The organism is Synechococcus sp. OH20 (assembly GCF_047502685.1).
Taxonomy (GTDB): Bacteria; Cyanobacteriota; Cyanobacteriia; order Thermostichales; family Thermostichaceae; genus Thermostichus.
In genome coordinates this window covers 1-43,704 of record NZ_JANSIQ010000027.1, presented here as the reverse complement: position 1 = coordinate 43,704, position 43,704 = coordinate 1, and the positions used below count along the sequence as shown (strand labels likewise).

The window sequence follows — 43,704 nt, the reverse complement described above, 5'->3', positions numbered from 1 at the left end:
TCAGAGGGTGCTATCCATCCCCACCCGGGTGGGGAATTCCGCACCTTACGTTAAACTGAGGGAGCAAAAGATGGCGGCATCTAGCCTGCCCTTTCCCTCTTTGGAGTGCTCTCGGCCTACTATGCTGCTTTTATCCAAAGAACTGCCCAACCTCGACTACCGCCCCACCCTGCAGCGCTTCGGCGAGGATTGGCGGGATCCCCTTTCAACTCTCTTGGGCTGGGGGCGGGCTGCCGGCGCCGATCTGGTGGAGATCTTCCTGGAGCGGGCTAACTCCATCAGTTGCCTGGCGGAAGACGACACCCTCACCAGCATCACCCCTCGGCTTGCCACCGGCGCGGGGGTGCGGGTGTTTCGCGGCCTGGCCGACTGCTACGTCAGCACCAACGATCTCTCCTTTGCCGGCCTCAAAGCTGCTCTAGAAAAAGGCCTGCTCTTGATGGGCCTCACCCCCCCTGGCCCTGCTGCTTTGGTCTCCACCGTCAACCTAGGGCTGCTCCAGGACTACGCCGAGCGCCGCGGTAAAGACGGCTGGCTCAAGGAATGCAGCTCCCTTGCCGAGATGGGGGAGATCCTGCTGCGGGCCAACGCAGAGCTGAAGCGGCAAGCTCACCATGTTCAGTCCCGCCGCACCAACTACTTCCGTGACTGGCAGGAGATCCTGGTGGCCTGCAGCGACGGCACCTTTGTGCGCGACATCCGCCTTACCCAGTCGGTTAGTTCTACCCTGCTCTGTGCCGATGGGGATCATCGCGCTTCCGTTAGCCAGCGCGCAGGGGGCACCAGGGATCCCGACTTTTTGCGCCGCTGGGATCTCGTAGCCCACAGCCAGGAGCTGGCAGAAGCCGCCGGCCAGATGCTCTATGCCGACTATGTGGAATCGGGCACCTACCCGATTGTAATGTCCAACGCCTTTGGCGGCGTCATCTTCCACGAGGCCTGTGGGCATCTCTTGGAGACGACCCAGATCGAGCGCAAAACCACTCCCTTCGCCGACAAAAAAGGCCAGAAAATTGCCCACAAAAACCTCACCGCCTGGGACGAGGGGCTTTCCGAGGGGGCCTTTGGCAGCCTGGACGTGGACGACGAGGGCATGCCCGTCCAGCGCACCCTGCTCATTGAAAAGGGCATTTTGAAAAACTTCCTGGCCGATCGGGCCGGCTCCATGCGCACCGGCCATCCCCGCACCGGCAGTGGTCGCCGGCAAAACTACACCTTTGCCCCTGCCAGCCGCATGCGCAACACCTACATCGCCCCCGGCGACGCCGAACTGGACGACCTGTTTGCCTCTATTGACAAAGGCATCTACTGCAAGCGCATGGGGGGCGGCAGTGTCGGCCCCACCGGCCAATTTAACTTTGCCGTGGAAGAAGCCTATCTCATCCAAAATGGCAAAATCACCAAGCCTCTCAAGGGAGCCACGCTGATTGGAGAAGCCAAGGATATCTTGACCAAGATCTCCATGTGCTCCAAGGATCTCCGCCTGGCGCCTGGCTTCTGCGGTTCTGTCAGCGGCAGCATCTACGTTACTGTGGGTCAGCCCCACATCAAGGTGGACTCTATCACCGTGGGCGGGCGCTAGTTTCAGGGATCCCCCATGGCCTACGACAACATCTGCAAGTACCTGGCGGAGCGCTTTCCGGAGCAGTTTGCCCGTTGGCTGATGGGAGAGGTAGCTCTGCCGGTACAGCTTCTGCCCACGGAATTGTCGGAGGAGCCCATGCGAGCCGATTCGGTCATTCTGCTAGGGCTACAGCAGGGCATTTTGCATCTGGAATTTCAAACAGATCCGGATCCTGAAATCCCCTTTCGCATGGCCGACTATCGGCTCCGCCTCTATCGGAAATATCCCCAGCTATCGGTGCGGCAGGTGGTCATTTATCTTCGCAAAACGCGCTCGCAGCGGGTCTTCCAAACCTTTTTTCGCCTAGAAAGGCTGAGCCATGAGTTTGAGGTCGTTCGCCTCTGGGAGTGTAACTTGCCAGCCAGGGTCGATTGGCCAGCCCTGCTGCCTTTTCGAGTCTTAGGCCAGGTGGAGGATCCTGGAGAAACCTTACGAGAAGTCGTTGCCGAGCTGGAGCGCTTGCCAGACCCCAGCGAGCAGCGAGAATTGGCAGCGGCAACAGCCGTTTTGGCAGGACTAGCATTGGATCGGGGCTTGATTCGGCAAATCATGAGGTCCTTGGATATGAGGGAATCGGTGATCTACCAGGAATGGCGGGCAGAAGCTCTGCGGGAGGGGTTGGAAGCAGGGCGCAAAGAAGGCTTGCAACTGGGCTTACAACAGGGCTTGCAACAGGGTTTGCAACAGGGTTTGCAACACGGGGAAGCAACACTGGTTTTGCGGCTTTTGCGGCGGAAGCTGGGATCCCTCGACCCGGCCTTGGAAAACCAGATTTGGGCCTTGCCGCCGTCGCAACTGGAAGCGCTAGGGGAAGCTTTGTTGGATTTCCACAGCGTGGAGGACTTGACCGCCTGGCTGGCCCGTCGGTAGGGAAGGAGTAGCGATGTTGCAAGTTGAGGCCTTGGCCGAACAGGCGCAAAGCTGTGCCAAACGTTTGGGGATCCCCCAGTTTGATCTCTACGGAGCCGAAGTGGACGAGACCAGCGTGCAGGTGGAGCAGGGGGAGCCCCGTCAGGTAAAAGCCTCTCACCGCTGCAGTGTGACGGTGCGGGCCTGGAACGACCAGGGCCAGGTGGGGGTGACTTCCACCACTGCTGTGGACGAGGCAGGGCTGGAACTGGCTCTGCAGACGGCCTTTGAAGCCAGCCACTTCGGCGTGCGGGAACACGCACCCCAATTGAGTCCAGAAGCGAAGCTGCCCATTCTCCAGCCCTGTAACGCCAAAAGGCCGCTGGCGCTGGCCAGTGAGCTTCTGGAGCAACTGCTGGCCGCCGAGAGGGCTTTACTGGGATCCCATCCCGCCATCCAGGGGGTACCCTACAACGGCCTGGCCCAGCGGCAGATCGACCGCTTTTACCTCAACAGCGACCAAGCCCTGCGGCAGGAGGGCCACACCCTGACCTCGGTCTTTCTCTACGGCAAGGCAGAACAGGAGGGTCGCAAACCCCGCAGCGCCGGCGCTATGCGGGTGGCCCGCAGTCTAGAGGAGTTGGATATCCAGGGCTGCGTCAAGGAAGCAGCCGAGAAACTCATCAGCCACCTGGAGTACGAGCGGATCCCTTCGGGGAAATACACAGTGGTTTTTTCCGGGGAAGCTTTTTTAAGCCTCTTGGGCGCTTTCTCCAATCTCTTCAACGCCCAAAACATCCTGGACAACCAAAGCCTGTCCACTCCCGACTCACTGGGCAAGCAGATTGCCTCGCCGCTGCTCTCGGTGTGTGATGACGCCTTGCACCCTACCAACGTGAGCGCAATTAGCTTCGACGGTGAAGGCACTCCCACGCGCCGCGTTCCCCTCATCACCAATGGAGTTCTGACCCACTTTTTGCACAGCGCCGGCACCGCTAAACGCCTGGGAGCCCAGCCCACGGGACATGCCAATATCGGCGCCAAGGTGACGGTGGCGGCCCACTACTACCACGTCTTTGCCGGGGCTCCGCCAGAGAGCACCTACGACCTGGCCACGGCTGAGAATGTGGTCTGGATTGACGAGCTGCAGGCTCTCCATGCCGGAGTCAAGCCTCTGCAGGGATCCTTTTCCCTGCCCTTTCAGGGCTGGTGGGTGCGCCAGGGAGAGCGCATCAGTATCGAGGCGGCAACGGTAGCGGGGGATTTTCTAGAACTCTTGCAGTCGATTTTCTACGTCGAGCCGGAGCCCCAAATCACCCCTGCTGGTCTGTGTCCCCGCATTTGGGTAGCCGATCTCTCCATCACCGGGCAGTAGCACCATGAAACTCACCCGCATCGACCTCAACAGTTGGCTAATCCATACCCAGACCCAGACTTTTCTGCTGGATCCGTGGCTGGTGGATCCCTTGGTGTTCTTTGGCCTGCCCTGGTTCATCCGCCTGCAGCACCGCCAGGTGCCGCCCTTCACACCAGAAACTCTGCCCAAACTCGACGCCATCCTCCTCAGCCAGGGCCAGCCGGATCATTGCCACCCCCCCACCCTGCAGCGGCTGAACCGGCAGATCCCGGTTTTCGCTTCTCCAACAGCCGCCCGCGTGGCACGGAGCCTTGGCTTTAAGAGGGTGCAGGCCCTGGATCCCTGGCAGTCCGTGCAGGGGGGAGATCTGCGCATCACAGCGGTTCCGGGAGCACCTCTAGGGCCGGTGCGGGAGCTGGGCTTTTTGCTGGAGGAGCTGCCGACCCAGACGCGGCTTTACTACGAGCCCCACCTCTCCCAACCGGATATCCGCCCGCGGCTGCAGCAGGAGTTTGCCCCCATCCACACCCTGCTGATCCCGGTGGTAGGCCAGATCTTTCCCCTCTTGGGCGAGGTGATCATGGGGCCGGAGCGGGCCCTGCAGGTGGTGGCCGCCCTGCGCCCACAGCAGGTGATTCCCACCGCTCTGGGAGAGGTAGATTACCACGGCTGGTTTGCCGCCCAGATCCGCCCTCTGGGGAGCCTAGAGGAGTTCCGGGAAAAGCTGGGATCCCTGAACGCCGCCACCGGCCAATCCATCCGGCTGTGCTGTCCTGCCCCGGGGGAGACGGTATCCCTTCCCGCTGAGGTCAGAGCATGAGCCACCCTTCTCAGCCCAGCCTTGACCTGGTGGCCATCCTGCGGGCCGATTACGCCCGCTTTCCTCGGGATCAAACCTACTCCCTCTACGACCCCCAGGTTTATTTCCGGGATCCCCTCAACGAGTTTCGCGGCCTGGATCGCTATCGAGCTATGATCGCCAGCCTAGAGCGCTGGCTGCAGGATATCCATCTTGAGCTGCACGACATCCACCAGAGCGGCAACCACATCCGCAGCGAGTGGACGCTGAGGGGATCCCTGTCTTTTTTGCCCTGGCGTCCCCGCCTGTGCATCCCCGGCTGGACAGAGATGCGGCTTAACCCCGCAGGTCTCATCGAATCCCACGTTGACTACTGGCGCTGCTCCCGCTGGAAGGTGATGCGGCAAATGTTTCGGCCTGGGGATGCCAAAGGATCCTCTTAGTGACCGCCATCCTTTGCTAGGATCACAAAGCTGACTTTTTAGCTCTGCTGGAAAGTCATTAATCTGTGCGCTGGAGAGATGGCCGAGTGGTCGAAGGCGCAGCACTGGAAATGCTGTGTGGGGCAACTCACCGTGGGTTCGAATCCCACTCTCTCCGTTATCAGGTAGTCCACTGGTATCCACCCAAGTCCAGAAAGTTCTTATCTGGTGAGGCTTCTGGGCTTTTTGGTGTCCAGGGAAGTCTGGCCAAGTCCACTGAGATCCAGGCTACAGTGGGACACGGCAAGCGGGGTCGGGCATGGACCTAACGGAGTTGGCCATCAGAAGTGCCAAACCCAGTTCGAGCTCTGCACAACCAATGCCACTGATCCAAACCTCATTGTCAGCTTCATCGGACGGATCCCTGATTCAATGTAGTCAATTTCTTCTCTTCTTGGATTAGCCAACATTTAGCGTAAAGTTTAGCTCTACGAATTAGTTAATGTATAGTTCGGGTTACCTTCCTCTCGTCAGTCTTTCAATCAGAACATCTATTGATCCGACGCAATGATGGTTTGCTGGAATGGAGTAATACTTTTCTTCTGCTCCACGAATTTTAGGGTTAACGATTGGAAACTCTCCATCTTGCAAGGCATTAAAAAATTCAGTGTCGAGCGCTACCGTACGTAACAAGTCGTTCCGAGGCAAGTGATGCACTAACCAAACCTCATGTTCTCCTTCTCTTTTTCTTTGAGCATTTTGAACCTTGTCAGGTCTAATCCACAGAGGCTGATATTCGTCGACCGAGGTTGTCAATGGCCCAGTAATTTCAAGGTACACGTTTGTTCCAACGACAAAGATATCTGGATCACCTTTCTCGTGACCATGCTGTGTTGCGTTCCCAGGTAGGTACTCTGACTGGCCTGTCCCTAAACCTCTAAATTCAACTTGAATTCTGCCATCAGACATAGACTCCAGAAGCTTTGCAACCTTATGCTCTCGCTTTGCAGACTCCTCCCAGGAATGTTTGTACTTATCTTTCCAATAGTTGAAGTCAGGCACGTTGTACTCACCTCATTTTCTTAACTCTGATAAAGCCCAAAGGCTTTTTTCCCAGATAGAGTATCATTCATGAACACCCCTAGAATCTGTCCAGCAGCTCAATCACTTCTGAAGGCTTTGAAGTAGGATTACACTGGGGTTGGTCAAAAGGCTAGCAGCTAGGCTTTCTGCAAACAGTGGCATAGCTACACTTGTGTCCCTGAAAAAGAGAAAGTCAGTAATTCTAGTTCTAGATCAGCTCGCTGACCGGGAAGCGATCCAGCATCTTTTGGGCTTCGCGGGCATTTTCCCGCAACTCTGACGGCAGATGGGGGACATAGGGGATCTGAGAAAGCAAATCCAACGTGCGACGGATCAGGCGCACCAAGTCGCCGGCATCCAGGTTGGTACTGGCCTCTAAGGTTTTCCAAGGAGTCCCTTGCGCCCAGTGTTCCACGATCCCGGCCAAGCTGGGCTCAAACCCAATCGGCACATGAAACACCTGGTGTTGCCGCTGGCTGCGGAACAGTTGCCGCCGCAGGCCCCGTAACCCATGCAACACATCCTCCACCAGCCCCGAGGTGCGCAGCCGGCTGTAGGTACCTGAACGGGGAGGCTCTGAAACCAAGGCAGCCACAACTCCGGCCAGATGATGAGGAGCACAGCCTTGACATTCCCCAGAGAGCAGAGCCAGCGCCAGCCAGAGCTCGTTATCCCCTCGCAGAGCGGCCACCACCTCTCCGCTGGCGGTAGGTTGATACTCCCGCAGACAGTCGAACTCCTGCAACACCCCCACCAAGGCCATAAATTGCTGCCAGCGCAACTCCTGCACCGAATCGCTTTGCCGCTCCAGATGCTCAAGGCGCTTGAGCAAGCGCTGCCGTTTTTCTCGTAGGCCCAGCAGTTTTTTCCCCACTTGGTGGGCGGGATTCTCTCGGATTTGAGCTTCCAGGGCGCGGATCTTTTCCTCTTGGGCTTGGATGTGGGGAAAAGCCAACAGGCGCAGGGTGGGATCCGGCTCGGCTTCTCGCTGTTTGAGTAGGTAGCGCAAGATGCGCCGTTCTTCCCGCCGCTGCGCCTGCATTTTCTCATAGCGGGCGATATCTTCAGCAGAAATATCTCCCAGGAGGCGGTCGATCTCTTCCAGCTCGGCGCGCGTCTGCTGCAGTTCTTGTTGTTCGGGCAGCTTTTGCAGCGAGAGCAAATACTGGCCAAAGCTGCGGTTAATGAGATCCCGCGCCGCTTCCAAAGAGTGCTTTTGCAGCAGGTTCAGCACCATGCCATAGGTGGGGGTAAACTGGCTCACCAAGGGATCCGCCCCCGCCGTGGCCAGCCGCGCCGCCTCTTGCGCCCCTTCAAAAGGCGATTGCAAGGTCACCACATGCCCGATCACATCTTTGCCCCGTCGCCCGGCCCGGCCCGACATTTGCATAAACTCAGAGGCGGTCAAGAGGCGGTGGCCGTTATCGGTGCGCTTGGAAAGAGAAGAGATGACCGTGGTGCGGGCGGGCATGTTGATCCCGGCGGCCAAGGTCTCGGTGGCGAAGACCAGCTTCACCAATCCCTGCTGAAACAGGTGCTCCACCAAGCCCTTCCAGGCGGGCAACATGCCGGCATGGTGGGCGGCAATACCCCGGTAGAGGGCATCCAGTTGATCCCGACGCACAGCTTCCGGCGTTTCCCGGCAAAAGCAGTCGATCTGCTCGGCCAACTGCTGCCGTTCTGCCTCGCTGGCGATTAAGTCCAAGTTCCCCACACCGGCCACCGCCAGGTCGCAACCTTTGCGGCTGAAAATGAAATAGATGGCCGGCAACATATCTCGCTGGCGCAAGTTTTCCACCACCTGCACCATATCTGGCACCCCCCCATAGGAGGACTGGCCGGACTTGGAGGGTTTGCTTTTTAGGCGGCGATTGCGAACCCACTGGCCCGACTCCGTTTGCTCCAGCAGGGGGAACAGTCCTTTGCGATTGGCAAAGTGAAATTGCAGCGGCACCGGGCGATGGCCGGAGTCGATCAGGCGGGTGGGACCATGCACCTGGTTCATCCAGTCGGCGAGCTGGTCGCTGTTGGCCAGGGTGGCCGAAAGGGCGATGAGCTGGATTGTGGGGGGGCAATAGATGATCGCTTCTTCCCAGACGGTGCCCCGCTGCTGGTCGTTCATGTAGTGGCATTCGTCCAGGATCACCGCCTGCACATCCCGCAAGGGATCCCGGTTCAGGGCCTCCGCATCCTCCCAAGGTTCCATCTCACTGGCGTAGGCCCCTCTCTGAACCGCCAGAGAGAGCGGCGTGCCGTAGAGCATGTTGCGGAAGATCTCGGTGGTCATCACCAAGATCGGCGCCTCCCGGTTGATGGAGATGTCGCCGGTGAGGAGGCCAACCCGCTCCGGGCCGAATTGCTGGCCGAAATCGCGAAACTTTTGGTTGGAAAGAGCCTTCAGAGGGGTTGTATAAAAAGCCCGCTTGCCCTGGGACAAGGCCCGATAGATAGCATATTCTCCGATCAGGGTCTTGCCGGATCCAGTGGGAGCACAGACCACCACCGATTCCCCTGCCGCCAGAACCTGAATGGCCCGGATCTGAAATTCGTCCAGCTCGAAGGGGAAAAGCTGCCGCAACTCGTCCAGCAAATCGGTTGCCGGGGAGAGAAGCGCATTCATGGGATCCAAGAAGTCGGCATTGACATCTGGAAAGCCAGCCAACTCGCTGCTGCTTATGTGTTATACCTTCCAGAATACAAGCTTCCTCAAGGTATTGGCTCTAAATGCCGAGCCGAGGGTTAGCAGCCTCCTGGGCAATGATAAAATGGGGTCTCGTCGCCGGATGCTATCGTGCTGGTCGTTATTGACAACTACGACAGCTTTACCTATAACCTGGTGCAATACCTGGGGGAACTGGGGGCGCAGGTGCGGGTTTTTCGCAATGACCAGCTCTCGGTTGCCGAGCTGTGCCAGCTACAGCCAGAGGGGGTGGTCATTTCCCCCGGGCCGGGACGGCCAGAGGATGCTGGCATCTCGCTGGAGCTGATTCGGGAGCTGGGGCCAAGGCTGCCCATTCTGGGCGTCTGCCTGGGCCACCAGTGCATCGGCCAGGTCTACGGTGGCCAGATCGTGCGCGCCTCTGAGTTGATGCACGGCAAAACTTCCCTGATTTACCACCAAGGGGTGGGGGTGTTTGAGGGGCTAAGCCAGCCTTTTGCGGCAACTCGCTACCACAGCTTGGTCATTGAGCCCTCCACCTGTCCTGACGAGCTAGAGGTGACGGCCCAAACCTGCGATGGCACTATCATGGGGGTGCGCCACCGCCGCTATCCTCACGTTCAGGGGGTGCAGTTTCACCCAGAAAGCATCTTGACCCTGGAAGGCAAGCGCCTGTTGGGCAACTTCCTGCGCCTGGCTCAGCTCCATGTCTCGGGATCGTCCCAGCCAGCGGCTGCCGTCGTCGCGTCAGGGATCCCGTGCCCATGAAGCGTCGCCAGCTTTTGCAAGCCAGCGCCGGCCTGGTGGGATCCCTTGCCGTGGGGGGTCAATGGGCGGTTGCCCAAACGGCCCCTTTCCCAGGGGGATCCCTGGAGTTCACCTCCCAGAGCCTGCAACTGACCTGGCTGCACCACAGTTGCGTTTTGTTCGAGGGGGAGGGCAAGCGCTTTCTGGTCAACCCCTTTCGGCCTGGGGGCTGTACAGCCGGCTACCCTGCTCCCAGCGTTAATGCCGATCTGGTGCTGCTCAGCAGCCGCCTTCTCGACGAAGGGGCCCTGGACGTGGTGCCCGGCAACCCCAGGGTGTTGTTTCAACCCGGGGACTACGTCATCGATGGGATCCGCGTGCAGGGGGTGCGCATGCCGCGGGGCCCTCGCTTTGGCCTCAACGTGGGCTGGCGCTGGCGCATGGCCGGGATCGACATTGTCCATTTGGGGGGGGCTGCTCTGCCGATTGGCCGGGAACAGTCCATCCTGCTGGCTCGCCCTGACCTCTTGCTGGTGCCGGTGGGGGGTGGGCCGAAAAACTACGATCCCGAGGCGGCCAAGGCAGCCATCGAAGTGCTGCAGCCCAAGTTGGTCATCCCGACTATGTATCGCACCGCCGCCGCCGAGGCGTCCCAATGCGAGCTGCAACCTTTAGAAGCGTTTTTGCGCCTATTTTCCGCCGCTGCCGCGCAACCTGCCCTCAGCAACCCGTTGCTGCTTTCGGCCCAGGCCCTGCCCAGCCAAGGGATTGCCATCCTGTTCTTTGAGGAGTAGGGCCATGGAGCGTAGGTGGTGGGCTGTGGGTGCCGGGCTGGGATCCCTGCTGCTGGGAGGGCTGGGGGTCTACGGGTACTCCCTGCCAGAAGATCCTCAAGTCCTGGCCACCGCCAACCCGCTGCGGCTGCAACTGGCTCTCTGGCTGGGGAAAGACGCCAATGTCGTCGAGGAGCGGGGCAAGACGGCTCTGTTCTTCGTCGAAAGCGGCCTCAACACCCGCCTTTTGCTGGCCGCTGGGGCGGATCCCAACTGGTTAGATCGCGGCGGAGCCAGCCCCCTCCACCAAGCTGCCCGCCTGGGCAATCCTGAAGTGACCAAGGCTTTGCTCGAGGGAGGTGCTAACGTCAATGCCCGCTTCGGGGCCGGCGGCCTGCCCCTGCATTTTGCCGCTTGGTCGGGCAACCCCGAGGTGGTGCGGCTGCTGCTGGAGCATGGCTCCGAGATTGACGAGCCGGACGGCTACGGCCTCACCCCCCTGCGCATTGCCCAGGACATGAGGCGCTGGGAAGCGGCGATTCTGCTTTCCCAATGGCCCCGCCCCGAACCATAAGGACAATCGCTGACCCTCAGCAACCCCTCTCTCCTTGTGTTGGGAGTGGGGGGCGAAATGTCTTCATCCCGTTTGAAACAGCTGTACCTTCCCCTGGCTGCCGCTCCAGGGACGACCGAGCGGGAGGTGCCCTGAGACGGCCCTACCACCCCAGCACCCAGGCAAAAATCAAAGGCGCCACGATGGTAGCATCCGACTCGATGACGAACTTAGGTGTGTCAACCCCCAGCTTGCCCCAGGTGATCTTCTCGTTGGGGACTGCCCCCGAGTAGGAGCCGTAGCTGGTGGTGGAGTCGCTGATCTGGCAGAAATAGCCCCACAGGGGGATCCCTTTGCGGCCCAGGTCTTGGTGCAGCATGGGCACCACACAGATGGGGAAATCGCCAGCAATGCCGCCGCCAATCTGGAAGAAGCCGATGGAGCACTCTGCCGAGGTGCGCGTGTACCAGTCCGCCAGGTGGATCATGTACTCAATGCCCGTGCGGACGGTGTGGACATGGCGGATCTCACCGGTAATGCAGTGGGCAGCGTACATGTTGCCGGTGGTGGAGTCTTCCCATCCTGGTACATAGATGGGCAAGTTGGCCTCCATGGCCGCGTAAACCCAGGAATCCCGCGGATTGATCTGGTAGTAGGGCTCCAGCCGGCCGCTGCGCAGGATGCGGTAGATGAACTCGTGGGGGAAGTAGCGCTCCCCGGCCCGGTCGGCAGCGATCCACTCTTCCAGCAGAGCTTTTTCCAGGCGCCGCATCGCCTCTTCTTCCGGGATGCAGGTATCGGTTACCCGGTTCAGGTGCCGCTCCAGCAGCTCCTGCTCCTGCTGCGGGCTGAGGTCGCGGTAGTTGGGCACCCGCTCGTAGAAGTCGTGGGCGATGAGGTTGAAGATGTCTTCCTCCAGGTTGGCGCCGGTGCAGGAGATGGCGTGCACCTTGTCCTGCCGAATCATCTCAGCCAGGGAAAGCCCCAGCTCTGCCGTGCTCATGGCACCGGCTAAGGTCACCATCATCTTGCCGCCTTTTTCCAGGTGAGCACAGTAGCCCTTGGCCGCATCCACCAGGGCGGCGGCGTTAAAGTGGCGAAAGTGATGCTCAACAAATTGGCTGATAGGGCCTTTGGCCACTGCTTCTGGGGTTATCATTGTTGAGTTCCTAAGCGAGACGGGTTCGCCTTCCCAAAGCACAGATTTTACATCCTAACCAAGCCTAAGAGCGCTGGCAAGCTTTTAGGGAGTTTTGGACATTGCCGGCATGGCCATTGCTCTGGAGTACGTTCGCGAAATCTACCATCGGCCGCTGCTGCAGTTGGTGTTCGAGGCGCAAGCGGTGCACCGACAGCACCACCCTCCCAACCGGGTTCAACTCTGCGCCCTTGTCAACATCAAGTCGGGCCGCTGCCCGGAAGACTGCGCCTATTGCCCCCAAAGCGCCCGCTACTCGACAGGGATCGAGACCTACCCCTTGATCTCCCTGGATTCGCTGCGCGAGCAGGCCATGGCTGCTCAAAAAGCCGGTGCCACCCGGCTATGTATGGGCGCTGCTTGCGGTCAGCCCCGGAAGGGGAGGCGTTTGAGCGGGTGCTGGAGATGGTGCGCACGGTACGCGAGCTGGGGATGGAAGCCTGTGTCACTTTGGGGATGGTGTCGGCTGCTCAGGCGCAGCAGTTGGCGACGGCTGGGCTGACGGCCTACAACCACAATCTGGACACCTCGCCAGAGTTCTACCCCCGCATCATCACGACGCGCACCTACCAGGATCGCCTGGAGACTCTGGCCCATGTGGGGGCAGCCGGCCTGCAGATCTGCTGTGGCGGCATTGTCGGCCTTGGGGAGACCGACGAAGACCGAATCGGCCTGCTGCACGTTTTGGCCAACCTGACGCCGCCGCCCACTTCGGTACCCATCAACGCGCTGGTGCCGGTGGCTGGCACGCCCCTGGGCCAGCTTCCCCCTCCCGATCCGCTGCTGCTGGTGCGCACCATCGCCACGGCTCGGCTGCTGCTGCCCAGAGCCCAGATCCGGCTCTCGGCAGGGCGGAAAAACCTGTCCGAGAGCGACCAGGCGCTGTGCTTCTCGGCAGGCGCCAATTCCATCTTCACCGGCGAAAAGTTGTTGACCACGCCTAACCCAGGCTCGGCCGCCGATGCGGCTTTGCTTGAGAAGCTAGGCCTGGAACCCCTCTAGAAGCATTTCCTTTTGCGCCTTTAGGATCCCTAGTTGGATCTAGGCATGTCCCTTCTGTTGTAACAATCTTTTCAGAAAATCTAACCCTTTCTTAACCCTGTCGGCAGCCATGTCAAAATGGTGGCGACAGCGTTCTCCAGGGTTGTTACGTCGGGTTCATGTCTCCTGTCAGCACTGTCGAGCCCCTTGTCAACGTCCAATCGCCTGAGTCAGCTTCTTCTCCTCCAGAGCCCTCGCTTGGGGAGACTGCGGAGCCGACAAGGGGAGGGGGCTTTTGGGGATCCCTGCGGCGCTGGTGGGCGCGCTGGAAACAAAAGCTGCGCCTGGAGACCCAGTTGCTCTTTGTGGCCACGCTGGTGGTCTCGCTGGTGGTGAGCAGCTTCACCTTCTGGGCCGTCAGCACCGTGCAGCAGGATGCCCGCTTTAACGAGGCCCGCTTTGGCCGGGATCTGGGATTGCTGTTGGCAGCCAATGTCGCCCCCCTGATCGCAGAAGATCGCATCGGCGAAGTGGTTCAACTGTCGCGGCAATATTTTGAGAGCACCAGCAGCATTCGCTATTTGCTCTACGCCGACCCGGAGGGGAACATCTACTACGGGATCCCGTTTTCCAACCAGGAGGTGAAAACCTCCCTCAGCCTTACCCGCCGCATGCAACTGCCGGACAACCGCCCGCCTGCCGAGGGCCAGCCGCTGGTGCGCACCCACCTCACCCCTGCCGGGCGGGTGACGGACATTTTTGTCGGCATCTATCATCAGGGCCGCTTTTTGGGCACCCTTGGCCTCGGCATCAACCCCAACCCCGCCCTTGTGCGCTCCACGCAACTGGCGCGGGAGGTCTCGATTGGGGTGTTTTTGGCAGTGTGGGTTCTGGCCATCCTGGGATCCGTGGTCAACGCCCTCACCATCACCTATCCCATCAAAGAACTGGTCAAGGGCGTTCAGGAGATCACCAAGGGCAACTTCAAGCAGCGCATCGACCTGCCCTTTGGGGGAGAGCTGGCCCAGCTCATCGACAGCTTTAACGAGATGGCGGAGCGGCTGCAGAGCTACGAAGAGCAGAACATCGAAGAACTGGCCGCCGCCAAAGCCAAGTTGGAGACGTTGGTCTTTTCCATTGTCGATGCCGCCATTTTGCTGGATGCCGAGTTTCGGGTGCTGCTGCTCAACCCGGCGGCCTCTCGCATGTTCGGCTGGGAAGGGGATCCCGTCTTGGGCAAGCCCTTGCCGGAGCTGTTGCCGGAGGATCTACGGCAGCAGTTGGCCCGCCCCCTGATGCAAATTGCCCGCGGGGATCAAGAGGCAGAAGAAATTCGCGTCAACCTCAGCGGCCCCATCAAGCGCGTCGTTCGCATCCTGCTGTCGCCGGTATCCGACCCGCGGCGGCAAAACCTCAAGGGGATTGTAATGACGGTGCAGGACATTACCCGCGAGGTGGAGCTCAACGAGGCCAAGGCCCAGTTCATCAGCAACATCAGCCACGAGCTGCGTACCCCCCTCTTTAGTATTAAGTCTTTTATCGAGACCCTCTACGAGTACGGCGAGCAGATGTCGCCAGAGGAGCGGCTGGACTATCTGGAAATTGCCAACCGCGAAACCGATCGCCTCACCCGCTTGGTCAACGATGTGTTGGATTTGTCGCGTCTGGAGTCGGGCAAGCAGTACCACTTCGAGGCCGTCGATATCGCGGCGGTGATCGAGCAAACCCTGCGCACCCACCACCTGCAAGCCCGCGACAAAGGGATCCAGTTGCGCAAGTTTGTCGATCCGGATCTGCCCCTGGTGTGGGGCAACTACGATCTGCTGCTGCAGGTGATGACCAATCTTTTGGGCAACGCTCTCAAGTTCACGCCGTCGGGAGGTCTGGTGACGGTGCATGCCCACCTGGTGGTACAGGCGGATGGATCCCCGCAGGCGGTGCGGGTGGCGGTGGCCGATACGGGCATCGGCATCGCCCCGGAGGATCAAGAGCGGATCTTCGACCGCTTTTTCCGCGTCGAGAACCGCGTCCACACTTTGGAGGGCACCGGCCTGGGCCTGGCCATTGTGCGCAACATTCTGGAGAAGCACTACACCCGCGTCTGCCTGGAAAGCAAGCTGGAACAGGGATCCACCTTCTGGTTCGACCTGCACCTATACACCGAAAACGGGCCGCTGGAGTTTGCCGCCCAGCCCGGCGAAACGGATCCCCCCAGTTGCCGCTGGCGGGAGCATCCCCAGCAAACCTCTTAAGGAGCAAAAAGCCCGTACGGCTGCAGGGATCCCTTGTGGTGGCTGTTCTACACTGGAGAAGGTTTTGAGTTGTGAGGGGTTGCTGCCATGCCGCCTCGCTGGCCCCGGAAGCCCTCCCGTCGGGATCCCGAGTTTCGCAAGCTGGATGACCGCTACACCTACGCGGCCCACCTGGCCGTTTTTCTCTGCAGCGCGTCGGGACTGGTGTTTTTCCAGCAGTTGTACCGGGCGGATTGGCCGTGGCTGGTGCCGCTGCTGGGCTGGTGGGGCCTAGGCCTGGGGATCCACAGCTTCTCGATCTTTTTTGTGGCCCGCTACCCTGCCGATCCAGGTTTTGTGGAGCTCCCCCCCGAAGCCAACGAAGACTCTGTAGAAGCCGGCTAGCGGCCTCCCTCAAGGGGAGCCAGGGGAGGAGGGGCGCTGTCGTCGTTGTCGCTGCAGCAGCAGGGGGGAGAGATCGCTTTCGTCGTAGATATCTCCCACCAGCTCTTCCAAAATGTCCTCCAGCGTGATCAGGCCGGTGGTGCCGCCAAACTCATCCACCACGATCCCCAGGTGTTGGCGGGAGCGCAGCATCTCTTTGAGTAACAGGCTGACGCGCTTGGTATCGGGCACAAAAAAAGGCGGGGACATGGCCTTGGTCACCTCGGCATTGCCCTTTTGCTCCAGGTGGCGCAGGGCCTGCTTGAGGTGGATGACGCCGACGATCTCGTCCTTAGATTCCCCCTGCACAGGGATGCGGGAGTAGCCCGTCTCCAGGCAGAGCTTCACCACATCCTGCAGGGTTTTATCGTGGGAGATGGTCTCCATTTTTACTCTAGGTTTGGCCACATCTCCCGCCTGGAGCAAATCCAACGCCAGCGCCCCGCGAAACAGGCGCCGTTTTTGCCAATCCAGCAGCCCCCGTTGCCCCAGCACGTCGATCAACAGCTCCAAATCCTTGAGGGAAGCGGTGGCCGTCAGCGGCGAGAGCTCCAACAGGTTGAACAGCCGGCTGACAATCCATTCAAAGGCGTCGGTAAAAGGGCGCAGCAGCACCGAGAGGATATGGACAGGCCGCACCACCCAGCGGAACACCCCCAGGGGATGACTCACCGCCAGGGACTTTGGGGCTACTTCTCCAAACAGGAGCACCAGGATCGTGGTGGGCACAGTGGCGGCCAAAGCTCCAAACTGGGATCCCAGCAGCTCGATGGAGAGGGCTGTGGCCAGGGCAGCAATGCCGATGTTGACAAAGTTGTTCACCAACAACAGGGTGGTGATCAGCCGTGAGCGCTGTTGTTGGGCCAGTCGATACAAGCCTTGCGGATCCCCTTGTTCCTCGATCAGGGATTCCAGGCGCAAGTTATCCATGGCCGTGATGGCCGTTTCGGCCCCAGAGCAAGCTCCCGAAAGGAGAAGCAAAAAGGCTAAGAGGAAGACATTAACCATAGCGCTCCGTCCGCAACAGCGGAACGGGATCCAGATCCATGTTGCCCAGAGCAGAAAATGGGTAGCTTCGGCCAATGCAAAGAAAAGCGGGTCGGCACATTTTCATCACCAACGGGATCCCATCCGGCACCTCGACACCTCAGCCGTTTCGCCAAAGTTCAGCACTCAACCCAAGGCTCAGAATCCCTAAACACCCACCAACTCCATCTTTTGCGATGAGAGTCTTCATTGAGCAACGAGAGAGCACTCAAGCTGTTCAAACCGACTAGCTTGCTGAAGATCTTGGAAGATCTTGTGAAAAGCTTAACTTATCCTGTGTTGATCCCTAACCGGTTGCTCAAAGCTATTGATCAAAACGGGCTTGGCCGGATCGATCCAAAAGTTGTCGGTACAACATCACAATTTTGTCTTGCACCTCGGATTGGCTCAGGTGATCTGTGTCGATCAGGATGGCGTCGGGAGCAGGCCGCAAGGGAGAGATAAGCCGTTCGCTGTCGCGGCGATCCCGCTGCTCGATTTGGGCTTTCAATTCTTCGAGGGGCACCATTTGCCCTTGGGCTTGGAGTTGCTGTTGCCGGCGTTGGGCTCGTTCGCCCACCGAGGCGGTCAAAAAGACTTTCAGCTCAGCATCGGGAAAGACATAGGTGCCGATATCTCGCCCCTCCAAGACGGCCCCCCCATCCCGGCCAATGCTGCGTTGCCGCTTCACCAGCTCCTGCCGCACCCCCGGCACTGCCGCCACCTGAGAGACCCAGCGGGTCACTTCTGGGGAGCGGATGGCCTGGGTGATTTCTTCGCCATCGGCCCAGATGCGGGTCGGCTCTGCCGAAGAAGTGCCACTTTGCAGGGTGAGCTGGGTTTGGGCAGCCAGTTGGGTCAATTGCTCGGCGTCGTCCAACGGGATCCCCCGCTGCAGCGCCAGCCAGGTGATAGCCCGATACATGGCCCCTGTGTCCAAGTACAAAAGCTGCAGTTGGGCGGCCACTGCCCGCGCCACGGTGGATTTTCCGGCTCCTGCCGGGCCGTCGATGGCAATCAGCGGGCGACGTGGGGTAGAAGCCACCTCCGAGGAAGGCGGTGCCGCGTTTTGTGCTTTCTCGGCCCAGGGATCCCCTTGTGCCGGAGAGAGGAGCAGATTGTCGATCAGGCGAGTTTGCCCCACATAGGCGGCGATGGCCAGCAATCCCTTGTCTTTCACCTCGGCCAGCGGCTGGAGGGTTTGCGGATCCACCAGTTCCAAGTATTGCACCCGCAGTTCAGGGGTGTGCTCCAGCTCGGCACGGGCGGCAGCCAGGATCCCTTCTGCCGAGGGATCCCCCGCCTGCCAATGGTTATACCCCCGACACAAGGCCCGGTACAGGCTGGTGGCCACCTGTCTCTCTTCAGGAGAAAGGTAGCGGTTGCGGGAGCTGCAGGCGAGGCCATCGGCTTCTCGCACGGTGGGGCAGGGGACAATGGTGGTGGGGATCTGCAGATCTTGGACCAGCCGTTGGATGATCGCCAGTTGCTGGGCGTCTTTCTGGCCAAAGTAGGCCCGCTGCGGCTGCACCAAGTTCAGCAGTTGCAGCACGATGGTGGCTACGCCGCGAAAATGCCCCGGTCGGTGGGGGGCACAGAGGGTTTGCAAAAGGGACTCGGGAGGCATGACCCAGGTGCGGTCGCTGCCGGCTGCCGGGCTGGCGCCCATCTCCTGCGGGTCGGGGGCAAACACCACATCCACGCCCGCCGCTTCACACAGGGCCCGATCCCCCTCCTCGTTGCGGGGGTAGCGATCCCAGTCTTCGTTGGGCCCAAATTGCAGCGGGTTGACGAAAATGCTGACCACCGTGCGGTCGCACTCTTGGCGGCAGCGGCGGATCAGGCTGAGATGGCCCTCGTGCAGGGATCCCATCGTGGGCACCAAGCCGATGGTGGATCCCCGCCAGCCAGTTACCTGCTCCCGCAAAGCAGCAACGGTGCGCAGCCAGTGCATCGCCATGCCACCTCACTTCTTCTCCGCCTAACCTACCCAGGGCAACTTTCAAAGACCGATCTTGTTGCCCCGTTGATACTGCCTGTAGGCGGCCACAAACAAGCCCGCCAAGGTGACCAACACCATCCCCAAAACGATCCCCAACAAAATCGGCTCGATCACAACCCCGACCTCCTAGTTCAAACCTAGATCATGTTGACATACTCCCTGTCTTTTAGGGCAGGGATCTTTGACGCTTCACCGACCGACGCCGGCAAACCAGTCCTACAGGGTCTCCACATCGGTTTTGGAGTCAGGCCTTCCATCCCGACTTGGTTGATGTTACTTGAGATATCGATTGGCGCCAGTCGGGACGAAGTCCTCTGCCTGTGACGGATCCCTAGCCCAAAGCAACGCTGAAGAACTCCACCGCTTCTGCCAACACTTCCAAGAAGCGATCTACCTCCGCCAACGTGTTGTACAGGTAAACGCTGGCCCGGGCTGTGGATTGGACTCCCAAATAGCGATGCAGGGGCTGAGTGCAATGGTGCCCCGCTCGAATGGCGATGCCCTGCTCATCCAGCAAGGTAGACAAGTCATGCGGATGGACGGCCTCTACCGAAAAGCTGACCAGCCCTGCCCGTCGCGTCGGATCCTTGGGGCCGTAAACCGTGATACCCGCTATGTTTTGGATCCCGTCCAACAAATGGGCGATCAACCGTTGTTCATGGGCGTGAACCCGCTCCAAGCCGATCTGGCTCAAGTAATCCACGGCTGCCCCCAACCCCACCGCTTGGGCAATCGCCGGCGTGCCGGCCTCAAATTTGTGGGGGATATCCGCATAGGTGGCGTGATCCCAGTACACATCGGCGATCATCTCTCCCCCACCTAAAAAGGGTGGCATCCCTCGCAACAGCTCCCGCCTGCCGTAGAGGATGCCAATCCCCGTTGGGCCACACATCTTATGCCCTGAAAAGGCCAACCAATCGCAATTCAACGCCTGCACATCCACAGGCATGTGAGGCACACTCTGACAAGCATCCAGCAAAACCTTGGCCCCGTAGCGATGGGCCAGCTCCGTGATCTCCTGGACGGGGTTGATGGATCCCAGCATATTGGAAACCTGGGTTACCGCCACCAGGCGGGTGCGGTCGCTGAGCAAAGACCGGTAGTGCTCCAGATCCAACTCTCCTGCTGGCGTGATCTGGATGAACTGGAGGCAGGCTCCCGTCTTCTGGGCCACGAGCTGCCACGGGATCAGGTTGCTGTGGTGCTCCATCACCGAAAGGACGATCTCATCCCCTCGTTCCAAATTGCTCAAACCCCAACTGTAGGCCACCAGATTGATGGCTTCGCTGGCATTGCGGGTGTAAACGATCTCCTGTGGCGAAGCGGCGTTGATAAAACGAGCGATCTTTTCCCGCGCCCCCTCATAGGCATCGGTGGCTTCGTTGCTCAGCGTATGAACCCCACGATGCACGTTGGCGTTGGAGCACCGATAGTACCGATCCATCGCCTGCAAAACTGCCAGTGGCTTTTGAGAAGTGGCAGCGTTGTCAAAGTAGATCAGGGGGTGGCTGTTGACCTGGCGCTGCAAAATCGGAAAGTCCGACCGCACCTGGGCAGCTAGGTCGAAAGAATGGTCCAGCCTAAGAGAAGAAGGGGTGGATACCGCCATAGTCTGCGCAAAAAGCCCGTTTCCCTCAGTATGACATCGCTCTGGGCCAGCCCTCGGAAAACCCATCTGGGATCCCTTCAGTCCTACCCACTCTGCCGTCAGGGCTTGGAAGCCAAAACTTGTCACAAACTGTAATCTTATGTTAAGTTTGTTTACATACAGTGATAAAGGTATTCACAATGCAATCGTCTCCTAGGATTCCTTCGCGCCTGGACTCCGCATCCGTTGCCCAGTACTATGACACCAGCAACGACTGGATCCCCGGCTGGACGGAGCAGGCGGAGCGTTGGAATGGACGCTTGGCCATGTTGGGCTTCGTGATCAGCATGGTTACAGAAGCGGCGCTGGGCCACAGTGTTTTTGCCAGCACTCTCGCTCAGTGGCTGGGTCTGCAATAATCTGCAATAATCCGGTAGAGCCCCATCGGGCATCTCACAGACTTTACCCCTTAGCCTTGAGATGCTGCGGCTCTACCTTAGCTTGAGCTTTTTTGCCCTTCGACTCCTATCTTGACAGGCTGATGATGCTTGAGAATCCCTTTTTCCCCTACATTGCCGTAATGGTGGCTGGGCTGGTAGCTGCTGTTGCGATGGGCTCGATGGCTTTCTTCAACTCCAAGCGCCCTGCCGGCTGGGAAGGCGCCGGTCGCCCGCGGTATGTGCCGCAGTATGGTCAAGACGGCGACACCCCGCCGGAGTGGGAAATTGGCTGGACTGAGAAGGCCGAGCGATGGAACGGACGGCTGGCCATGCTGGGGTTTGCCCTGAGTGTTGTGGTAGAGGCCATTGTGGGCCACAGCGTCTTCGCCTCTGTGTTGGGGATCCGCTGAGCCCGGTGGAAAACTGTCTCGGATAAAAGTTCCTACAGAGCAACAGCTATCCTCTGGCCTCTACCATTTAGTTACCTTTATTTACCATTGAATAATCTTCTTCTGAACGGCTGTCATACACATGGCAACGCGGGCGTTGATCTCATCCTCAGATCCGAAAATATCCAGCTTTTCTTTGAGCCGTTGGATGCAGTTTTGTACGGTCTTCTTGCTGGTGTGAATGCGATCGGCAATGGCCTGATCGGTGAGGGCCTCTTTGCAGAGTAAGTTCAAGACCTCAATTTCCCGTTCTGTCAGCTTCGTGAGACCACGCAACTCCCGCGGCATACGCAATTCTCCATTCAGGGCGCTTTTGGCTCCCTCCAAAAACACAGTCCGCCGTTCCATTTTGTTAACCGCGGCAAACCCGCCCTGGTGTTTGCTGATCAAGCCCACCAATGGAGTCAGCAGTAGCGGCTCACTGGAATAGGCCATCACGTTCAGGGTGGGGTAGTTCTCAAAGATGTGGCGCAGGAACTCTAGGCCAGGCTCGGCAGACTGTTCGCCGCTGGTTTGACCGTAGAGCAAGTCCGCCACGACCAAATCCGGCTGTTCCCGCTGCAGGCGCAGGATGGCGTCCATGGGATTGCTGACCGTGATGCACTGAGCATCGGCTGCAATCCGCTGCAGCCACTCGCAGTTGTTTTGAGCCACCTCGGGATGATCTTCGACGATCAAAAACTTGAGGGGGGTAGTTGGGCTTTCAACCTCGGACATCAGTCCACTCCTCTAAGTTCACCATCGGCCGTATGGGAACAGCCGGAACATTTCTACAGACAGGGGATCCCAACTGTAAGCATGGCTCCCAGCAGACCACTCCAGTGTAGCCTCAAGTGGGGTTTTAGAGGTGAGTCTGAGGGGTAGGAAGAGACAGGTTAAGCTAGAGGGTGATGTCAACCGGATCTCAACTGTGGTACCTCTGCAAGACCGCAACCCAACCACCCGCACGGCCTACGTCACCTATGCCCTGGTGCTCATCAACATCTTGGTTTTTGTGTATGAGCTTACCTTATCGCCGCGAGAGTTGGTGGCTTTTTTCCGAGAGTGGGCAGTGGTACCGGTAGAGTTGACGGCGAGTTTTCGAGGGGAGGTCACTTCTTCGCTGCGCCCCGAATGGATGACCCTATTCACCTCGCAATTTTTGCATGGGGGCTTTCTCCATATTGGTGGGAACATGCTCTTTTTGTGGGTTTTCGGCAACAATGTTGAGGATCGCTTGGGGCATGTGCGCTACCTCATTTTTTACCTGACTTGTGGAGCTTTGGCCGCCCTAACCCAGTGGTTTTTCGATATGGAATCCACCATTCCTTCGCTGGGGGCAAGTGGGGCCATTGCCGGGGTGTTGGGAGCCTATATCTTGCGTTTTCCACAAGCTGAGATCTTGACCCTGGTGCCTCTGGGCATTTTCATTACAACCATCTATGTTCCCGCCTGGGTGTTCCTGGGTTTTTGGTTTGTGCAACAGGCGTTTTACGGCATCGCCAGCCTGCAGACGCCCATCAACATCGGCATGCAGGGGGGAGGGATTGCCTACTGGGCCCACGCGGGCGGCTTTGTGTTTGGGGCCATCTTGGGGCCGTTGATGGGGTTATTTTCTGGCAAAAGCCCTTATGACCGCCAAATGACTTGGCAACAACGGGACAGGGATCTGTTTTGATCGGCTTTGATACTTTACTGAGCCTATTGTTAATCAAATAGCAGCGTGATAGGAGCAAGCTATGGTCAGTCTATCTGCCAAGCCTCTAACTCTGGAAGACTTTCTACAACAGCCGGAAACTCAGCCTGCCAGCGAGTTTATTGAAGGAGAAATTATCCAGAAGCCTATGCCACAGGGAAAGCATAGCCGTCTCCAACTAAAACTGGGCAGCTTCATTAACGAGATGTTGGAGCCTTCTCAACTGGGAATGGCATTTCCAGAGCTGCGCTGCACTTTTGCCGGATATGCGATTGTGCCCGATATTTCTGTGATCGCCTGGGAGCGGATCCCTGTGGATGAAGATGGCACCATTCAAAATTTCATCCCCTTTTGCCCAGATTGGATCATCGAGATTCTCTCTCCCGATCAAGATCAAATGAAGCTGGTCAAAAAGATCTTGATTGGCTTGGCCCACGGCTGCCAGATGGGGTGGATCGTGGCCCCCGAAGAAAGGGTCGTTTTCGCCTATCCTGCCGGACAGCAGCCAACAGTGCATGAGGATCCGCAAGAGGTTATCCCCGTTCCCGCTTTTGCTCAAGGGATCCAACTGACGATCGGGACATTGTTTGGCTGGATGCGAGTTCAAGGCGGCGAGAGCCGCAAGCCCATTGGAGAAAAAAGCCAAGGCTAGCTACACCGGCTTCCCTCTCCTCAATTTGGCTCAGTGTTGTAAAGGGCAGGGGCTTGGGCAACCGTCGCTCCGAGGGAGGAGAGTTCCTGGCGCAGCAAGGCCACCAGGGCATTGGTGGACTGGTCGTAGAGGCTAGTGACCAGCTTGGGATAAAACCCGATGCCGATGATGGGGATCAGCAGGCAGGCGATGATGAACACCTCCCGCGGCTCGGCATCCACCAATTCTTCATGTTCGGTCAGCTCTTTGTTTTCCGGGCCAAAGAAGATCTGCCGCAACATCGACAGCAGGTAGATAGGAGTCAGGATCACGCCAACTGCTGCCAGGAACACCACCACCAGCCGGAAGGGGAGAGAGTAGGCATCGGTGGTGGCCATGCCGATGAACACCATCAGCTCGGCCACAAAGCCGCTCATCCCCGGCAGAGCCAGAGAGGCCAGCGAGCAAGTGGTGAACATCGAGAAAATCTTGGGCATCTTCAGGCCGACGCCGCCCATTTCCTCCAGCTCCAGCGTGTGGGTGCGGTCGTAGGTGGCCCCCACCAAGAAGAACAGGCTGGCCCCGATCAGCCCGTGGGAGATCATCTGCAACATGGCGCCGCTCATGCCGATTTCGGTCAGGGATCCGATGCCGATGAGGACAAAGCCCATGTGGCTGATGGAGGAGTAGGCGATCTTCCGCTTCAGGTTGCGCTGGGCAAAGGAGGTGAGGGCAGCAAAGATGATGTTCACCACCCCCAGCACGATCAGCACCGGCGCAAAGTAGAGGTGGGCATCCGGCAGCATGCCCACATTCATGCGCATCAGGGCATAGCCCCCCATCTTGAGCAGGATCCCGGCCAGCAACATGTGAACCGGCGCCGTGGCTTCGCCGTGGGCATCGGGCAGCCAGGTGTGCAGGGGGAAGACGGGCAGCTTCACCCCATAAGCAATCAGGAAAGCCCCATACATCAGCAACTGGAAGCTCAGCGGATAGGCCTTGTGGGCCAGATCCGTCATGTCAAAGCTGATGGGATCCCCGTAGAAGGCCATGGCCAAGCCCGCCACCAGGATAAACAGCGAGCTGAGGGCGGTGTAGAGGATGAACTTGGTGGCCGCATAGAGGCGGTTGTATCCCCCCCAAATGGAGAGGAGCAAATAGACCGGGATCAGCTCCAGCTCCCACATCAGGAAAAACAGCAGCATATCCTGCACGGCAAACACCCCGATCTGGCCGCCGTACATGGCCAACATGAGAAAGTAAAACAGGCGCGGCTTGAGGGTGACCGGCCAGGCGGCCAAGATGGCAAGCGTGGTAATAAAAGCCGTGAGCAGAATGAGCGGCATGGAGAGGCCATCGGCCCCCACCGACCAGCTTAGCCCCACCTGCGGCACCCAGGTGTAGCGCTCCAGCAGTTGCAAGCCCGTCTGGGCGGGATCGTAGCCGACATAAAAGCCAGCCAGCAGAATCAGCAGATCGGTGACTGCGATGAACAAAGCAAACCAGCGGATCCGCTCGGCCAACTTTTGCGCGTAGGCGCGGGTACTGGGATCCCCAGCCGGCGCCGGGATCAACGGGATAAAGAGAGCGGCCAACACAGGGTACACAATGACCGTGGTCAGCCAGGGGAACTCGTTCAAGCTGGGCAGCGCCATCGATAGAACCTCGTTCATGCCATACGATCCAAGAGAACCACTGCCGGCCACAACCCGACAGCCCTCTTCCAGGATTGCCGTTGAGTATCTATGCTTAGCAAATCCACAGAATTATCTTAAGACTCTTCCTCCCTTTCCGCCGGCGTTCCTGGAAAGTGGTATCTGTGAAGGGTGAACCCAAAAAGCAAAGACCATCCCCCAGTAGCCTCACAAGGTATCCGAACCCATCATGCCTCAGCCCAAACTCATTATCCACGGCGGAGCCGGCAGTGCCCTAGAAGGAGAAGACAGCCTGGAAAAGGTGAGGAGATCCCTGCGGCAGGTGGTGGAAAGTACCTATGCGCTGCTGTTGGCAGGGCAAGCGGCAGAGGCGGCTGTCTTACATGCCTGCCAACTGCTGGAAGATGATCCCCTCTACAACGCCGGCACAGGATCGGTCTTGCAGTCGGATGGGCAGATCCGCATGAGCGCCGCCCTCATGAACGGGGCCACCCAGTCTTTTAGTGGGGTGATCAACGTCAGCCGGGTTCAGCATCCCATCCTCCTGGCCCAGGCTTTGCAATCCAGCCCGGATCGGGTGGTGGCCGAACAGGGGGCAGCAGAGCTGGCGCGGGAACTGAAGTTGCCGGTCTATGACCCGACCACTCTCAAGCGGCTGCAGGAGTGGGTGCAGTTGCGCCAGACCCATCCCCCCTCAAGGGTGCTCACCGCCCTGGCCATGGGCACGGTTGGAGCGGTGGCGCTGGATCAACAGGGGCGCATTTGTGTTGGCACCTCCACCGGCGGGCGGGGGTTTGAGCGGGTGGGGCGGGTGAGCGATTCGGCCACGCCCGCAGGAACCTACGCCAGTGCGGCAGCGGGAGTCAGTTGCACCGGTGTTGGGGAAGATATTTTGGATGAGAGCTTGGCGGCACGGATTGTCATTCGAGTGGAAGATGGCCTCAGCCTGAAAGCGGCCATGGCCAAGTCTTTTCAAGAGGCCCGCCAACGGCGCCGCTCCCTTGGGGCCATTGCTCTATCGCGCTTGGGCGAGATTGCCTGGGATACCACCACCGACCTGCTGCTGGCCGCCTACCACGATGGGCAGGGGATCGGTTTGACGATCTAAACTTCCAACCGAGCTTGCGCAATTCCGCCTGGACAAGCTCGAGGCAGTTGGATAAGAGTAAAGATAGTACTTAAACAAACCAAGTCTGCTCCTGCGCGGGCAGCGATGGGGAGCCCCGACCTATGGCACTTCATGCGGAGTTGCACCGCCACCTGGGCGGTTCTGTCGTCCCTCGGATTCTGTGGCGCTACTTGCATCGCCAGGGATCCCCTCTGGCGGAGCGCTTTCCCACCTATGCCGAGTTTGAAGAGTTCTACACCCGCCCGCGCAACACCCTTGAAGATTACTTGGAGCTGCACACGCTGGTGGAACAGGTGCAAACCCTGGAAAGCTTACCCTATTTCATCTACCGTCTGCTGCGGGGAGCCTATGTATTTGAGGATCTGGCCTACCTAGAAATTCGTTACACCCCCTACCTGCGCACGGATCCCAGCCTAGACGAGGCAGATCGCCTCAAGCAAATGCGCCAGGTAATCGAGACGGTGGGACGGGCCAGCCAGCAGCGGGAATACCCCATTGTTACCACTCAGATTGTGTGTTTGCACTCCCGCCTCCCCAGCCACATCAACCGGGCTATGGTTGAAGCTGCTGCCGAGTCGGAATATGTGAGTGCCATCGACCTGGCTGGGGGAGACAAGCCTTACGGCGAACGCATGGACGAGTGGATCGAGCTATTCAAGTATGCCTTGGCCCGCGGCCTGAAGACCACTGCCCACCTCTACGAGACGTTGGATGGCTGCTACCCAGAGCTGCTGCCCTATGTCTCGCGGATTGGCCACGGCATTCAAATTCCCCTTCACTATCCAGAGTTGCTGCCGGAGCTGGCGCGGCGAGGACAATGCCTGGAAGTTTGTCCCACCACCTATCTAAAAACGGGCACCTTGTCCAGTTTGGATCCCCTCAAGATTGTGTTTGATCGCTGCTTTGAGGCAGGGGTAGATATCGCCATCTGCACCGACAACGCCGGCTTGCACAATGTGCGCCTGCCGTTTGAGTACGAGAACCTGCTCACCCACGACATTATCGATTTCGAGCAGCTCAAACACTGTCAGGAAGCAGCTTTTCGCCACGCTTTTGCCTGGCCTTATAAGGGGCGCCCGGCCTCTCTGTTGTCGGAGTTACAGCAGGGGGTATCTGCTTCTTTGGTAGCCCTCTGATCGCGTCAGCGGGACGGAGTCCTTGTCCTTTATTCCGACTTCTCAAAAACGAGGGTAGAGATCCGCACCAAAGCCATGGAAATCTTGGGCTCCCACAAAACATATCCTCAGTTCCTTGAGCCAATCCCTAACTCCCCTCTCCCAAAGGGAGAGGGGCCGGGGGTGAGGGCTGGGAGTGTTGGGTGCCGCCAAAGGCGAACGCGCCGGCGGCGTGGAGCGCTTGGGGCTGTCTCAATCTAGTCTGAAATGACTATCAGTCGAGCATGAGGGTCTATATCAGTGCTGATATCGAAGGGATCTCCGGCATCAGCCATTGGGATGAAGCCACCCTCGGCCAGCCGGGTTATGAGCCATTCCGCGAGCAGATGACCCAAGCGGTGATCGCCGCTTGTGAGGGATCCCTGGCTGCCGGAGCCACCCGGATCACTGTCAAAGACGCCCATGATTCCGGGCGCAACCTTCTCCCCGAGCGATTGCCGGCGCCGGTGCAACTCATCCGCGGCTGGAGCGGCCACCCCTACTGTATGGTGCAAGAGCTGGATCGCAGTTACAATGCCCTGATCTTAATCGGCTACCATGCCCGCGCCGGATCTGCTGCCAACCCCCTTGCCCACACCTACACCACCGAAGTTAGCCAAATCCGGCTGAACGGCCAGGCCATCGCCGAGTTTCACCTGGTCAGCCTCACCGCTGCCTATGAAGGGGTGCCGGTTGTATTTCTGGCCGGAGACGCAGAGGTGTGTGCGGAAGCGAAAGCCTATGACGCCCAGATCGAGACGGTGGTCACCCACAAAGGGATGGGCCACTCGGTCGTTGCTCCCCATCCGCAGCAGGTTCTGCAGGCCATCCGCCAAGGTGTAGAGGGATCCCTGAAACGGCTGTCGGCCTACCGGCCCCGCCCACTGCCGGATTGCTTTCACTTGGAGGTGGACTACAAGGATCCTGCCCGCGCCTACCGCAAGTCTTTTTACCCCGGCTGCCGGTGGGTTGCTGACGCAACCGTTCGGCTGGAGGTTTCCAATTGGTTTGAGGTGCTGCGGGCTCTGCAATTTATTGTGCTCACCTAGTCTGGACGGGTGCGCAGGCGAGCGGCAGCTTCTCTGAGGCTGGTCTCGGAAAGGTCGGGCAGCTCTATCCGGGCGTGGATGCGGTTGAAGTTCTGCTGCAACCCATGCCGATAGGTGGGATCGTAGTGCTGCTCCAGCAACTCCTGCACAAACTGCGGCCAGTCTTGGGCGTCGATGAGCTCAAACCAGCGCTGCAGGCGCGCCTGGCCATGGCGGGCTTTTAGGGGCAGCAATTTCTCCTTGAGTGCCTGGGGATGGGCTATCCAGTGGGGATAATGGGCAATTATCCCCTTCACCCGCTCTTCCAAAGGCAATCGCACTTCCACGCAATCGGCTTGGGTGAGGGCCTGCCAAAGGGCAGGGGGCAGGTGGAGCTGGCCCACCTTGGCACTCTCGGCTTCCACCCAGACCGGCTTGGCTGGATCCCACTGGAGAAAAACCTGCACCAGTTGACTTTCAAAGCTCTTCTGGGTGGGCTGCGGCATCCCCCACTCCGCTCCCAGCACGGAGCCGCGGTGGCGGGCCAGCTTTTCCAGATCGAGGACTTGGGATCCCTGGCGCTGCAGGTGGTGGAGCAACTGGGTTTTGCCGCTTCCCGTCGGCCCGCAGAGGACGCGGTAGGTAAACTCCTGGGGCAAGCTCTGCAGTTGCCGGCGTACCCAGGCGCGGTAGGTTTTGTACCCCCCTTGCAAAACTGTGACCTGCCAGCCCACCTGGGACAACACCAGCGCCAAGCTGGCCGAGCGCTGCCCTCCCCGCCAGCAGTAGATGAGGGGGTGGTAGTCCCGGCTCTTGTCGGCAAAGTGGGTCTGCAGATGGCGGGCGATGTTCTGGGCCACCAGGCTGGCTCCCCGCTTGCGGGCCGTAAAGGGATCCACCTGCTTGTAGAGGGTGCCCACCTCTGCCCGTTCTGCATCGTCAAGCACAGGCAAGTTGATGGCCCCCGGGCAATGATCCTCAGCAAACTCTGCCGGCGAGCGCACGTCAATGATTTCGCTGTAGGTGTGCAGCCAAGGTTCGGCAGTGACGTGAATGGGGGCAGCCACAGACGCAGGGAGGAGGGAGTGGACTGAGTTCTCTCTTGCTCGATCCTGGCAGATTTCTAGGGTTGTTGCTTAAGGGGATCCCTGGGCCTGACAAGAGTTGCACCGCTCGGCTCCTCCTCCAGGCTAACCTCAGAGGGAGAGATAGGATCGCACTTTTTCCTCGTCCATTTGGTCAGTCGGCCCTTCCATAACGAGGGATCCATTTTCCATGAGGTAAAAGTAATCGGCCAAGCTTTGAGCAAACTCAAAGTACTGTTCTACCAGCAACACCGCAACGCCCCGCTCTTTTTGGATACGGGCAATGGCTTCTTCGATCTCAATGATGATAGAGGGTTGGATCCCTTCTGTGGGTTCATCCAGGAGTAAAAGTTTAGGCTCTGCCACCAAAGCTCTGGCAATGGCCAATTGCTGCTGCTGACCACCGCTCAAATCTCCACCGGGACGCTTTAGAAAAGAACGCAAAATCGGGAATAAGTCATAGATAAACTCAGGTATAGCCCGTTCTTTGTCCGGTGCTGCTTCTAACCCCACCAGTAGATTTTCCTCAACCGTTAGGCGAGGAAAGATCTCTCGGCCTTGGGGCACATAGCCAATGCCAGCGCGAGCCCGCCAGTTGGGTGGGTAATGATTGATGGGTCGGCCCTCAAAGAGAACTTTACCTGTACAGTCTTTGAGAAGCCCCATTAGGGCTTTAAGCGTGGTAGTTTTGCCCATGCCGTTGCGACCCAGAAGGCAAACTGCTTGGCCGGGAAGGATCTTGAAAGAAAGATCTCTCACAATTAAACTTTGCCCATAATAAGCTCTCAGGTTACAGACTTCCAGCAAAGGCTGAGATCCACTTTGAGATAGATTTTGCGCTTTGGTGGCGTTTTCCGTATTCATAGGCTTGGATATAGAGTTGGTTAATTGGACAGTCAACACAGCTCTCCCCTGTTTTCGTTTAGCCTCTGGCTTTGTGGGATCCAAGATAGACCTCGATAACTCGCGGGTCGTTCTTCACTTCCTCAAAGCTACCCTCGCACAACACCGCTCCTTGGTGTAAAACAGTAACCTTGCGAGCAATTTGCCGGACAAATACCATGTCATGCTCAATCACCAAAATGGTGTGATTTCGAGCTAAGGATTGAATTAACTCTCCCGTAGCCTCTGTTTCTTTATCCGTCATCCCGGCCACGCATTCATCAAGCAGCAGCAGATCCGGATCCTGGGCAATCACCATGCCAATCTCCAACCATTGCTTTTCTCCATGGGAGAGCAGCCCTGCCGGGATCCGATCCTTACGGCTCAGGCCGATGGTTTCCAGGAGAGCATCAGTCTTTTCTCGCAAGCGCTTTTTGCCAAATAAGGTGGAGAAAACACCCTTGTGAGGGTTGAGAGAGAGCTCCAAATTTTCTCGCACGCTCAGGTTTTGGTAGACCCGCGGCGTTTGGAACTTGCGACCAATACCCAAGGCAGCGATTTCGTGCTCCTTGAGCTTAGCCAGATCTTTTCCTTTAAACAGCACTCGCCCTCGAGTAGGCTTGACCTTGCCTGTCAACACATCGAGGAAGGTAGTTTTGCCCGCTCCATTGGGGCCGATCACCACCCTTAACTCCCCTTCTTCCAAAGAGAAGTTCAGCCCGTCCAAAGCCTTAAAGCCATCAAAGCTGACGGTGAGATCCTGAGTTTGTAAAATTTGCCGGGTAGTGGTGGGAGCTGCTGTAAGCATAGGGATCACGTCCAAGAACGGAAAGGCCAGAGGACGAGTAGGATTCTCAGCCCATCGAACAAGAGAGGACACTTGGCATCGTTATCTCACCCATTGGGATCCTCTTACTCTGAAGTTGCACCTTGCATAGGGGGATACTGGCACGGATTTAGGCTGGAGAAATATTGGCCAAACGCCGGCGCCAAAGCTGGAAGGTAACCCAAAGCTGCCTGCCCCGGGTGCGCACCCAGCCCACCAAACCATCCGGCAACACCAGCACCACCAGCAGGAACAATCCCCCCTGGAAAAACAGCCAAATTTCTGGGAAATTTTCACTCAGCAAACTCTTGGCAAAGTTTACCAACAAAGCCCCGACCAATGCCCCCACTAAACTGGCCCGACCACCCACCGCTACCCAGATCACCATTTCAATGGAGAAGGGAACGGCCATGGCATTGGGAGAAATGATGCCAGTTTGTAAGGTAAACAAAGCCCCGGCGATCCCTGCCAGCGCAGCCGAGATGGCAAATACCAGCACCTTAAATCCGGTGGGATCGTAGCCAGAGAAACGAACCCGCGGCTCATCGTCTCGAATGGCTACCAGGATTCGACCAAACAAGCCACTGGTAAGCCAACGACAGAGAAGGTAAGCCAAAACAACGGTTAAAACCGTGGCCACATAGACAGCAAAGCGCATCTGGGAAGAGTTGACATCCAGGCCAAATAACGTCTGGAAATTGGTCAGGCCGTTGGTGCCGTTGATTAAGCGCTGTTGCCCGTTGAAGAAGTTGAAGAAAATGATTGTGGTGGCCTGAGTCAGAATAGAAAAATAAACTCCTCGGATGCGATTTCTCACCACCAAGTACCCCAGAGCTGCTGCCACCACAGCCGGGATCAAGACAATAGCAATAGCCGTAAACGGAAACGAATAAAAAGGGTACCAAAACCAGGGCAATTCCGTTACCCCATAGAGGCTGAAAAACTCCGGTATCTGTCCCTCTGGCAGTTGCAACTTGAGGTGCATCCCCAAAGCATAGCCCCCCAAGGCAAAGAACACCCCATGCCCCAGACTCAGCATGCCGGTATAGCCCCAGATAAGGTCGATCCCCAGGGCAACAATGCTCAATGCCAGAAATCGCCCCAACAAGTTCAGCCGAAAACCCGACAACACAGTTGGGGCCACCAAGATCAAAGCCAGCGCCAGGCCAATGAGGATCCCAACTTCCCACAGGAGCTTGCGGGCAGGACTGGGATCCCGACCGGTGGCAAGAATGGCCTCTTCACGATCAGCGGGGGGGAGATGAGCCAGTTTCATGGGCGGTGTGGGGGGATGGGGGATACGGCTAGAAAGATTCGCTCAAGAGGGCTGTCCTAGGCATCCACCATGCGACCTTTTTCGGGGAAAAGGCCGCGGGGGCGCACCTGCAAAAAGGCCACAATTAAGGCAAAGACCATCACCTTAGCCATGCTGGTGGTGGCAAAAAAGTTGAGGGTATCGGTCAGGATCGGCACGTTGGGAAAGATCAAAGCCAGCGTCCCGGAACCGATGACAAAGTTGGCAATTCCGATCCCCAGTGCCGCCACAATGCTGCCCAGGAGCTTGCCCACACCCCCCACGACAACCACCATGAAGGTATCCACGATGTAGTTCTGGCCGGTATTGGGCCCCACGGATCCCAGCAGGCTGACGGCCACGCCGGCTACTCCTGCCAGACCCGAACCCATGGCAAAGGTGAGAGCATCCACCGTTTGCGTAGGGATCCCGACACAAGCGCTCATGGCCCGATTTTGGGTGACGGCGCGGATGCGCAACCCCCAGCGGGTGCGTTGCAAGAAAAAGTACAGCCCCAGGATACAGACAACGGTGAGGGCGATGATGAACAGGCGAGTATTGGGCAAAAACAGGTTGCCCACCGGGATCCCACCCCGCAGCCAGCGAGGAGCGGTCACGTCTCTATTTTGGGCCCCAAACCAGGGCTGGGTGACGGCCAGGGCATAGGTTTGGGCCAGAACCCGCCCGCCTACTGCCACAATGGCCGTAGAAAGCACCAACAACAACGTCAGCACCCAGCCTTTGAGTCGCGGCCAATCGGCCCGTTTTGCCAAGAGCCACCAGCCGCCAAAAAAGAGCACCGCAAAGGCCCCCAAGCGGAAAGCCAACACCCAATTGACGCTGCGCACGAACTGCTGCAGGATCAGGCTCACGCCCCAGGTGGCCAAAAGGGTTTCCAGCGGCCGCCCATACAAAAAGCGAATCACCCCCCGCTCCAGAGCCAGACCCGCCAGGGCCGTGACGACAAAAGCGGCAACCAAGGCTGGAAAGATATACAGATCCCGCCAGGGATCTCCCAATTGTCGGAAGGCATTTTGCACAACAAAGGTGGTGTAGGCCCCCAACATCATCAGCTCCCCATGGGCCATATTGATCACCCCCATGAGGCCGAAGACAATCGCCAGGCCCAGAGCGGCTATCAGCAAAACGGTGCCAATACTGATGCCGTTAAACAAGCTATCCAAAAGCAAGGTCATCGGCAGGGGATCCTCCTTCTTTACCCGTTGACTGGGGACGCGCTTCCAACTCCAGGACGGGATCCCCAACTCACCCGCAAGGGATCCCGCACCCAGCGCTCAACAGGGCTAGCTGACTTTGAAGCGACCGCCTTTGGCCGGATCCGACCAGTCGCAGGCAAAGCCCTTGGTTTCCGCCACAAACTGGTTCCAGGGCTGTGGCTCCACAGCGTCTGTAGAAAAGATGACATCAAACAGCCCATCAGAGCGCACCTGGCCGATCCGCACGTACTTGGTCAGGTGGTGGTTGGTGTTCATCGTCACCAGACCCTCTGGGGCATCAAAGGTTTGGCCGTAGGCTGCTTGGCGCACCGCGTCGATCTCCACGGTTCCCGCTTTTTCCACCGCCTGCTTCCAGATGTAAACCATGATATAGGCCGCTTCCATCGGGTCGTTGGTGACGCGGTTTTGGCCGTATTCTGCCTTGAAGGCTTCCACAAACTTCTTGTTGGCAGGCGTATCCACCGTCATGAAGTAGTTCCAGGCAGCGTAGTGGCCTTCTAGGAACTCGGAGCCAATCGCCTGCACCTCTTCTTCGGCAATGCTGACGGACATAGAGGGATAGCGATCCGGCTCCAGACCGGCTGCTTTCAGTTGCTTAAAGAAGGCCACATTGCTGTCGCCATTCAGGCTGTTGTAGATCACGCCGCCGTTGGGAAGAGCGGCACGGATTTTGCTGATAATGGGAGTCACTTCGGTGTTGCCCAGAGGCAGGTAATCTTCTCCCACAACCTTGCCGCCCAGGGCCTCTAACTGGGCCTTGATGATGGTGTTGGCCGTGCGGGGGAAGACATAGTCGGATCCCACCAGGAAAAACTCTTTGCCCTTATTCTTGAGCAGCCATTCCACAGAAGGCTCGATCTGCTGGTTGGGGGCAGCGCCGGTGTAGAAGATGTTTTTGGAGCACTCTTGTCCTTCGTACTGTACGGGATACCAGAGCAGGTGTTGCTTGGATTCAAATACCGGCAAAACTGCCTTGCGGCTGGCCGAGGTCCAACAGCCGAATACCGTTGCCACCTTGTCCACATCGATCAATTTGGTGGCTTTCTCGGCAAAGGTTGGCCAATCGGAGGCGCCATCCTCGATGATGGGCTCGATCTGCTTGCCCAAAACCCCACCGGCGGCATTGATCTCTTTAATGGCTAGCTTTTCCGCATCCACCACACTGGTTTCCGAAATGGCCATCGTGCCGCTGAGGGAGTGCAAAATGCCAACGCGAATAGTCTCTCCCTGAGCATAGGCAGGCACAGACCGCTTCACCCAGATCTGCGGCCCTAAGGCAGCCCCGGCTCCGGCCAGCGCGCCCATTTTCAGCACTTGACGACGATTAAAAGATTGAGCCATCGGTAAACTCCGAAACGAGGTGAGTGCAAAGGATGTAGCGAAGTGTGGTTACAGCAGCCTGGCCAACGGGGGGAAGGACTCAGCTCATCACCTTGCCCATGGATCAGCTTGCCCAACTGCGCTCGGCTGAGGTTTTCACCAATGCCTTCCCAACATCAACAGAGGGAAAAGCCAGTTCTGCAGTCGAGAGAGCGTCGTGCGCCCCTGTTGCCTGGACGTGTTTTATCAAACCCATTCAGCCAGGAAGAAATTGTGTTGCGAGATACTTTTTTCCAGAATCTGAGCCTGTTCTCGCCAAGCTCCCAGGGATCCCTTGCTCTCGGCATAATGGAGATTTCGAGGTTGAAAATTGATGGCTTATGGTGCAACAGGCTGGCTATGGATCTTGGCGATCCCCAATTACCGCTGACCTGGTGGTGGCCGGATCCCTACGCCTAGGGCAACCGGCTTGGGACAAGGGGGGTCTCTACTGGACGGAGGGCCGCCCGCAGGAGAAGGGGCGCAACGTGCTGATGCGGCGAGCTGCCGACGGGACGGTGCAGGAACTGACGCCAGCACCCTTCAACGTGCGCACGCGGGTGCATGAGTACGGCGGCGGCGCCTACTGGGTCTCCGAGGGGGTGGTGTATTTCTGCAACTTTGCCGATCAACGGCTGTACTGCCTGCTGCCGGCTTCGGATCCCCAGCCCCTCACCGAAGCTGGCCCCTACCGCTATGCCGACGGGGTGGTGGACAGGAGGCGCCGGCGCATCCTCTGCGTGCGCGAGGATCACAGCCGCCAGGGAGAGCCGGAAAATACCCTGGTTGCCATCGATCTAGAAAGCGGATCCCAGCAGGTTTTGGCCAGGGGCCACGATTTCTACGCCAGCCCGCAACTGAGCCCAGACGGTCAGATCCTGGTGTGGCTGGCCTGGGATCACCCCCAGATGCCCTGGGACGGCACGGAGCTGTGGCGGGCGGAAGTGGCTCCTGACGGCAGCTTGGGAGAACCCCAGAAACTCGTTGGTGGCCCGGCTGAGTCCATTTTCCAGCCCCAGTGGTCGCCGCAGGGGGAGCTTTACTTTGTTTCCGACCGCAGCGGCTGGTGGAACCTCTACTGCTGGGATCCCCAGGGCCCCATTTCCCTCTGTCCTATGGAAGCGGAGTTTGGGGAGCCCCAGTGGGTGTTTGGCCTGAGCACCTACGGCTTCTGTGGGGATGGGCAAATCCTGGCCATCTATCGACAAGAGGGGCTCTGCCACCTGGCGCTTTTGGATCCGCGTTCAGGACAGCGGCAGGAGATCCCCATACCCTACACCGAGCTCCACAACCTTCAAGTTAGCGGCGAAAAAGCTGCCTTCCTGGCCGGATCCCCCAGCGAAGCCATGGCCTTGGTCTGTCTGGACTTACCTTCTGGCCAATTGGAGGTGGTGGCCCGTTCTAGCAGCGTGGCAATAGATCTGGAGTATTTGTCGATCCCTGAGCCCATCACCTTTCCCACCTCGGGCGGAGCAGTGGCCTACGGCTTCTTCTATCCTCCCAAGAACCGCGACTTTGTGGCCCCTGCCGGCGAAAAGCCGCCCCTGCTGGTGAAAAGTCACGGCGGGCCCACGGGAGCAACAGCAGCCGTGCTCGACCTGGGGATCCAGTACTGGACCAGCCGCGGGATTGCCGTTTTGGATGTCAACTACCGCGGCAGCAGCGGCTATGGACGGGCCTACCGGGAGGCCCTCAAGGGCCAATGGGGCCTTGTGGACGTGGAAGATTGCATTGCTGGAGCCCGATTCTTGGCCCAACAGGGCCGGGTTGATGGCGAGCGATTGCTCATTCGCGGCGGCAGCGCCGGCGGCTACACCACGCTGGCGGCTTTGACCTTTCACACCGTCTTCAAGGCCGGTGCCAGCTACTACGGGGTGAGCGACCTGGAGGCCCTGGCACAGGACACCCACAAGTTCGAGTCCCGCTACTTGGACAGCTTAATTGGCCCCTACCCGCAACGACGAGATCTCTACCGGGAGCGCTCTCCCATCCACCACCTGGATGGCCTCAATTGTCCGGTTATTTTCTTTCAGGGCTTGGAAGACGCCATCGTGCCCCCCAATCAGGCAGAGAGGATGGTAGCCGCCCTGCGGGCCAAAGGGATCCCGGTGGCCTATGTGCCCTTCGAGGGAGAACAACACGGCTTTCGCCAGGCGGCCAACATCAAACGGGCCTTAGAGGCGGAGCTTTATTTTTATGCTCAGGTGCTGGGGTTTCCGCCGGCAGAAGCTCTTGAGCCCGTTCGGATCGAGAACTTAGACACCTGAGGATGACTGCTCAGCTAGACCCAGGCTAATGGCTGTGGGCCAACAGGTTGGGCTCGAAGACAGCCATCTCCAACTGAAACGGGATCCCCAGGTGGGCCAGCCAGTCCTGCAACGGCTCATCGGCCAGCGCCCGGATCTGCCCTTGGGGGGAAATGTGGGCCGGGCGGTGCCAATTGCCCAGTTGATGCATCACTTGGCCCATCTGGATCGGGTTTTCCGGTTGAATCAAGAGTACCGGTTCGGCTTGGGCTTTGACCCGGATGTGTCGCTGCGCATCCGCGTAGAGTAGATCCCCATCCTGAAGATGAGTGCCGCGAGGCAGCATCAACTGGATTACCGTGCCCTGATCGCTCACCAGCCGCTGCCGGGATCGCTGGCGGTCATGCCAAGTGAGGCAAACCACTTCCAAGTGGCCGGGGATCCCCTCTGGCGGCTCTTCCAGCAGTTGCATCACCGTAATAGCCACGGGATCCTCTGCCGCAGTGTGCCGCCCTTCGCTCATGGCAGGGACTCCAGATACTGGCTGAGGTCTTCTTGCAGGCGAGAGAACTCCACTTCAGTGGAAAGGCGCAGCACCTTGGTTTTCAAAGTTACCAGCACCTTGGCTGCATGGGGGCCAGTCCAGATATTGGGGTTGCAGAACATCTCCAAGCTGAAATCCTCAGCAGGGTAACGAAATTCAACGGGATCCTGAGGCTGCTGGCGGGAGCTGCGCTTGAGTCGCTCCCAAAGAATCTGCAGAACCTCGTGCCATTGTTGTGCTGCCTCAGGGGGAAGGGAGAAGCTGGCCGAACCGGTTGCGAAGTTGAAGGCAAACTGAGGAAAATGGATGGTCATAGAAGCCCGTACCTTCGGCACGCGTTCTCTGGAGGGCAGCATTGGATAACAACAGTATATTACGTCAGCTTTTGCTGATGGGCGTCGGCACCACCACCTTGCTGGCAGAGCAGTTGAAGAAGGCTGCCGACGATCTGGTGCAGAAGGGCCAGCTCAACCCAGAAGAGGCATCCAATCTCATCAACAACCTGCTCAACCAGGTAAAATCCGAGCAGAGCAACTTTGAATCCTACGTGCAGCGGCAGGTGCGCAACGTTCTACAGGATTTGGGCGTGCCCCGCCAATCGGAAATGGACGAGCTGCGCGGGCGGCTGGATCGGCTGGAACGGCAGGTGCGCAATCTGGAAAATCAGGTTTACCGCCGGTAGCCGAGGCCCAGTTGGCCGTCGAGCAGAGCATTGCCAAACGTCGCTACCCCGCAGCCAACCCCCAGATCCAGTCCCAAAGTTCATTCCAGTTTCCATGCCGAGCGAAGTTTTGACCGTTACAGGCCGAGGCATCCCCCTGCTGGGCAACGACATCGACACCGATCGGATCATCCCGGCCCGCTTTTTGAAGTGCGTCACCTTTGAGGGCTTGGGCCGGCACGTGTTTGCCGACGACCGCGCCCAAGCTTCCGGCCAGCATCCCTTTGACCTGCCCCAGTACCAGGGAGCCGAAATCCTCGTGGTCAACGCCAATTTTGGCTGTGGCTCCAGCCGCGAGCATGCGCCGCAAGCGCTGGCCAAGTGGGGGATCCGCGCCCTCATCGGCGAAAGCTTTGCCGAGATCTTCTTCGGCAACTGTTTGGCCCTGGGGATCCCTTGTGCGACGGCGCCGGCGAGCCTGATCCAAACCCTGCAAAAGGCGGTGGCCGAGGATCCACAGCTTCGGTTGACCCTGGATCTGCCCAACAAACAGGTGCGCTGGCAGAACCATGCCGCTGCTGTGGAGATCCCTCAGGGGGCCTGGCAAATGCTGGTGCAGGGCACCTGGGATGCCACAGGGCAATTGCTGGCGGCCACAGCCCAGATTCAACAAGTAGCCGCCTGTTTACCCTACCTGCGTTGGCAGCGAGCCCGTTGAGCAGTTCTCTTCCCCCCGATACCCATACCTGGCTGGGCAGCGCCGACCCGGATTTTTTGGATCTGGCCATCCGGGAGATAAAAGCTGCGGATCCGGAGGCCGCCGTACAGCGGCTGCGGGAGGCGCCCGGCTTGGTGTGGGTGTGCAGCCAACGCTCGTTTGTTGACCTGGTGGAGGCTTGGCAGGCTGACCCGCCCATTTTTTTGCGCCACATCTGCCCCATTCACCGAGAACAGCGGCTAGACGAGGGATCCCTGAGCAAATTGCACCTTGATGAGGAAATGTTGGCGGCCATCGACCCCATGCGCAGCTTTTCGGTGCAGACGCGCCTGTTTGGAGGGCCGAATCTCAAGCCCTTTCAGGTCAACGAAGCCCTGGCCGAACAGGTGATCGCGGCGGTGGGAGCCCCCCTGCAGGTCAAAGATCCCCAGCAGGTGATCTCGGTGGTGATCCTGGCCGAGACAGGAGGGATCCGGGCCTGGCTGGGCCTATCCCTGGCTACACAGAACCTCTCCAACTGGGCTGGCGGGATCCACCGCTTCCGGCGGGATCCAAACCAGATCAGCCGCTCCGAGTTTAAGCTGCTGGAGGCCATCCAGGTGTTTCAGGTTCCCTGGGTAGCGGGCGGACAGGCTTTGGATCTGGGGGCAGCGCCGGGGGGATGGTCGCGCATTTTGCGCCTGTATGGCCAGCAGGTGACAGCAGTGGATCCGGCAGACTTGGACGAGCGCCTCAGCCAAGATCCGGGGATCTGCCACCATCGCCTCAGCGCCCAAGCCTACTTGGCCCGTAGCCCAGGCCGGTTTCACCTCATCCTCAACGACATGCGCATGGATGGCCCGGCCTCTGCCAACTTGATGGCGGCTTTCGCCCCCCATCTGGAGCCACAGGGAGCGGCCCTGATGACCCTGAAGTTGCCCTACCGGCAGCGCCTGCGGGTGCTGCGGCAAAGTCTGGAGATCTTGGGTCGTGCCTTCTCTGTGGTGAGGGCCCGTCACCTGTTCCACAACCGCAGCGAAGTCACCCTCTACTTGAGGGTCCCTCAATCTGCCGTTTCCACCACCTGAATTTCCCGGCGGAGCACCATCTGGCGAATGGACTCCAGCAAGTCCATCTCCTCGGGGGAGATTTTGCCGTCGGCCCGGATGGCGCCGACGATTTGGTCAACCTCGGTGCGGGTGAGCTTTTTGTCTTCTAAGGCTCGATTCACCAGCGCTTGCAATTGTGAAAACTCCATAAGGCTCCTCTTCGCTTGAACAGGTCTTGTCGCCTCATTTCCTCGTCTAGGCTATCCGCCCTCTCTAAAATCTCCTGCAAGCGCAAGATTCTCTTCAGGTATCCTAAAGAAAATATGAAACCCAAGAGAGGAAGACATCATGGCTGGCCCGGATCCCAAAAGCACCGCGCACGATTGCGCTACCCTCTGTCGAGATGGCTGTGTCTTGGGAGAGGCCTGCCCCCACCGAGAGGCGGCTCGTCAAGCGGTGGCCTTTGTCATGAACACCGACTGGGAGACGCTGATGCAGATTGCCGAATCCAAAAACCTGCCCAAGAACCTGCCTCAAGGCGAGTTGGATCCCCTCCAGTTTTTGGAGAATTACCGCCTGGGTGGATAAGCCCCAACCCCATCTCTCCAAAGACAAGGGATCTCCCTGAGCAATCACAGGTTTTAAGCCATACTGAATTTGTGGGATCCCTGGATTCTATGGTTTGGCCTTGGATTGTCTTTGGCTTGGTTCTCATCGCCTCTGAGCTGTTTTTGCCGGAGTTGGTAGCCGGCCCGGTAGGTGTAGCGGCCCTTGGGGCTGCCCTTTTGGCCTACTGGGGTTGGCCCATTTGGGCACAATTTTCGGCTTGGATCCTGCTCTCCATTGGATTGATCGTCCTCAGCCGACGCCTAGTCCCTTCCGGTTCGACTCAACTAGAAGATCTTCTCAAAGAATCGCGAGAGGCACGGGCAGTTACAGCGATCCCGGCTGGTCAGCGCGGTCGGGTCTCTTATCTCGGTTCCACCTGGAATGCCAAGTGCAGCATCCCCAACCTCGAAATCCAAGCCGGGCAGGAGCTCTACGTGGTGGAGCGGCAGGGAAACACCCTCATTGTCATGCCGGCCAAGATGCTGAAGTCTTGATCTGAACGGATTTTCCATTCCCCTATCGCCCTGAGGGGGCTGCCGCAGCCTTGTTCAAGTGTGCATTAGCGGCGGGGATCTGTCATAATCGCAAAAGCTAAGCCGGGATGTAGCGCAGCTTGGTAGCGCATCTGCTTTGGGAGCAGAGGGCCGCAGGTTCAAATCCTGTCATCCCGATCCTGCTTGTACAACGAGTTGAGCTGTTCGCCTGCTTGTCGAGGGTCGGGGGCAACCATCAGCTCTTCGATGCTGGGAAATTCGCAGCTCAGGTGTGGGCAGCCTTTGGTCATAGCCAGTCTGTTGCCAGTATGATAGTGCTCCTGCTGCAGCAGGGATCCCTGTCAACCTCGCTCTCCACTCAGCTCCCTTTAGCCATGGCAACCCAATCCCCTTCCACCTCGCTGATTCGGTTCCTCGCCGCCGCCGTATCCGAGAGCATTCAACGGGCGGCAGGCCAACTGGGATCCCTAACACCTGAGCAGGCGGCAGGGGTTACTCCCGTGATCGAGATCCCCAGCGATCCCCGCTACGGCGACTACGCCTGTCCTACCCCCTTGGGGATGGCCAAGCTCTGCCGCATGGCGCCGGCCCAAATTGCCCAAACCCTGCAAAAACACCTGGATCTGCCGGACATAGAAACCGAGGTGGCAGGCGGTGGGTACCTCAACTTCCGGCTGGGGGATCCCTTTTTGGCCGAGCGATTGCAAGAGCTGTTGCGGTTGGGGGAAGATTTCGGCAAAACCGCTGCCCCCCATCCCGAGCGCATCCTGCTGGAGTATGTTTCCGCTAACCCAACGGGGCCGCTGCACGTGGGACATGGGCGCTGGGCTGCCGTCGGCTCGACCCTGGCCAACCTGCTGCGCTGGACGGGGCACCAGGTGGAGCGGGAGTTCTACATCAACGATGCTGGCAACCAGATGCGGCTCCTGGGCCAGTCGCTAGAAGTGCGGGTGCGACAACTGCAAGGCGAAGAGGTGGCTCTGCCGGAAGATGCCTACCACGGCAGCTATTTGGTCGATATCGCCCGGCGGCTGTTGGATCAGGTCAAGGCCGGGATCCGCCCTCTGCCCACCACCCCGGAAGAGTACACCGATTTTGCTTACCAGGAAATGCTGGCCTGGCAACAGCAGACCCTGCAACAACTGCGCACCGAGTTCGATCACTGGTTTAGCGAACGCCGCCTGCACACCCCCGATCCCCAGACAGGGCTGAGCGCCATCCAACAGGCTTTGCAGGAGCTGCAGGAGCGCGGCTTCCTCTACAGGGCTAAGGCGCCGCGGGGTGAGGATCCCAAGCCGGGGGCGGAAGAGGCCGTCTATTTCAAAACCCAAGAGTTTGGCGACGACAAGGATCGGGTGGTGCAAAAGGCCGATGGCTCCTTTACCTACCTGGCCGCCGATATTGCCTACCACCGCGACAAAGTGCGGCGGGGCTATCAGCGACTCATCAACATCCTCGGCTCGGATCACCACGGCTATATCGGTCGTTTAAGGGCGGCGGTGGGCGCCTTCAGCCCAGAGGTCAAGCTGGAGATCCTGATTGGACAATTTGTCAAATTGTTCAAAACCGACCCGGAAACCGGCGAGAAGACCGAAGTGCGCATGTCGAAGCGCACCGGCAATTTTGTCTCCTTAAACGATCTTATTGAGGATCCCGAAATTGGCGTGGGGGTCGATGCAGCCCGCTGGTTTTTGCTCAGCAGCAGCATGGACAGCCCCATCAACTTTGATTTGGATTTGGCCGTCAAGCAAACTTTCGACAACCCGGTGGTCTATGTCCACTACAGCCACGCCCGCTGCTGTACCCTGCTGCGGCGGTTACAGGAAGAGGAACAGGTGCAGCTAACCGCCACAGTTGCTTTGACGGAGCAGCAAAAACTGCCCTACAAAGAACCTGAAGAGCGATCCCTGCTGCTGCGCCTCTTGGCCCTGCCCGATGAGCTGATTGCCGCTGCCGAAGAGCGCGCCCCTCACAAGATCATTCGCTATGCCGAGGCGATTGCTGCCGATTTCAACAAGTTTTACGACAACTGCCGCATTTTGCCCCTCTTAAAAGAGGATCCCCTTTTGGCCCAAGCCCGCATCCAATTGGTGCAGGCCACGCGACAGGTTTTATTTAACGTGCTCACCGGCATTCTCGGCCTGAGCGCGCCAGAGTCGATGTAGATGTTAACGTAAGGTGCGGAATTCCCCACCGTCTATACGGTGGGGATGGATAGCACCC

At 58.8% G+C, this 43,704-nt stretch carries 42 protein-coding genes, 2 tRNA genes and 1 pseudogene; 27 read left to right on the top strand and 18 right to left on the bottom strand.

Annotated elements, in window-relative coordinates:
• The first annotated feature begins 121 nt into the window (after nucleotides 1–121).
• From NW826_RS06035 to NW826_RS06010, 6 genes are all read left to right on the top strand, one after another.
• Nucleotides 122–1,582 carry a TldD/PmbA family protein gene (locus NW826_RS06035; protein ID WP_414509679.1) on the top strand — a complete coding sequence of 487 codons (1,461 nt, stop codon included), beginning with the start codon at nucleotides 122–124 and terminating at the stop codon, nucleotides 1,580–1,582.
• 15 nt (nucleotides 1,583–1,597) lie between these two features.
• Nucleotides 1,598–2,494, top strand: a complete 897-nt coding sequence (locus NW826_RS06030) for an Rpn family recombination-promoting nuclease/putative transposase (protein ID WP_414509678.1) — start codon at nucleotides 1,598–1,600, stop codon at nucleotides 2,492–2,494.
• Nucleotides 2,495–2,507: 13 nt separating this feature from the next.
• A complete protein-coding gene (locus NW826_RS06025; RefSeq protein ID WP_414509677.1) occupies nucleotides 2,508–3,848 on the top strand; it encodes a TldD/PmbA family protein in 1,341 nt (446 codons plus the stop codon).
• Between the two features lie 4 nt (nucleotides 3,849–3,852).
• Complete coding sequence (locus NW826_RS06020; protein WP_414509676.1) at nucleotides 3,853–4,650, top strand: MBL fold metallo-hydrolase; 798 nt, start codon at nucleotides 3,853–3,855, stop codon at nucleotides 4,648–4,650.
• Nucleotides 4,647–5,072: a DUF2358 domain-containing protein gene (locus NW826_RS06015; protein ID WP_414509675.1), complete on the top strand. Its 426-nt coding sequence runs from the start codon at nucleotides 4,647–4,649 to the stop codon at nucleotides 5,070–5,072. Before NW826_RS06020 ends, NW826_RS06015 begins: the two co-directional genes overlap by 4 nt.
• A gap of 72 nt (nucleotides 5,073–5,144) precedes the next feature.
• Nucleotides 5,145–5,229, top strand: a tRNA-Ser gene (locus NW826_RS06010).
• Nucleotides 5,230–5,567: 338 nt separating this feature from the next.
• On the opposite strand, the gene NW826_RS06005 is transcribed toward NW826_RS06010, so the two are convergent.
• Together NW826_RS06005 and NW826_RS06000 are read right to left on the bottom strand one after the other, a co-directional pair.
• Nucleotides 5,568–6,113, bottom strand: a complete 546-nt coding sequence (locus NW826_RS06005) for a hypothetical protein (protein ID WP_414337428.1) — start codon at nucleotides 6,111–6,113, stop codon at nucleotides 5,568–5,570.
• A 229-nt stretch (nucleotides 6,114–6,342) separates the two neighbouring features.
• The gene (locus NW826_RS06000) at nucleotides 6,343–8,754 is read right to left on the bottom strand and encodes a DEAD/DEAH box helicase (RefSeq protein WP_414509682.1); all 2,412 of its coding nucleotides are present in this window, start codon (nucleotides 8,752–8,754) and stop codon (nucleotides 6,343–6,345) included.
• 171 nt (nucleotides 8,755–8,925) lie between these two features.
• Between NW826_RS06000 and NW826_RS05995 the strand changes: the two genes are divergently transcribed.
• Genes NW826_RS05995 through NW826_RS05985 form a run of 3 tightly spaced genes read left to right on the top strand, consistent with a single transcriptional unit; the run spans nucleotide 8,926 to nucleotide 10,887 of the window.
• Nucleotides 8,926–9,561 carry an anthranilate synthase component II gene (locus NW826_RS05995; RefSeq protein ID WP_414509674.1) on the top strand — a complete coding sequence of 212 codons (636 nt, stop codon included), beginning with the start codon at nucleotides 8,926–8,928 and terminating at the stop codon, nucleotides 9,559–9,561.
• A complete protein-coding gene (locus tag NW826_RS05990; RefSeq protein WP_414509673.1) occupies nucleotides 9,558–10,334 on the top strand; it encodes an MBL fold metallo-hydrolase in 777 nt (258 codons plus the stop codon). The genes NW826_RS05995 and NW826_RS05990 overlap by 4 nt, the downstream gene beginning before the upstream one ends.
• Before the next feature lie 4 nt (nucleotides 10,335–10,338).
• Nucleotides 10,339–10,887, top strand: a complete 549-nt coding sequence (locus NW826_RS05985; protein ID WP_414509672.1) for an ankyrin repeat domain-containing protein — start codon at nucleotides 10,339–10,341, stop codon at nucleotides 10,885–10,887.
• 142 nt (nucleotides 10,888–11,029) lie between these two features.
• Here NW826_RS05985 and NW826_RS05980 read toward each other — a convergent pair whose 3' ends face one another.
• Nucleotides 11,030–12,025 (bottom strand): deoxyhypusine synthase family protein, encoded by a 996-nt coding sequence (locus tag NW826_RS05980; protein WP_414509671.1) that lies wholly within the window; start codon nucleotides 12,023–12,025, stop codon nucleotides 11,030–11,032.
• A gap of 109 nt (nucleotides 12,026–12,134) precedes the next feature.
• Between NW826_RS05980 and bioB the strand changes: the two are divergent.
• The 3 genes and pseudogenes from bioB (at nucleotide 12,135) to NW826_RS05965 (ending at nucleotide 15,681) form a co-directional block, all read left to right on the top strand.
• A pseudogene (bioB, locus tag NW826_RS05975) lies at nucleotides 12,135–13,066 on the top strand (biotin synthase BioB).
• Nucleotides 13,067–13,224: 158 nt separating this feature from the next.
• Nucleotides 13,225–15,297 carry an ATP-binding protein gene (locus NW826_RS05970; protein WP_414509670.1) on the top strand — a complete coding sequence of 691 codons (2,073 nt, stop codon included), beginning with the start codon at nucleotides 13,225–13,227 and terminating at the stop codon, nucleotides 15,295–15,297.
• A gap of 87 nt (nucleotides 15,298–15,384) precedes the next feature.
• Nucleotides 15,385–15,681, top strand: coding sequence for a 2TM domain-containing protein (locus NW826_RS05965; RefSeq protein ID WP_414332633.1), 297 nt, complete (start codon nucleotides 15,385–15,387; stop codon nucleotides 15,679–15,681).
• A 9-nt stretch (nucleotides 15,682–15,690) separates the two neighbouring features.
• Here NW826_RS05965 and NW826_RS05960 read toward each other — a convergent pair whose 3' ends face one another.
• The 4 genes from NW826_RS05960 to NW826_RS05945 form a co-directional block, all read right to left on the bottom strand.
• Nucleotides 15,691–16,728 (bottom strand): hemolysin family protein, encoded by a 1,038-nt coding sequence (locus tag NW826_RS05960; protein WP_414332631.1) that lies wholly within the window; start codon nucleotides 16,726–16,728, stop codon nucleotides 15,691–15,693.
• Between the two features lie 343 nt (nucleotides 16,729–17,071).
• Nucleotides 17,072–18,700 (bottom strand): bifunctional pantoate--beta-alanine ligase/(d)CMP kinase, encoded by a 1,629-nt coding sequence (locus tag NW826_RS05955; protein ID WP_414509681.1) that lies wholly within the window; start codon nucleotides 18,698–18,700, stop codon nucleotides 17,072–17,074.
• A gap of 48 nt (nucleotides 18,701–18,748) precedes the next feature.
• The gene (gene petG, locus NW826_RS05950) at nucleotides 18,749–18,862 is read right to left on the bottom strand and encodes a cytochrome b6-f complex subunit V (RefSeq protein WP_414332627.1); all 114 of its coding nucleotides are present in this window, start codon (nucleotides 18,860–18,862) and stop codon (nucleotides 18,749–18,751) included.
• 217 nt (nucleotides 18,863–19,079) lie between these two features.
• Nucleotides 19,080–20,357, bottom strand: coding sequence for a cysteine desulfurase (locus tag NW826_RS05945; protein WP_414509669.1), 1,278 nt, complete (start codon nucleotides 20,355–20,357; stop codon nucleotides 19,080–19,082).
• 179 nt (nucleotides 20,358–20,536) lie between these two features.
• Here NW826_RS05945 and NW826_RS05940 point away from each other — a divergent pair, with 179 nt between their 5' ends.
• On the top strand, nucleotides 20,537–20,755 hold the full coding sequence (locus NW826_RS05940; protein WP_414332623.1) for a chlorophyll a/b-binding protein: 219 nt from the start codon (nucleotides 20,537–20,539) through the stop codon (nucleotides 20,753–20,755).
• A 122-nt stretch (nucleotides 20,756–20,877) separates the two neighbouring features.
• A complete protein-coding gene (gene psb35, locus NW826_RS05935; RefSeq protein WP_414332621.1) occupies nucleotides 20,878–21,186 on the top strand; it encodes a photosystem II assembly protein Psb35 in 309 nt (102 codons plus the stop codon).
• Between the two features lie 81 nt (nucleotides 21,187–21,267).
• On the opposite strand, the gene NW826_RS05930 is transcribed toward psb35, so the two are convergent.
• Nucleotides 21,268–21,942: a response regulator transcription factor gene (locus NW826_RS05930; RefSeq protein WP_414332619.1), complete on the bottom strand. Its 675-nt coding sequence runs from the start codon at nucleotides 21,940–21,942 to the stop codon at nucleotides 21,268–21,270.
• 193 nt (nucleotides 21,943–22,135) lie between these two features.
• Between NW826_RS05930 and NW826_RS05925 the strand changes: the two genes are divergently transcribed.
• Nucleotides 22,136–22,882: a rhomboid family intramembrane serine protease gene (locus NW826_RS05925; RefSeq protein WP_414332617.1), complete on the top strand. Its 747-nt coding sequence runs from the start codon at nucleotides 22,136–22,138 to the stop codon at nucleotides 22,880–22,882.
• 61 nt (nucleotides 22,883–22,943) lie between these two features.
• Entirely contained in the window at nucleotides 22,944–23,552 is a 609-nt protein-coding gene (locus NW826_RS05920) for a Uma2 family endonuclease (RefSeq protein ID WP_414332615.1), read from the top strand.
• A gap of 20 nt (nucleotides 23,553–23,572) precedes the next feature.
• Here the strand turns inward: NW826_RS05920 and NW826_RS05915 are convergent, their stop codons facing one another.
• Nucleotides 23,573–25,186, bottom strand: a complete 1,614-nt coding sequence (locus tag NW826_RS05915) for an NAD(P)H-quinone oxidoreductase subunit 4 (RefSeq protein ID WP_414332693.1) — start codon at nucleotides 25,184–25,186, stop codon at nucleotides 23,573–23,575.
• Between the two features lie 229 nt (nucleotides 25,187–25,415).
• Between NW826_RS05915 and NW826_RS05910 the strand changes: the two genes are divergently transcribed.
• The 3 genes from NW826_RS05910 to NW826_RS05900 all read left to right on the top strand — a co-directional run bounded on the left by NW826_RS05910 (nucleotide 25,416) and on the right by NW826_RS05900 (nucleotide 28,518).
• The gene (locus NW826_RS05910) at nucleotides 25,416–26,294 is read left to right on the top strand and encodes an isoaspartyl peptidase/L-asparaginase (protein WP_414332613.1); all 879 of its coding nucleotides are present in this window, start codon (nucleotides 25,416–25,418) and stop codon (nucleotides 26,292–26,294) included.
• A 122-nt stretch (nucleotides 26,295–26,416) separates the two neighbouring features.
• The gene (locus NW826_RS05905) at nucleotides 26,417–27,451 is read left to right on the top strand and encodes an adenosine deaminase (protein WP_414348888.1); all 1,035 of its coding nucleotides are present in this window, start codon (nucleotides 26,417–26,419) and stop codon (nucleotides 27,449–27,451) included.
• Between the two features lie 263 nt (nucleotides 27,452–27,714).
• Nucleotides 27,715–28,518 (top strand): M55 family metallopeptidase, encoded by an 804-nt coding sequence (locus tag NW826_RS05900; RefSeq protein ID WP_414509668.1) that lies wholly within the window; start codon nucleotides 27,715–27,717, stop codon nucleotides 28,516–28,518.
• Here the strand turns inward: NW826_RS05900 and mnmH are convergent.
• From mnmH to urtA, 6 genes are all read right to left on the bottom strand, one after another.
• The gene (mnmH, locus tag NW826_RS05895; protein ID WP_414509667.1) at nucleotides 28,515–29,564 is read right to left on the bottom strand and encodes a tRNA 2-selenouridine(34) synthase MnmH; all 1,050 of its coding nucleotides are present in this window, start codon (nucleotides 29,562–29,564) and stop codon (nucleotides 28,515–28,517) included. The two genes, NW826_RS05900 and mnmH, sit on opposite strands and share 4 nt — an antisense overlap.
• A gap of 129 nt (nucleotides 29,565–29,693) precedes the next feature.
• Nucleotides 29,694–30,446: an urea ABC transporter ATP-binding subunit UrtE gene (urtE, locus tag NW826_RS05890; RefSeq protein WP_414367710.1), complete on the bottom strand. Its 753-nt coding sequence runs from the start codon at nucleotides 30,444–30,446 to the stop codon at nucleotides 29,694–29,696.
• 58 nt (nucleotides 30,447–30,504) lie between these two features.
• Nucleotides 30,505–31,272, bottom strand: coding sequence for an urea ABC transporter ATP-binding protein UrtD (gene urtD / locus NW826_RS05885; RefSeq protein WP_414332603.1), 768 nt, complete (start codon nucleotides 31,270–31,272; stop codon nucleotides 30,505–30,507).
• Nucleotides 31,273–31,420: 148 nt separating this feature from the next.
• Complete coding sequence (gene urtC, locus NW826_RS05880; RefSeq protein WP_414509666.1) at nucleotides 31,421–32,566, bottom strand: urea ABC transporter permease subunit UrtC; 1,146 nt, start codon at nucleotides 32,564–32,566, stop codon at nucleotides 31,421–31,423.
• Nucleotides 32,567–32,622: 56 nt separating this feature from the next.
• Nucleotides 32,623–33,780 (bottom strand): urea ABC transporter permease subunit UrtB, encoded by a 1,158-nt coding sequence (gene urtB / locus NW826_RS05875; protein WP_414332599.1) that lies wholly within the window; start codon nucleotides 33,778–33,780, stop codon nucleotides 32,623–32,625.
• A 108-nt stretch (nucleotides 33,781–33,888) separates the two neighbouring features.
• Nucleotides 33,889–35,163, bottom strand: coding sequence for an urea ABC transporter substrate-binding protein (gene urtA / locus NW826_RS05870; RefSeq protein WP_414332597.1), 1,275 nt, complete (start codon nucleotides 35,161–35,163; stop codon nucleotides 33,889–33,891).
• Nucleotides 35,164–35,522: 359 nt separating this feature from the next.
• On the opposite strand from urtA, the gene NW826_RS05865 reads away from it, so the two are divergent.
• Nucleotides 35,523–37,448: a S9 family peptidase gene (locus NW826_RS05865; RefSeq protein WP_414509665.1), complete on the top strand. Its 1,926-nt coding sequence runs from the start codon at nucleotides 35,523–35,525 to the stop codon at nucleotides 37,446–37,448.
• Between the two features lie 25 nt (nucleotides 37,449–37,473).
• On the opposite strand, the gene NW826_RS05860 is transcribed toward NW826_RS05865, so the two are convergent.
• Nucleotides 37,474–37,950 (bottom strand): urease accessory protein UreE, encoded by a 477-nt coding sequence (locus tag NW826_RS05860; RefSeq protein ID WP_414332593.1) that lies wholly within the window; start codon nucleotides 37,948–37,950, stop codon nucleotides 37,474–37,476.
• Entirely contained in the window at nucleotides 37,947–38,285 is a 339-nt protein-coding gene (locus NW826_RS05855; protein WP_414348892.1) for a hypothetical protein, read from the bottom strand. Before NW826_RS05855 ends, NW826_RS05860 begins: the two co-directional genes overlap by 4 nt.
• A 41-nt stretch (nucleotides 38,286–38,326) precedes the next feature.
• Between NW826_RS05855 and NW826_RS05850 the strand changes: the two genes are divergently transcribed.
• The 3 genes from NW826_RS05850 to NW826_RS05840 all read left to right on the top strand — a co-directional run bounded on the left by NW826_RS05850 (nucleotide 38,327) and on the right by NW826_RS05840 (nucleotide 40,417).
• Complete coding sequence (locus tag NW826_RS05850; protein WP_414332589.1) at nucleotides 38,327–38,653, top strand: phasin family protein; 327 nt, start codon at nucleotides 38,327–38,329, stop codon at nucleotides 38,651–38,653.
• A 94-nt stretch (nucleotides 38,654–38,747) separates the two neighbouring features.
• Nucleotides 38,748–39,350: a 3-isopropylmalate dehydratase small subunit gene (gene leuD / locus NW826_RS05845; protein WP_414332587.1), complete on the top strand. Its 603-nt coding sequence runs from the start codon at nucleotides 38,748–38,750 to the stop codon at nucleotides 39,348–39,350.
• A complete protein-coding gene (locus tag NW826_RS05840) occupies nucleotides 39,347–40,417 on the top strand; it encodes an SAM-dependent methyltransferase (RefSeq protein ID WP_414509664.1) in 1,071 nt (356 codons plus the stop codon). The genes leuD and NW826_RS05840 overlap by 4 nt, the downstream gene beginning before the upstream one ends.
• Here the strand turns inward: NW826_RS05840 and NW826_RS05835 are convergent.
• Nucleotides 40,393–40,587: a hypothetical protein gene (locus NW826_RS05835; RefSeq protein ID WP_414332583.1), complete on the bottom strand. Its 195-nt coding sequence runs from the start codon at nucleotides 40,585–40,587 to the stop codon at nucleotides 40,393–40,395. The genes NW826_RS05840 and NW826_RS05835 overlap by 25 nt on opposite strands.
• A gap of 139 nt (nucleotides 40,588–40,726) precedes the next feature.
• On the opposite strand from NW826_RS05835, the gene NW826_RS05830 reads away from it, so the two are divergent.
• The 4 genes from NW826_RS05830 (at nucleotide 40,727) to argS (ending at nucleotide 43,646) form a co-directional block, all read left to right on the top strand.
• A complete protein-coding gene (locus NW826_RS05830) occupies nucleotides 40,727–40,966 on the top strand; it encodes a hypothetical protein (RefSeq protein ID WP_414332581.1) in 240 nt (79 codons plus the stop codon).
• Between the two features lie 89 nt (nucleotides 40,967–41,055).
• On the top strand, nucleotides 41,056–41,481 hold the full coding sequence (locus NW826_RS05825) for an NfeD family protein (RefSeq protein ID WP_414332579.1): 426 nt from the start codon (nucleotides 41,056–41,058) through the stop codon (nucleotides 41,479–41,481).
• Nucleotides 41,482–41,584: 103 nt separating this feature from the next.
• Nucleotides 41,585–41,658 (top strand) — tRNA-Pro (locus tag NW826_RS05820).
• A gap of 197 nt (nucleotides 41,659–41,855) precedes the next feature.
• The gene (gene argS / locus NW826_RS05815; RefSeq protein ID WP_414509680.1) at nucleotides 41,856–43,646 is read left to right on the top strand and encodes an arginine--tRNA ligase; all 1,791 of its coding nucleotides are present in this window, start codon (nucleotides 41,856–41,858) and stop codon (nucleotides 43,644–43,646) included.
• The last annotated feature ends 58 nt before the right edge of the window (nucleotides 43,647–43,704 follow it).

Coding starts and splice junctions, on each gene's coding strand:
- NW826_RS05865 (WP_414509665.1), top strand. CDS start 35,523: ATGGTGCAACAGGCTGGCTATGGATCTTGGCGATCCCCAATTACCGCT.
- NW826_RS05960 (WP_414332631.1), bottom strand. CDS start 16,728: ATGGTTAATGTCTTCCTCTTAGCCTTTTTGCTTCTCCTTTCGGGAGCT.
- NW826_RS05945 (WP_414509669.1), bottom strand. CDS start 20,357: ATGGCGGTATCCACCCCTTCTTCTCTTAGGCTGGACCATTCTTTCGAC.
- NW826_RS05955 (WP_414509681.1), bottom strand. CDS start 18,700: ATGCACTGGCTGCGCACCGTTGCTGCTTTGCGGGAGCAGGTAACTGGC.
- NW826_RS05940 (WP_414332623.1), top strand. CDS start 20,537: ATGCAATCGTCTCCTAGGATTCCTTCGCGCCTGGACTCCGCATCCGTT.
- leuD (WP_414332587.1), top strand. CDS start 38,748: ATGCCGAGCGAAGTTTTGACCGTTACAGGCCGAGGCATCCCCCTGCTG.
- NW826_RS05825 (WP_414332579.1), top strand. CDS start 41,056: ATGGTTTGGCCTTGGATTGTCTTTGGCTTGGTTCTCATCGCCTCTGAG.
- NW826_RS05915 (WP_414332693.1), bottom strand. CDS start 25,186: ATGGCGCTGCCCAGCTTGAACGAGTTCCCCTGGCTGACCACGGTCATT.
- NW826_RS06000 (WP_414509682.1), bottom strand. CDS start 8,754: ATGAATGCGCTTCTCTCCCCGGCAACCGATTTGCTGGACGAGTTGCGG.
- psb35 (WP_414332621.1), top strand. CDS start 20,878: ATGATGCTTGAGAATCCCTTTTTCCCCTACATTGCCGTAATGGTGGCT.
- NW826_RS05860 (WP_414332593.1), bottom strand. CDS start 37,950: ATGAGCGAAGGGCGGCACACTGCGGCAGAGGATCCCGTGGCTATTACG.
- urtA (WP_414332597.1), bottom strand. CDS start 35,163: ATGGCTCAATCTTTTAATCGTCGTCAAGTGCTGAAAATGGGCGCGCTG.
- NW826_RS06030 (WP_414509678.1), top strand. CDS start 1,598: ATGGCCTACGACAACATCTGCAAGTACCTGGCGGAGCGCTTTCCGGAG.
- NW826_RS05905 (WP_414348888.1), top strand. CDS start 26,417: ATGGCACTTCATGCGGAGTTGCACCGCCACCTGGGCGGTTCTGTCGTC.
- NW826_RS05920 (WP_414332615.1), top strand. CDS start 22,944: ATGGTCAGTCTATCTGCCAAGCCTCTAACTCTGGAAGACTTTCTACAA.
- urtE (WP_414367710.1), bottom strand. CDS start 30,446: ATGAATACGGAAAACGCCACCAAAGCGCAAAATCTATCTCAAAGTGGA.
- NW826_RS05910 (WP_414332613.1), top strand. CDS start 25,416: ATGCCTCAGCCCAAACTCATTATCCACGGCGGAGCCGGCAGTGCCCTA.
- NW826_RS05930 (WP_414332619.1), bottom strand. CDS start 21,942: ATGTCCGAGGTTGAAAGCCCAACTACCCCCCTCAAGTTTTTGATCGTC.
- NW826_RS06035 (WP_414509679.1), top strand. CDS start 122: ATGCTGCTTTTATCCAAAGAACTGCCCAACCTCGACTACCGCCCCACC.
- argS (WP_414509680.1), top strand. CDS start 41,856: ATGGCAACCCAATCCCCTTCCACCTCGCTGATTCGGTTCCTCGCCGCC.
- NW826_RS05835 (WP_414332583.1), bottom strand. CDS start 40,587: ATGGAGTTTTCACAATTGCAAGCGCTGGTGAATCGAGCCTTAGAAGAC.
- NW826_RS05985 (WP_414509672.1), top strand. CDS start 10,339: ATGGAGCGTAGGTGGTGGGCTGTGGGTGCCGGGCTGGGATCCCTGCTG.
- NW826_RS05900 (WP_414509668.1), top strand. CDS start 27,715: ATGAGGGTCTATATCAGTGCTGATATCGAAGGGATCTCCGGCATCAGC.
- NW826_RS05990 (WP_414509673.1), top strand. CDS start 9,558: ATGAAGCGTCGCCAGCTTTTGCAAGCCAGCGCCGGCCTGGTGGGATCC.
- NW826_RS05965 (WP_414332633.1), top strand. CDS start 15,385: ATGCCGCCTCGCTGGCCCCGGAAGCCCTCCCGTCGGGATCCCGAGTTT.
- urtB (WP_414332599.1), bottom strand. CDS start 33,780: ATGACCTTGCTTTTGGATAGCTTGTTTAACGGCATCAGTATTGGCACC.
- urtC (WP_414509666.1), bottom strand. CDS start 32,566: ATGAAACTGGCTCATCTCCCCCCCGCTGATCGTGAAGAGGCCATTCTT.
- NW826_RS06025 (WP_414509677.1), top strand. CDS start 2,508: ATGTTGCAAGTTGAGGCCTTGGCCGAACAGGCGCAAAGCTGTGCCAAA.
- urtD (WP_414332603.1), bottom strand. CDS start 31,272: ATGCTTACAGCAGCTCCCACCACTACCCGGCAAATTTTACAAACTCAG.
- NW826_RS06020 (WP_414509676.1), top strand. CDS start 3,853: ATGAAACTCACCCGCATCGACCTCAACAGTTGGCTAATCCATACCCAG.
- NW826_RS05855 (WP_414348892.1), bottom strand. CDS start 38,285: ATGACCATCCATTTTCCTCAGTTTGCCTTCAACTTCGCAACCGGTTCG.
- NW826_RS06015 (WP_414509675.1), top strand. CDS start 4,647: ATGAGCCACCCTTCTCAGCCCAGCCTTGACCTGGTGGCCATCCTGCGG.
- NW826_RS05980 (WP_414509671.1), bottom strand. CDS start 12,025: ATGATAACCCCAGAAGCAGTGGCCAAAGGCCCTATCAGCCAATTTGTT.
- NW826_RS05830 (WP_414332581.1), top strand. CDS start 40,727: ATGGCTGGCCCGGATCCCAAAAGCACCGCGCACGATTGCGCTACCCTC.
- NW826_RS05970 (WP_414509670.1), top strand. CDS start 13,225: ATGTCTCCTGTCAGCACTGTCGAGCCCCTTGTCAACGTCCAATCGCCT.